40 protein-coding genes and 2 tRNA genes are annotated in these 48822 nt (G+C 64.8%); 17 read left to right on the top strand and 25 right to left on the bottom strand.

Annotation, left to right across the window (positions count from 1 at the left end; genetic code table 11):
• Window positions 1–186: 186 nt before the first annotated feature.
• The 12 genes from QZX93_RS05655 to QZX93_RS05600 all read right to left on the bottom strand — a co-directional run bounded on the left by QZX93_RS05655 (window position 187) and on the right by QZX93_RS05600 (window position 10223).
• A complete protein-coding gene (locus QZX93_RS05655; RefSeq protein ID WP_295391657.1) occupies window positions 187–606 on the bottom strand; it encodes a hypothetical protein in 420 nt (139 codons plus the stop codon).
• Window positions 607–836: 230 nt separating this feature from the next.
• Complete coding sequence (locus tag QZX93_RS05650) at window positions 837–1010, bottom strand: hypothetical protein (protein WP_295391656.1); 174 nt, start codon at window positions 1008–1010, stop codon at window positions 837–839.
• Window positions 1011–1012: 2 nt separating this feature from the next.
• Window positions 1013–1786 (bottom strand): type III pantothenate kinase, encoded by a 774-nt coding sequence (locus QZX93_RS05645; protein WP_295391654.1) that lies wholly within the window; start codon window positions 1784–1786, stop codon window positions 1013–1015.
• Window positions 1787–1788: 2 nt separating this feature from the next.
• Window positions 1789–2817 carry a bifunctional biotin--[acetyl-CoA-carboxylase] ligase/biotin operon repressor BirA gene (gene birA / locus QZX93_RS05640; RefSeq protein ID WP_295391652.1) on the bottom strand — a complete coding sequence of 343 codons (1029 nt, stop codon included), beginning with the start codon at window positions 2815–2817 and terminating at the stop codon, window positions 1789–1791.
• 4 nt (window positions 2818–2821) lie between these two features.
• A complete protein-coding gene (locus tag QZX93_RS05635) occupies window positions 2822–4669 on the bottom strand; it encodes a PDZ domain-containing protein (RefSeq protein ID WP_295391651.1) in 1848 nt (615 codons plus the stop codon).
• Window positions 4670–4921: 252 nt separating this feature from the next.
• Window positions 4922–5209 carry an RNA-binding protein gene (locus QZX93_RS05630; protein ID WP_295391650.1) on the bottom strand — a complete coding sequence of 96 codons (288 nt, stop codon included), beginning with the start codon at window positions 5207–5209 and terminating at the stop codon, window positions 4922–4924.
• Between the two features lie 429 nt (window positions 5210–5638).
• Window positions 5639–5911 (bottom strand): RNA-binding protein, encoded by a 273-nt coding sequence (locus QZX93_RS05625; RefSeq protein WP_295391648.1) that lies wholly within the window; start codon window positions 5909–5911, stop codon window positions 5639–5641.
• A 158-nt stretch (window positions 5912–6069) separates the two neighbouring features.
• On the bottom strand, window positions 6070–7365 hold the full coding sequence (locus tag QZX93_RS05620) for a DEAD/DEAH box helicase (RefSeq protein WP_295391646.1): 1296 nt from the start codon (window positions 7363–7365) through the stop codon (window positions 6070–6072).
• 450 nt (window positions 7366–7815) lie between these two features.
• Window positions 7816–8223: an H-NS histone family protein gene (locus QZX93_RS05615; protein ID WP_295391644.1), complete on the bottom strand. Its 408-nt coding sequence runs from the start codon at window positions 8221–8223 to the stop codon at window positions 7816–7818.
• 663 nt (window positions 8224–8886) lie between these two features.
• A tRNA-Leu gene (locus tag QZX93_RS05610) sits at window positions 8887–8971 on the bottom strand.
• Window positions 8972–9129: 158 nt separating this feature from the next.
• Window positions 9130–9203 (bottom strand) — tRNA-Cys (locus tag QZX93_RS05605).
• Window positions 9204–9269: 66 nt separating this feature from the next.
• Window positions 9270–10223, bottom strand: coding sequence for an acetyltransferase (locus QZX93_RS05600; protein WP_295391642.1), 954 nt, complete (start codon window positions 10221–10223; stop codon window positions 9270–9272).
• Window positions 10224–10489: 266 nt separating this feature from the next.
• Here QZX93_RS05600 and ndk point away from each other — a divergent pair, with 266 nt between their 5' ends.
• The 10 genes from ndk (at window position 10490) to QZX93_RS05550 (ending at window position 20532) form a co-directional block, all read left to right on the top strand.
• On the top strand, window positions 10490–10918 hold the full coding sequence (ndk, locus tag QZX93_RS05595; RefSeq protein ID WP_295391640.1) for a nucleoside-diphosphate kinase: 429 nt from the start codon (window positions 10490–10492) through the stop codon (window positions 10916–10918).
• A 65-nt stretch (window positions 10919–10983) separates the two neighbouring features.
• Window positions 10984–12096: a 23S rRNA (adenine(2503)-C(2))-methyltransferase RlmN gene (gene rlmN / locus QZX93_RS05590; RefSeq protein ID WP_295391639.1), complete on the top strand. Its 1113-nt coding sequence runs from the start codon at window positions 10984–10986 to the stop codon at window positions 12094–12096.
• Window positions 12093–12866: a type IV pilus biogenesis/stability protein PilW gene (pilW, locus tag QZX93_RS05585; protein ID WP_295391637.1), complete on the top strand. Its 774-nt coding sequence runs from the start codon at window positions 12093–12095 to the stop codon at window positions 12864–12866. Before rlmN ends, pilW begins: the two co-directional genes overlap by 4 nt.
• A gap of 10 nt (window positions 12867–12876) precedes the next feature.
• Entirely contained in the window at window positions 12877–13815 is a 939-nt protein-coding gene (locus QZX93_RS05580; RefSeq protein ID WP_295391635.1) for a RodZ domain-containing protein, read from the top strand.
• Window positions 13812–15125, top strand: a complete 1314-nt coding sequence (gene hisS / locus QZX93_RS05575) for a histidine--tRNA ligase (RefSeq protein WP_295391633.1) — start codon at window positions 13812–13814, stop codon at window positions 15123–15125. The genes QZX93_RS05580 and hisS overlap by 4 nt, the downstream gene beginning before the upstream one ends.
• 24 nt (window positions 15126–15149) lie before the next feature.
• The gene (locus QZX93_RS05570) at window positions 15150–15779 is read left to right on the top strand and encodes a tetratricopeptide repeat protein (protein WP_295391631.1); all 630 of its coding nucleotides are present in this window, start codon (window positions 15150–15152) and stop codon (window positions 15777–15779) included.
• Window positions 15780–15793: 14 nt separating this feature from the next.
• Window positions 15794–17179 carry an outer membrane protein assembly factor BamB gene (bamB, locus tag QZX93_RS05565; protein WP_295391629.1) on the top strand — a complete coding sequence of 462 codons (1386 nt, stop codon included), beginning with the start codon at window positions 15794–15796 and terminating at the stop codon, window positions 17177–17179.
• A gap of 25 nt (window positions 17180–17204) precedes the next feature.
• Window positions 17205–18623, top strand: a complete 1419-nt coding sequence (der, locus tag QZX93_RS05560; RefSeq protein ID WP_295391627.1) for a ribosome biogenesis GTPase Der — start codon at window positions 17205–17207, stop codon at window positions 18621–18623.
• Window positions 18624–18635: 12 nt separating this feature from the next.
• Complete coding sequence (locus QZX93_RS05555; RefSeq protein WP_295391626.1) at window positions 18636–19892, top strand: AAA family ATPase; 1257 nt, start codon at window positions 18636–18638, stop codon at window positions 19890–19892.
• A gap of 52 nt (window positions 19893–19944) precedes the next feature.
• Window positions 19945–20532, top strand: a complete 588-nt coding sequence (locus QZX93_RS05550) for a DUF4276 family protein (RefSeq protein WP_295391624.1) — start codon at window positions 19945–19947, stop codon at window positions 20530–20532.
• Window positions 20533–20619: 87 nt separating this feature from the next.
• Here QZX93_RS05550 and QZX93_RS05545 read toward each other — a convergent pair whose 3' ends face one another.
• Window positions 20620–21882 carry a glucose-1-phosphate adenylyltransferase gene (locus QZX93_RS05545; protein ID WP_295391622.1) on the bottom strand — a complete coding sequence of 421 codons (1263 nt, stop codon included), beginning with the start codon at window positions 21880–21882 and terminating at the stop codon, window positions 20620–20622.
• A gap of 451 nt (window positions 21883–22333) precedes the next feature.
• On the opposite strand from QZX93_RS05545, the gene gpmI reads away from it, so the two are divergent.
• The 3 genes from gpmI to QZX93_RS05530 all read left to right on the top strand — a co-directional run bounded on the left by gpmI (window position 22334) and on the right by QZX93_RS05530 (window position 25843).
• A complete protein-coding gene (gene gpmI, locus QZX93_RS05540) occupies window positions 22334–23881 on the top strand; it encodes a 2,3-bisphosphoglycerate-independent phosphoglycerate mutase (protein ID WP_295391620.1) in 1548 nt (515 codons plus the stop codon).
• A 126-nt stretch (window positions 23882–24007) separates the two neighbouring features.
• Complete coding sequence (locus QZX93_RS05535) at window positions 24008–24625, top strand: 3'-5' exonuclease (RefSeq protein ID WP_295391618.1); 618 nt, start codon at window positions 24008–24010, stop codon at window positions 24623–24625.
• Between the two features lie 150 nt (window positions 24626–24775).
• A complete protein-coding gene (locus tag QZX93_RS05530) occupies window positions 24776–25843 on the top strand; it encodes a 3-deoxy-7-phosphoheptulonate synthase (protein ID WP_295391616.1) in 1068 nt (355 codons plus the stop codon).
• Window positions 25844–25878: 35 nt separating this feature from the next.
• Here QZX93_RS05530 and QZX93_RS05525 read toward each other — a convergent pair whose 3' ends face one another.
• Window positions 25879–26379 (bottom strand): lasso peptide biosynthesis B2 protein, encoded by a 501-nt coding sequence (locus tag QZX93_RS05525; protein ID WP_295391614.1) that lies wholly within the window; start codon window positions 26377–26379, stop codon window positions 25879–25881.
• A gap of 278 nt (window positions 26380–26657) precedes the next feature.
• Here QZX93_RS05525 and queC point away from each other — a divergent pair, with 278 nt between their 5' ends.
• The 3 genes from queC to queE are packed head-to-tail and all read left to right on the top strand — an operon-like array spanning window position 26658 to window position 29087.
• A complete protein-coding gene (queC, locus tag QZX93_RS05520) occupies window positions 26658–27353 on the top strand; it encodes a 7-cyano-7-deazaguanine synthase QueC (protein WP_295391612.1) in 696 nt (231 codons plus the stop codon).
• A gap of 1 nt (window position 27354) precedes the next feature.
• Complete coding sequence (locus QZX93_RS05515; protein ID WP_295391610.1) at window positions 27355–28449, top strand: 6-carboxytetrahydropterin synthase; 1095 nt, start codon at window positions 27355–27357, stop codon at window positions 28447–28449.
• The gene (queE, locus tag QZX93_RS05510; protein ID WP_295391608.1) at window positions 28446–29087 is read left to right on the top strand and encodes a 7-carboxy-7-deazaguanine synthase; all 642 of its coding nucleotides are present in this window, start codon (window positions 28446–28448) and stop codon (window positions 29085–29087) included. The genes QZX93_RS05515 and queE overlap by 4 nt, the downstream gene beginning before the upstream one ends.
• A 32-nt stretch (window positions 29088–29119) precedes the next feature.
• Here the strand turns inward: queE and QZX93_RS05505 are convergent, their stop codons facing one another.
• The 11 genes from QZX93_RS05505 to QZX93_RS05455 all read right to left on the bottom strand — a co-directional run bounded on the left by QZX93_RS05505 (window position 29120) and on the right by QZX93_RS05455 (window position 47062).
• Entirely contained in the window at window positions 29120–29539 is a 420-nt protein-coding gene (locus QZX93_RS05505; RefSeq protein ID WP_295391606.1) for a septal ring lytic transglycosylase RlpA family protein, read from the bottom strand.
• Window positions 29540–30611: 1072 nt separating this feature from the next.
• Complete coding sequence (gene brxL / locus QZX93_RS05500) at window positions 30612–32657, bottom strand: protease Lon-related BREX system protein BrxL (protein WP_295391604.1); 2046 nt, start codon at window positions 32655–32657, stop codon at window positions 30612–30614.
• Between the two features lie 139 nt (window positions 32658–32796).
• Window positions 32797–35139, bottom strand: coding sequence for a BREX-1 system phosphatase PglZ type B (pglZ, locus tag QZX93_RS05495; RefSeq protein ID WP_295391602.1), 2343 nt, complete (start codon window positions 35137–35139; stop codon window positions 32797–32799).
• Entirely contained in the window at window positions 35136–35855 is a 720-nt protein-coding gene (locus QZX93_RS05490; protein ID WP_295391601.1) for a hypothetical protein, read from the bottom strand. Before QZX93_RS05490 ends, pglZ begins: the two co-directional genes overlap by 4 nt.
• On the bottom strand, window positions 35852–37108 hold the full coding sequence (locus QZX93_RS05485) for an AAA family ATPase (RefSeq protein ID WP_295391599.1): 1257 nt from the start codon (window positions 37106–37108) through the stop codon (window positions 35852–35854). Before QZX93_RS05485 ends, QZX93_RS05490 begins: the two co-directional genes overlap by 4 nt.
• Window positions 37105–41499, bottom strand: a complete 4395-nt coding sequence (locus tag QZX93_RS05480; RefSeq protein ID WP_295391597.1) for a DNA methyltransferase — start codon at window positions 41497–41499, stop codon at window positions 37105–37107. The genes QZX93_RS05485 and QZX93_RS05480 overlap by 4 nt, the downstream gene beginning before the upstream one ends.
• Window positions 41496–41903: a type II toxin-antitoxin system VapC family toxin gene (locus tag QZX93_RS05475; RefSeq protein WP_295391596.1), complete on the bottom strand. Its 408-nt coding sequence runs from the start codon at window positions 41901–41903 to the stop codon at window positions 41496–41498. Before QZX93_RS05475 ends, QZX93_RS05480 begins: the two co-directional genes overlap by 4 nt.
• An 8-nt stretch (window positions 41904–41911) precedes the next feature.
• On the bottom strand, window positions 41912–42178 hold the full coding sequence (gene vapB, locus QZX93_RS05470) for a type II toxin-antitoxin system VapB family antitoxin (protein WP_295391594.1): 267 nt from the start codon (window positions 42176–42178) through the stop codon (window positions 41912–41914).
• 51 nt (window positions 42179–42229) lie between these two features.
• Window positions 42230–45691 (bottom strand): BREX system P-loop protein BrxC, encoded by a 3462-nt coding sequence (gene brxC / locus QZX93_RS05465; RefSeq protein WP_295391592.1) that lies wholly within the window; start codon window positions 45689–45691, stop codon window positions 42230–42232.
• Window positions 45692–45726: 35 nt separating this feature from the next.
• Window positions 45727–46290, bottom strand: a complete 564-nt coding sequence (locus tag QZX93_RS05460; RefSeq protein ID WP_295391590.1) for a BREX protein BrxB domain-containing protein — start codon at window positions 46288–46290, stop codon at window positions 45727–45729.
• Entirely contained in the window at window positions 46280–47062 is a 783-nt protein-coding gene (locus tag QZX93_RS05455) for a hypothetical protein (protein ID WP_295391588.1), read from the bottom strand. The genes QZX93_RS05460 and QZX93_RS05455 overlap by 11 nt, the downstream gene beginning before the upstream one ends.
• A gap of 412 nt (window positions 47063–47474) precedes the next feature.
• On the opposite strand from QZX93_RS05455, the gene QZX93_RS05450 reads away from it, so the two are divergent.
• A complete protein-coding gene (locus tag QZX93_RS05450; RefSeq protein WP_295391587.1) occupies window positions 47475–48734 on the top strand; it encodes a DNA primase small subunit domain-containing protein in 1260 nt (419 codons plus the stop codon).
• Window positions 48735–48822: the final 88 nt, after the last annotated feature.

Here is a 48822-nt window from a genome sequence, read left to right as displayed (position 1 = left end):
GCGGCAGCAGCAAGTCAGTCTCGCGGTCCATCGGATGGAAGCGGCGCATCGGCAGTCGTACTCCGGACATCGGGGTTGATCCGGACAGTGTACAGGAACGTCACCCGCGACGGAGCCCCGAAGTCCGACAGGCTGCTAGGCAAGAATCGGTGCCGGGCCGCGGAGGCTCGCGACTGGGAGCGCCCCCTAATCGGCCAGCTCGATGCCCTCGCCCGCCGCCCAGTCGCGCAGGGCCGCCAGGGTCTTGCGGTGCTCATAGTCATACCAGGCATCCAGCCGATCGCGCGCGTCCAGCAGGTCCTTGAAACGGGGGTAGGCACCGCGGTGCCGAAAGAACTCCCTGACCTCATCCAGCGCGTCCGGTAACTGGTCCGCCACGAAGTCCAAGACCAGCGCCTCGCCGAGGTCCAGTTCGTGCTTGTTCGGTACCCGCAGATAGTCATCGGAGCCGGCCAAACCCTCGGCGGTGCCGTCCGGCTCATCGACCCCCTCACCGACATAGCGGAACTCACCGGTCGCGCGCTCCAGATAGACCGCCGAGTCGAGGTCGCTGCCGGCGCTGGCGAACATAAAGGCATCTTCCAACTCGTCGATACGGATTTTCATGGGGGCTCCTGTCAGCCGAGAGTCGGCAATTCGCTCGCAGCGGGGCAAATTCCTAGCCGTTCACCCCAGAAAGAGCTGTTGTCACGCCAAGGCGCCAAGCTCGCCAAGGCTTTTCAGTGCCTTATCGGCATTGCGCCAGTCACCCGGAGGGTGATCTGGATAGTGGATCGACCCGATTGTATTTCTTGGCGAACTTGGCGCCTTGGCGTGAGCAATTCCAGGGTTTAGGTTCACTGTGTCGCCTCGGTCGCCGGGCCCGGCTCATCCGGCTCCCCGAACAGGTGAATCTGACCGGGGGCCGTCGGCAGCGGCGGCAGGGGCGGTTCGCTGGGCTGGTCGCGGGACCAACCCCAGATGAAGACAGCGAGATTCGCCAGCAACAACAGTCCGATCATCCAGCGCATGGTCAGTCGCCCTCCGTCGTCGCTGGGGTCGTCGCCAATCGGGCCAGTCCGCGCAGGACCAGGTCCGGTACCAATTCCACTGGGCGACCGATACACGGAGCGAGCAGTGGCCCATCGCCCCCGGCGATCAACAGGGCCGGGGGCGGCAGCGGTGGCCCGCCGTTGGCATCGGTCAGGCGATCCCAGAGTCGCTGGTGCAGCCGCTCGGCCAGGGACGCCAGGGCGTGGAGACCGCCGGTTGCGACCGCGCCAGCGCTATCCGTCGCCCAGGGCTCAACGGTCGGCTCCGGCGCGCCCGGCGGGATCTGGGTGCCGGCCAGCAGGCTGTCACGCATCATGGTGAGCCCCGGCAGGATCAGGCCGCCCAGGTGGCAACCGGCGGGGGCCAGGACATCGAAGGTGACCGCGGTGCCGGCATCCACGATCAGTGCCGAGTCGCACCCCTGGGCGCCGAGCAGCGCCAGCCAGCGGTCCACGCCCAGTCGCGCGGGATCGGCATAGGCGACCCGCAGCCCCAGACAACCCTGGCGGGTGACTGCAAACTCGGGCTCGCGCCCCCAGTAGGCACGCACCACCCGGGCGACGGCCTCGCCCAAGGCGGCCCCGCCGACATTGCCGATCAGCACGCGCTGCGGCGGCGCCAGCACCTCCCAGGCGGCGAGCAGGTCGAGCGGGACGCCGCGGCCATGGCGTACCCCGTCCATGGGGCCGAGCCCATCGTCTGAGTACAAGGCCCAGTGCAGGTTGGTGTTGCCGATATCGATCAATAGGTTCATAGCTATTCGTCCGCAGACCGGGGGGCCTCGGGGGGCGGCGCCAGTCGCAGGCTGACCTCCCCCGAGTGGGCGCGCAGCAGACCATCGGCGGTGTTGAGCCGCAAGGCGCCGTCCGGGTCGATCCCGGCATAGTCGCCAACGATCAGCCGCTCGCCGAGTTGCAGTTGGACCTGCTGGTCGCGCAGCAGATCGAACCGCGTCCACTCATCGAGGAAGGGCGCGAGCCCCACCTGGCCAAAGCGCTCCAGCGTCTCCAGCAGGGCGTCGATGAGTGCGGCGGCCAGTCGATTGCGCCCCGGCGCCGCCTGGCCCAAGGCCTCGCGCAGGTCGACCCAGGGTTGGTCGATCCCCTGGGCCTGGTCGGGGTCCAGGCGCAGGTTGAGCCCCAGCCCCACCACCAGATGACTCGGCCCCTGGGTCTCGCCGGCCACCTCCAGCAGCAAGCCACCGAGCTTGCGGCGCCGCCAGAGCAGGTCATTGGGCCACTTGAGTGCAATGTCGGTGAGCCCCAAGCGCTGCAGCACGGTGGCCACCGCCACCCCCGCCGCCAGGCTGATCCCGCCCAGTCCGGCGGGTCCGACCGGATAGCGCCACAGGACCGAAAGATACAGGTTGGCGCCGAAGGGCGACACCCAGACCCGACCGCGCCGGCCGCGACCGGCGCTCTGGCGCTCGGCCAGACAGACGGTGCCGGCGGGCGCACGCGCGATCGCCGCGGCCATCAGCCGCTCGTTGGTCGAGTCGATGAGGTCATTGACCTGAAGCCGGGCGAGCCGCGACGCGCCGGCCGCGGATAGATAGCCCAAAATAAGCGCGGGGTCCAGCAGTTCCAACGGGGCGTTCAGCCGATAACCCTGGCCCGGGATGGACTCCAGCGCGAGGCCATAGTCTTCGACGGCCTTGTGCAGGGCCTTCCAGACGCCGGCGCGGGTCATCCGCAGACCCCGGGCGAGCGCGGCGCCGGAGTGACAGTCGCCGTCGGCGAGCAGTCTGATCAGTTGCAGGCCCGTAGGTTCGACGGGTTTCATCATGGGTTCAGGCCAGGCTCGCGAGCCACGCCGCGCGTCCCTGGGCCGCGTCCGGCGGGGCGGGGTCGAGCAGCATCAGCTCGCAGGTGTCGGCCGCGGCCGGGTGGGGGCTGGCCTCCAGTTCCAGGAGTTCGTCGCGGCGGAACAGGTGCAGGCGCACCGGCTCCCCGGCCGCGGCCACCAGCCGCTCCAGATTCTCGGCGGTGGCGCGCAACCCATCGACGGCCAGGACCTGATCGCCCGGGGCCAGTCCGGCGGACTCCCCGGCCCCGCCGCTGAGGACGGTCTGGATCACCGCGTCCGTAGTCCCGGCGCGCAGTCGAAGCGCCAGGGTCGGGCCAGCCGCAACCGGAGCAAAGCGCTCGACCGCCCCACCCAGGTCTTTCGGCCCGGTCGCCGGACGCAGGCGCATCTGGATGCCGACCGTGGCGAGCAGCGACGCCAGATCCAGGTCATCAGGCGAGTCCAGTGCCTGGGCAAAGAATGCATCCAGGTCGAGCCCGGAGGCCTGCGCGGCAATCGCCTCCACCCCGCGCTCCGGCACCCCGACCCCGGTGCGGCCGTGGCGCTCCCAAAGTGCGCGCATCACGTCATCCAGCGACACCCGGCCGGCCGTTGCCTGACGCAGCGTCAAATCGAGCGCGAGCGCGACCAAGGCCCCCTTGGCGTAATAGCTGACGACTGCATTGGGTCCGTTTTCGTCCTGTCGATAAAACTTGGTCCAGGCATCGAAGCTGGATTCGGCCAGGGTCTGGACCAGCCGGCCGGGGGTGCGCATGACCCGGGTGACGGTCTCGGCCAGGAGTTGCAGATAGGCGGGGGTGTCGATGCAGCCGGCGCGCACCAGGGCCAATTCATCATAATAGGAGGTGATGCCCTCGAAGGCCCACAGCAGGCGGGTGTGGACCTCCCGGCTCAGATCGCCCGCCATGAGGGCCTGGGGGCGAATGCGGGTGACGTGCCACAGGTGGAAATATTCGTGACTGCACAGACCGAGGAGGCGCCGATAGCCCGCGGTGGGTGCGGTCTCGGCCGCTACACCGGGGCGCGGGAGATCGTCCCGTGTACACACCAGACTGGACGAGAAACGGTGCTCCAGACCGCCATAGCCATCAGCCACCGCGGCGGTGAGAAAGAGATAGCGGTCGAGCGGCAACTCGCCGAAGAGTGCCGCGTGCTGCTCGCACAGACGCACCAGGTCCTGGCTCAGGCGCGCGTGATCGCACCGCGCCCGGCCGCTGATGGCAAACCGGTGGGGGACGCTGCGAACCGTGAATGACACCAGATCGAAGCGACCCATCTCCACCGGGTGGTCGATCAGATCGGCATAGTCGTCCGCCTGGTAGGCACCGAAGCCGAGCGGCTCGGCGGTCAGGGGCCGCAGGCTGGTCGCCACACGCCAGTCGCGATAGGTATCGCCCACGGGGGGGCGCAGTTCGATGCGACAGGGTCGGTCGGCGAGCCCAGTGACTGCCAGCAATAGGCTCGGGCCATTGAAATAGGCGTGGGTGCAGTCGAGATGGGCCGAGCGCACGGTGAAGTCCCAGGCGTAGACCTGGTAGCGGACGATCAGTGGGACGGTGGGTGTATCGCCGGTGGCGATCTCCCAGGTCTGTTTGTCCCGCTTGATGAGCGCAAGTGGCCGCCCCTGACCGTCTTCGGCAACCAGATGTAGCAGGTTGCGGGCGAAGTCCCGAATCATGTAGCTGCCCGGGCACCAGGCCGGCATGGTGAGTTGCAGCAGACCGGCCGACGGGTCATCGATCACCAACTCGACGGCGAACAGATGTCCCTGCGGGTGCTGCGGACAGACCCGGTAGGTGAGCGCGAATGCAGCGGTGGCGGGGCTCGACATGGGGCAGCGACTGGCAGATGGAAACCCGATAACGGCCATGGCGCCCGCGCCACCCCGCAAGATGAAAGTTGCGGTCGCCGGCCGTTCCCCCACCCCACCCTCCCCTAATAGGGGAGGGAGAACTGGAGCGCGTTCCCGGCGCGACTTTCACGGTAACGCGAAACGCCGACGTCACTCGAACCGTATCGAGCGCCGTCGGCGCATGCGCCTAGCCAAGTGGACCGGGGCGAGCGCCCCGGCCTTCGGCCTTACTTACCAGCGCGGGCCGCGGGAGCCGCCGCCGCCACCGCCGCCTTCACCGCGCGGCTTGGCCTGGTTGACCTTCAGGTTACGACCCTTGAGCGGAGTCTCGTTCAGGGCCTTGATGGCCGTGTCGGCCTCCGAGTTGTTCGACATCTCGACGAAGCCGAAGCCCTTGGAGTCGCCGGTGAACTTGTCGGTGATCAGATTGACGCTCGAGATTTCGCCATAGGCGGCGAAAGCGTCACGCAGATCGTCTTGAGTCACGGAATAAGCCAGGTTGCCAACGTAGATATTCATCTTTCAAATGTTCCGTCAAAGTGCATTAAAGAGAGTGAGAACGGTCGAACGATCAATGCACAACTGATTCGACAGCCTGTATCCCCAACCATTGGGGCGAAATTGTTCCGCGCCCGAGCAGCGCGCGGAAAATACGTTCATAAGGGCCGGCGCCAACACACTAGCGCGACGCGGCGTCCAGGCCCAGTCCGGCCACCCCACCGAGATCGGGTCGATACCTGGGCGGTTCAACGAGCCGTTACAAGTATCTGGGGAGAAAAAACTGGGCCGCGACAGAAAAAACCGCTCCTCGAACCGAAGAGGGAGGATAAGTCGCTTAAAAATAAAAAAATACGCCGCACACCGACATCTAAAATCGTCTGCACCGTCGCCGACGCTCAGGTCGCGGGCTAGAAAAGGCCGGGGCCAGCGCCCCGGCCTTCCTCGTTGCTACCAGCGCGGCCCGCGGGAGGGACGCTCACCGCGCGGCTTGGCCTGGTTGACCTTCAGGTTGCGGCCTTTCAAGGGGGTCTCGTTCAGGGCCTTGATCGCCGCATCGGCCTCCGCGTTGTTCGGCATCTCGACGAAGCCAAAACCCTTAGAGTCACCGGTGAACTTATCCGTGATCAGGTTGACGCTGGAGATCTCACCATAAGCGGCGAAGGCATCACGCAGGTCATCTTGAGTCACGGCATAGGCCAGGTTGCCAACGTAGATATTCATCGTGCAAGAGTTCCATCAAAGTGCATTGAAGCGAGAGTGAGAACGGTCGAACAATCAATGCACAACTGATTCGACAGTCTTTGTCCCCAACCGTTGGGGCGCAATTGTTCCGTGAACTGGTCCGCGTCTGGGCAGTTCACGGACAATCGATCCGGATCTCAACGACCGCGGGCGGGAGCGGCCCGGCGCCCACCCTGGCTACCCGGCCGCGCGGCTGGCCCCGCCCCCATCCGGTCGCCGCGCCCCCCGGAGCGCTGGCGTTGGGTGAAATCGGTACGCACCCGTGAGCGATCATCGTCATCGTGCTGATCCGACGGCGGGTTCGCGGACGGTTCGAAGCCGACCACCGGGGTCATTGGAATCTCACGGCGCAGCAGGCGCTCGATCCCTTTGAGCAACCCCCGCTCGTCATGACTCACCAAGGACAAGGCCGAACCGACGGCACCGGCACGCCCCGTGCGTCCGATGCGGTGGACATAGTCCTCCGCCACATTCGGCAATTCAAAATTGACCACTTGGGGAAGATTGGCGATATCCAAACCACGCGCGGCGATATCGGTCGCCACCAAGGCGCGGACCAGCCCACGCTTGAACTCATCCAGCGCCCGAGTGCGCGCCGACTGACTCTTGTTACCGTGGATGGCCGCCGCCGTGATCCCGTCACGCGTGAGTTTCTCGGCCAGCTTATTCGCCCCATGCTTGGTGCGCGTAAAGATCAGCACCTGCTCCCAACCCCCGCTATGGATCAGATGCGCCAAGAGGTCTGGCTTGCGGCCCCGGTCGACCGGGTGAGCGGATTGGGCAACCGCCGCGATTGGGGTATTGCGCCGCGCGACCTCAACGGTCTTGGGGTTCCTCAGCAGGCCGTCGGCCAGGCGGCGGATCTCGTCTGAATAGGTCGCTGAGAACAGCAGGTTTTGCCGCCGCTCAGGAATCAGACGCAGAATCCGCTTGATGTCGTGGATGAAGCCCATGTCGAGCATCCGATCCGCCTCATCCAGCACCAGGATTTCGATTCGGGACAGGTCCACTGAGCGCCTGGTCGCATGATCGAGCAAACGCCCCGGAGTGGCGATCAGGATATCGACGCCACGCTGGAGCTTGTCGACCTGCGGCTGCATGCCGACACCACCGAAGATGATCGCAGAGCGCAACGGCAGATGAATACCATAGGCATGGACGCGCTCCCCGACTTGGGCGGCGAGTTCACGCGTTGGCGTCAGGATCAAGGCACGGGGGTGGCGCTGCGGGTGCCCTTGTTCGGCCAAGAGATGCAGCACGGGGAGTACAAAGGCGGCGGTCTTGCCGGTACCGGTCTGGGCACCAGCCAACAGGTCATGACCGGCAAGTATCTCGGGGATGGCTTGCGCCTGGATCGGCGTCGGCCGACCGTAACGCTGCGTCGCAACAGCGCGCAGCAAGTCGGCCCTTAGGCCGAGCGAATCAAAGGACATTTAGGCTCCGCGCCTGTTAAACAGGCGGCCTACCCAGGGGTTCTGGGACCGATCTAGGCAAAGTAAAAAATAGAAAGTACGTTCGAGGATCATACCTGACATTCAAGGACTCAGCCGCGAGACGGGCGCATCGATCGGGTGATGCAAGATTCGGAGTGTAGACACATATAAAGCGAAAAGCCAGCGGATTTGTTGAAGTTGTGGATGCCACGGGGAAAACGCCTGAGCAACTGCTAGCCCCGACGCTCGTACAGATTTATTTTCAGTGACTTGAACGATCAAGGCGGACCCGAGGGCGCGCCGTCGGAGCGGACAAAAGGGACGAGAAACGCACTCCGGGAAGCCGGTGCGGCGTCGTGCGACGGCACTAACACCTGGCAGCGACCAGCCTCGCGACCAGTGCGCACCGGACCCGACACACGGGTCCGGCTTGCACATCAGGCGCTGGAACTAGGCAGCAAGGACCTGGAGATAATTGGCCTTGAATGCCTCACGATCCGCCTTCTTGGAGGCATCGTAACCCTGCTCCTGCATCTTCTGCTTCATCCACCCCGGCAGGACGCCGCGCACATAGATATTCTGCGCGTTTTCCGGATCGACATAACGGGTGTAGTCACGCCCGCTGGGGGTGGCACGGGGCGCGGCAGCAGGACCGCGACGACGCCGGGCCTGGATCAAGGGGACGATCTCGTCGACCTCATACCCGTTTTGGGTGATCAGATCTCTGATTTGCTGAACCACCCCCTGCTTGGCCTCCTGCCGACGGGTCGATAAGGCCCGCTGCAATTCGGACTTGTTCTGCTCGATTGTCTCGAGGTGCTGCCGGATCTCATCAAGGCTTAGGTTCGCGTACTCCACGTGGGTACCTCCGATCTGAAAATGGTTGGTTAGAAACTGTCTACGTATCACCGCGCGAATCCTGACGAGCGCGTGCTTACTAATGTATTCGTTTCGCAATGAAAGTCAAGTGAACAAGAGAAAAATAGTGACCGCTTGTCAAACGGCCGGGGGGCGCCGGGCGCCACGCACGCCCACTGGCGTCACCCGCCGACGCATCCGCCGCGCCAGCCGCGGCCATCGCGGCCAGTGCCGACCATTCAATCGCAGGCGGAGCGGGGGACGCGGTCATTCCGGCAGCGACCGGCGACCAGGATAAGGCGCACGCGAGCCATCGGGTCGCCGCAGTCGCAGCCCCGACACCCCAACCCATCGGATTCATCGCCCGTACCGGTCGCGACTGGAAACGGCAGGGGCCCGCCGACAGCAACGCCGACCGACCACCGACCAGCGACAGGACCATGCCACTTCTGGAGGTTCAATAGCGCCGGACAGCAGACCAGTCAGGACCGCCAACCAAGGACGGGGGAGACTAAGGGTGAGCGGGAACCGACCACGCGGCCAACCGCTCGATTGGAGGAGAGAGGCAGACAACCAATAGCGCTAAAGGTAGCCAGCCGCCGTGAAGCGCCAAAACGCCCGGCGGAACAAACAAGGCCACCGGCGGACGCCGGAACCGGCGATTGGTGCCCGGGGCGGGACTCGAACCCGCATGCCTCACGGCGAGGGATTTTAAGTCCCTTGCGTCTACCGATTTCGCCACCCGGGCGGGGATACTTTGCACGCCATCAGCGAAGCGCTTGGGGCGCTGCCAAAGGGCATTGTTTAGGCTTATTTCTGGGAAGGACTCCGGCGAGCAGACCAAGCCGAACGCGCGGTGCTAGACTCGCTAAGGGAAGCATGCGACCGATCACGGCGATGGGAGTTTGGAGGCTGAGCCCGGAATCGAACCGGGGTGCACGGCTTTGCAGGCCGCTGCATGACCACTCTGCCACTCAGCCGAAGCGCGGCATTATAGTAGGTACCCGCGGCTTTGTCACCATGCCGATGCAGCCGCGGGACGCCACTCAAAACGCGGCGAGGAACGCCGCCGCGAAGCGGTCATAGTCGGCGTCGGGCAGGTGATTGATTCCCGCCGCAGCCTTGCGTCCGCCCCCGTTCGCGAATTGGCGGCACAGGTGATCGGCCCCTTCAGGACGGTTCAGCGGCGCCCGCACGCTCACCACAAAGCCGCCGCCCGGAAGCTGCGTCAGCAGGGCATGGGCACACCCGGGCGCCTGCTGTGCCAACGCGTTGGCAAACACGCCGCCGACGCGCCGCGCCCAGGGCTCGGCGGGCAGGAGGTGCAGGCAGTGGCGTTCAGCGGCGAGCGCCGGCACGGTAGCCCGCGCCTGCGCCATGTCATGCGCGTAGCCGTCACTCAGGACCTGAAAGGTTGAGTCCTCGCGCATGAAGACCAGCGGGTCGGCGTAGGGCCGCAGGCGCCGATACAGCTCATCCGGGGCACAATGCAAATCGGCCACCGAGGCACCGTAGCCATTGTAATTGAGACAGATGCCCAGGTCCCGCAGGCGCTCCAACGCGGGGGCGGCAAGGCCGAGCACGACGGCGGCGCGCCGGGCGGCGGCGTCGAAATTATCGCCGAAGGTGCCGACCACCGCCCAAGCACGAAAGCGCCCGCCGACGAACTCATCGACCAGCAGGCTCGTACCCTTGTCCGGACTGGTTTCGATGTGACACGCAAATCTGGGGTGACTGGGGATCTCACCGGGGTAATGGTGGTCGAAATAGCGCACCTGGGCGCCCGCGGCCAACACCCGGACGAGGGCCGCGCGGTTCTTGTCCAGCGCGATATCGAGCACGCTGACCTGGTCCCCGGCACTGGCCGGGACCCGTTCCAACAGAGCGATGTCGCGCTTAACCCCGGTCACCAGGGTGCTGTCCAGGGGTTCGGCGAGCCGCAGTTGCTGCAACGCGCAGAGGCCATCCGCATCACCGTTGAAAACATCGAAGCAGGTCATGACATACCTTGTTTTTTAAGTTTTTCGTTGACCTGGCAGACTTAGACGCGCCCGCCGGGCACCCCACCACCAGGCAGCGCCGGCCTCCCAGCGCCAGCCAGAGACACCCGGCATTGCCGCTCACCCCACATAGCCGGTAGACTGGGGGCCTTGCCTGGTGCCGGTTCGCAACTCCACGCAGTGCCGGGCGACCGCCCGTCGCCCTGGACACACCCCATATATCCCAGCGGAAGCCCCGCGAACAACTTCTAATCTCTGGAGCCCTCATGCCCGTCGAACGTACCCTCTCCATTATCAAGCCGAATGCAGTCGCCAAGGACGCCATCGGCGCCATCCTGAGCCGTTTCGAGTCCGCTGGCCTGCGGATCGTCGCCGCCCGCATGCTGCATTTGAGCCATGCGCAGGCCAGCGCCTTCTATGGGGTACACCAAGGCAAACCGTTCTTCGATGAACTGGTGGGATTCATGACCTCCGGGCCAGTCATGGCCCTGGCCCTGGAAGGCGAGGATGCGGTCGCCAAGAACCGCGAGATCATGGGCGCCACCAACCCGGCCAATGCCGCCCCCGGCACGATCCGCGCAGACTTCGCCGACTCCTTTACAGAAAATGCAGTCCATGGCTCCGACGCCCCGGACACCGCGGCGCAAGAGATCGCATTCTTCTTCCCCGAGGGCGTCTGCGCGCGCACGCGCTGATCCCCACAACGCCGCCACCCGGGCCGCTAACCCATGATTGGATAAACCACTTGCTGAATGACCCCATGGCAACCCCGGCCCTCAAGCCGAACCTGCTGGACCTGGACCTCGCCGCGTGCGAGGCCCTGGTGACGGCGCTCGGCTTCAAGGCCTTCCACGGACGCAATCTGTTCAAGTGGATCCATAAACACGGTATCCTCGACTACGCGTGCATGACAGACTGCCCGAAGGGCCTGCGCACGGCCCTGCAAGAGACCGTGACCCTGCGTTTACCACGCATTATCCACACCCAGCCGTCCGCCGACGGCACCATCAAATGGGTGATGGAACTCGCGGACGGTCAACGGGTGGAGACGGTCTACATCCCTGAGGACGGACGCAGCACGTTGTGCGTCTCCTCCCAGGTGGGGTGTGCATTGAACTGCGCCTTCTGCGCCACGGCCCGCCAAGGCTTCAATCGCAACCTGCAAGTGGGCGAGATCATCGGCCAAGTCTGGCACGCCGCCCGGCAACGTGGGGCCGCGCCGAGCAACGTGGTCATGATGGGCATGGGTGAACCGCTCGCGAATTTCGAGGCGGTGGTCACGGCGATGGCCATCATGCAAGACGACCTGGCCTACAATCTGTCCAAATATCGGGTCACCCTGAGTACCTCCGGTATCGTGCCCAATATCTATCGGTTGCGTGAGGTCTGCGACGTCTCACTGGCGGTGTCGCTGCACGCGCCCAACAACCCGCTGCGCGACCAACTGGTGCCGATCAATCGCAAATATCCGCTGGAAGAACTGCTGCCCGCCTGTCGCGCCTACCTCGCCGCGGACCAGCGGCGCAAGATCACCTGGGAATATGTCATGCTGGACGGCATCAACGACAGTATCCAGCACGCCAAGCAATTGATCCGGTTGCTGGAGGGGACCCCATCCAAGCTCAACCTGATCCCTTTCAATTCCTTTCCCGGCAGCGGCTTTGCCACCACACCGCCGGAGCGCCTGGCGACCTTCCGTGAGCGTCTGATGCGCTCTGGCCTGCTGGTCTTCACCCGCAAGACCCGCGGCGACGAGATCGCCGCCGCCTGCGGGCAATTGGTTGGCCGGGTGGACGACCGCACCCAACGCGGTGTCGCCATCGCTGGCATCCGGCCCCCTGCGGGCCCCGCGACCCGGTGCCACGCGCCATGAATCGAACCTTCATATACAGCCGGGCCGCGGCCTGCGGCGCGGCCTGTCTAGCGCTGGCCGCCTGTAGCCATCCGGCCCCCCGCACGGAGGCGCAAAACTCGGTTGCCCTGGGCGAGCAGAGCAGTCCGGCAGATATCTATGCCGCCATGGCCGGGGAATATTACAAACTCGGGCAACTCGACGTCGCGCAGCAACAGGCCAACAAGGCCATCGCCACGGACAAACAAAACCCCCGTGGCTACTACATGCTTGCCCTCATTTACCAGCGTACCGGTCAACCAGTACTGGCCGAGGCAAACTTCAAACAAGCGCTGACACTCGCCCCCCAGAACCCCGATATATTGAATGCCTACGGCAATTTTTTCTGCTCCCAGCACCGCGCGACCGAGGCCCAGGCCCAGTTCGCCAAGGCGGTCGAGAACCCGCTCTATGCCACGCCTTGGTTCGCACTGACCAACGCCGGCATCTGCGCCGCGAATGCCGGTAATAGCAGTCAGGCGGAAGCCGACTACCGCCGCGCCCTGGCGGCCAATCCCCGCTTCGGACCGGCCCTCGTAGAGATGGCGAAGATCGAACTCGCGCGCGGCAACGCCAAGGCAGCCAAGAGCGCCCTGGATAGCTTTTTCCAGGTCAACGCAGCCGAGCCCCGGGCCCTGCTGCTGGCCGCCCGGACTGAGCGCAAGCTGGGCAACACCAAGGCCGCCGTGACCTATGAGCAGATCTTGCGCCAAAAATTTCCGGATGCACCCGAACTTCGGGACCTTAAATGAGCCCCTTGCAATGAATCCAACTCAAGCCATCAGCCCGGACGACCCCAAGGTCGTCGAGTTCTCCGAGAACCCCGGCCGCCGTCTACGGGTGCAACGCCAGTCCCGTGGCATTGAGGTCGAGCGCATCGCCGCCCAACTCCATCTGCGGGTATCGGCAGTAGAGGCGCTGGAGCAGGACCGCTATCAGGACCTGCCGGGGCCCGTATTCGTCGCGGGCTACCTGCGCAATTACGCGCGCCTGGTGGGCCTTGATCCCGAGCCGCTGATCGCCACCTATCGGGCCGCCCATCCGGCGGCGGAGCCAACCGGCCTACCTATCAGTGCGCTGCCCCGACAGGAAATCGGCAGCGGCCATTTCCTGGTGCGTTTGATCAGCATCGCGCTGTTGGTCGGGGTGGTCGCCATGCTCGTGCTGTGGTGGCAAAGCCGCAGCGACCTGCTGGTGTCAGCGCCCGCCGGCGAAGCGGCGGGCCTCGCGATGAGCACGCCGACCGGCCTCCCACCGCTGAACCGACCCACTGAACCGGCTTCCCAGGAGGCCGTTTCGGCCAGCCCCACGCTGGCATTGCCGACGCCAACCGGCGGCGATAACCCCGCGGGCCTCAGCCCGCCCCCGGCGCCCCTCGCCGAGGTGCTGCCAGCCCCCGCACCAGCCACCGGCGTCGCTGCGGACGCCACCCCTGCCGCGGCGGTCAACCCGACGGAAGTGGCCTTGACCTTCTCCGCCTCCACTTGGATCAACGTCCGTGACGCCGCGGGCACCGCCATCCTGAATGGCCAGATGAGCAAGGGCGATACCCGGGTGTTGAGTGGTAATCCGCCCTATTCGCTGATCGTCGGCAATCCCGGAGCGATCCAGGTCACTGTCGGCGGCCGCCCGACCAACCTCGGCAAGCACATCCCGGGAAACCGCAAGCGCTTTAAGTTCGACCCGAGCAGCCCCGAATGACCGTGCCCCCCTCCCCCGCCACCGCCACCGCCCCCGGCGGGGGCCGCAACCTCCAGGCGATTCGCGGGATGCATGACCTGCTGCCCGCGCAGGTCGGCACCTGGCAGCGTCTCGAGGACACCGCCCGGCAGGTGCTCGAGGGCTATGGCTATGCCGAGATCCGCACCCCGATCGTCGAGGTCACTGAGCTCTTCAAGCGCTCCATCGGCGAGGTCACGGACATCGTCGAGAAGGAGATGTATAGTTTCGCCGACCGCAATGGCGATTCATTGAGCCTCCGCCCCGAGGGCACCGCCAGTTGCGTGCGGGCCGTCATTGAAAATGGCCTGCTGAACCAGTCCCAGCGTCTGTGGTATCGCGGCCCCATGTTCCGCCACGAGCGCCCCCAGCGCGGACGCTACCGGCAGTTTCACCAGATCGGGGTCGAAGTCTTCGGCTTGGCCGGCCCGGACATCGACCTGGAGGTCATCCTGCTCACGGCCCGACTGTGGCGCGCCCTGGGGCTCACGGGCCTGCGCCTGGAGATCAACAGCCTGGGCGATGCCGCCGAGCGAGCGGCCTACCGTGAAGAACTGGTATGCTATCTGGATGGGTACCGGGACCGGTTGGATGCGGACAGCCAACGGCGGCTCGCCACCAACCCCTTGCGGGTACTCGACTCCAAAAGCCCGGAGACCCAGGCGATCGTCGCCGCGGCCCCGACCCTCATGGATCATCTGGGGGCGCAGACCCGGGAGCACTTCGCGGCCATCCGTGCCGGACTCGACGCCGCCGCCGTCCCCTATTGCGTCAACCCGCGCCTGGTGCGCGGGCTGGACTATTATAACCGCACCGTCTTTGAATGGATCACCGACGACCTAGGCGCCCAAGGCACCGTCTGTGCCGGCGGCCGTTATGACGGGCTGGTCGCCCAATTGGGCGGGTGCGACACGACGGCCGTCGGCTTCGCGTTAGGCATCGAGCGCTTGGTGGAGCTCATGGAACTCACCGGCGGGCGCGCGACCCCGCCGCTTGACGCCTATTTCGTCGCGGTGGGTGAGTGGGCCCAGCGCGAGGCGCCGCTGCTGGCCGAGCGTCTGCGCGATGCCGCCCCCGGCGTGCGGCTCATGACCCACTGCGGCGGCGGCAGCTTCAAGAGCCAGTTCAAGCGCGCCGACAAGAGCGGGGCACGCTATGCCCTCGTGATCGGCGACAGCGAACTGGAACGCGGCGTGATCGGGGTGAAGTCGCTACGTGAGGAGGCCGAGCAACGGGAACTGAGTCTCCCCGAAACCGCGGACTTACTGGCCGCAAGACAGGACGCTTCTTGAGAATAAATAGACAGGATTAACAGTGTGAGCGAATACGAAACCGACGACGAGAAGGTCGAGGCCATCAAGAAGTGGTGGAAGGAAAACGGCATGTCCGTGGTGGCCGGGGTGGCGCTCGGGCTGGGCGTCGTATTCGGCTGGCGCACCTGGACCGACTACCGCAACGGCGTCAGCGGCCAGGCCTCCGCCGCCTTTGAGCAACTGCTGGACAGTGCCACCGCCGACGCGGCGCAATCCACCGCCCAGCAGGCGCAGCTCTTGAGTCAGGGATACGCCAGCACCGCCTACCCGGCCTTGGGTGAATTGGTCGCCGCCAAGGTCCTCTACGAGACTGGCGATGCCGCCGCTGCCATCGCCGCCCTCCAGCAGGTCGTGGACAAGGCCCCGGACCCGGCCCTGCAGCGCTTGGCGGCCCTGCGGCTCGCGCGCATCCAACTCGCCGAGGGACAACTGGACGCCGCCGCGGCCACCCTGGCGGCCTATGATAAGAGTTCGGCCTTCGCTGGCGACTTCGCCGCCGTGCGCGGCGATCTGGCCGCCGCCCGCGGGGACACGGCGGCCGCCCGCGCCGCCTATGAGAAGGCCATCGCCGCCGGGACCGGGCTACCCCAATTGATCCGACTCAAGCTCGATAATTTGCCCGCCGCCGGTTGAGGCCGACCCACACCATGTTCACTCGGCACCTTCCTCACAAGCCCCGGCCGGGCCGCCGCCCCGCGCAAGCCGCAGCGGCGATCCTGCTCGCCGCCAACCTGGCCGGGTGCAGCTATATCCCCTGGTTCGGTGGAGAAAAAGACCCGACCCCCCCGACCGCGCTGGCGAACATCGTCCCCGAGGTGACCGCCACCACCCTCTGGTCGACCACCCTCACCAAGGGCAGCGAAGACCGGCGCCTCGCCTTGGTCCCGGCCATTGGCGGCGGTCGTGTCTATGTCGCCGACGCTCGCGGCAAGGTGGTCGCCGCGAATGCGAACACCGGGCGCGTCCTGTGGGAACAGAACACCAAGCTGCCGCTCAGCGCCGGCCCGGAGTTGACCGGCGATCACCTGATCCTGGCGACCAACAACGGCCTGGTGATCGCCTTATCCACCGCCGACGGCAAGGAACAGTGGCGCGCCCAGGTCAGCGGAGAAGTCCTCGCGGTACCGCGGAGCACCGGCGACGGGAAGGTCATCGTCCATACCCTGGATGACACCATCTTCGGGCTCGACGAGGCCAAGGGCACGGAACTGTGGCGGGCCACTTACCCGGCACCGATCCTGACGCTGCGCGGCAGCAGCACCCCGGTGATCGTCCCCAATGGGGTCATTGTGGGGCTCGCCGGCGGCAAGCTGGTCAAGCTCGACACCACCGACGGCGCACCGCTCTGGGAGGTCATTATCACGGCCCCCAGCGGGCGCTCTGAATTGGCCCGGATCGCCGACATCGACGCCGACCCGGTCGTGGTCGGCCGGGTGGTCCTGGTCGGCACCTACAACGGCGATCTGGCGGCGGTCGACCTGGAGGGCGGCACCGTTCAATGGCGCCGGAAGCTGTCGTCACACGCCGGGCTCGCCGCCACCGAAACCAGCCTCTTTATCACCGATTCGCAAGACCTGGTGTGGGGGGCGGACCCGGTCAGCGGTGCCGCACGCTGGAAGCAAGAGCGGCTGCGCTACCGTCAACTCACCGCCCCAACCCTCACCGGCAACCTCATCGCGGTCGGCGACCTGGAGGGCTGGCTACACCTGATCGCCCAGACTGACGGGCGCCTGGTCGGCCGCACCCGGATCGCCAAGCACGCCATCACCACGCGCCCAATCCTGGCTGGCGGCCGGCTCTATGTCTACGCGACCGACGGTACCCTGGCCGCGTTGACCACCGGTACGGCGCCGGGCGGGGCCGCCCGGGGCGGCAGCGCGCAAGCCGCGGCGGCCGGGAACCTGGACCTGGTCGACCAACCGCTGCCAACCCCCAGGGCCGCACCAACCGTCCCGGTGACGACCCCTCAGACGGCGACCCCGGACAGCCCTACGGCAACGCCGCCGGCGACGCCCACCCAACCCCGCCCGTAACACACTTTAGAGAGGCACCTCCGACATGCTGCCCGTCATCACCCTGGTGGGCCGTCCGAATGTCGGCAAATCCACCCTGTTCAACCGTCTCACACAGACGCGGGACGCCCTGGTTGCCAACTTCCCCGGACTCACTCGCGACCGCCAATACGGCGTAGGCCGTGTCGGCCCCCGCCCCTATGTCGTGGTGGACACCGGCGGCATCAGCTTCGACGTAGACGGGGTCGCGGCCCTGATGCAGCGTCAGGTCCAAGCCGCCATTGCAGAGGCCGACCAGATCATCTTCCTGGTCGATGCCAAGGACGGACTCACCGCCGGCGACCATGAGATCGCTGAACGCCTGCGCCGGCTCGGCAAACCGTTGAGTCTGGTCGTCAACAAGGCCGACCACGCGGAGCGCGAACTGGTCGCCGCCGAGTTCCATGCGCTCGGACTCGGCGATCCAATCCCCATCTCCGCCAGTCAGGGGCGCGGGGTGAAGACCCTCATGGAAGCGCTGCTGGATGAATTGGAATTCCGCGCCGCGCAGATCGCGCCAGACCCCGATGCCGTCGTGGAGCCCACCGGCGCCGACGAGGGCATCAAGGTCGCCGTGGTCGGCCGACCCAACGCCGGCAAGTCCACCCTGATCAACCGACTCTTGGGCGAGGAACGCCTGGTGACCTGCGACCTGCCCGGCACCACCCGCGACAGTATCTTCATCCCGGTCGAATACCACGGACGCCGCTATACGCTGATCGATACCGCCGGGGTACGGCGCCGTGGCAAGGTGACTGAGGTGATCGAGAAGTTCAGCATCATCAAGACGCTCCAGGCCATCGAGGCGTGCAACGTCATCATTATGGTGCTGGATGCCCATGAGGGTGTCGGCGAACAGGATGCCAACCTGGCCGGCCACATCGTCGACAGCGGGCGCGCCCTGGTGGTCGCCATCAACAAATGGGACGGTCTGGACACCGAAGCCCGCACCCAGGTACACACACAGATTGAGCGCAAGCTGGGCTTTCTGGACTTCGCCGCCCAGCATCGCATCTCCGCCCTGCACGGCAGCGGCGTGGGGCTGCTGTTGGACGAGGTCGACAAGGCCTACGCCAACGCCATGCGCGACATCTCCACCCCCGAGATGACGCGCCTGCTGGAGTCCGCGGTACAGGAGCACCAGCCGCCCCTGGTCCACGGCCGGCGCATCAAGCTGCGCTATGCCCACCAGGGCGGGCGCAACCCGCCGCTCATCATCATCCACGGCAACCAGACCGAGAACGTGCCCGACACCTACCGGCGCTATCTCATCAACCGCTTCCGCAAGGAACTGGCCCTGTTCGGCACGCCGCTGCGCATCGAGTTCAAGAGCGGCACCAACCCCTACAAGGGCCTGAAAAACAACCTGACCGAGCGCCAGATCAAGCACCGCGCGCGGCTCAAGGCGTATGTCAGGCGCAAATAGCGGGGGCCGGATATGCCATCGCCCGTCTTCCTCACGCGGGTCGTGCTGCGCAATTACAAGAGCATCGCGGCCTGCGACGTGCGACTCGGTCCATTGACCTATCTGCTCGGGCCGAACGGGTCCGGCAAGAGCAATTTTCTCGATGCGCTGCATCTGGTCGCCGACGCCTTGAACGGCTCGCTGGATCATGCACTGAATCAACGGGGCGGGCTCAGTGAGGTGCGGCGCAGATCGAGCGGGCGTCCGACCAATTTCGGAATTCGGCTGGGATTCCGACTACCGGACGAGCGCCCGGGCTTCTATGCCTTTATGGTCGGCGCACTCAAAGGCGGCGGTTATGAGGTCCAAGACGAGCAGTGCGCGATCGGCTGGGAGGGCAGAGGCCTCGGGTTCAAGCTTCAGCGCGGCAAGCTGGTGGCAACTAGCGAGGAGTCCTTTCCCGCGGTCACATCGGATCGGCTCGGTCTCGTCGCCGCGTCCGGGCTCCCCGCCTTCCGGCCCGTCTTTGATGCACTGACGGCCATGGGTTTCTACAACCTTGACCCGAAGCTCATGCGGGAGTTGCAGAAGCCGCAGGAAGGCCGGCTGCTCAAGCCCTCCGGGGAGAATATCGCCAGCGTGGTCCGACACCTTGCACGCGCGGCCCCGGAGGCACTCTCACTGGTCAGCGAATATCTGCACGCGGTGGCTCCCATGGTGCAAGGCGTAGAGCACAAGTCGCTCGGTCCGATGGAGACGCTGGAGTTTCGCCAGGACGTAGCGGGCGCGGAATATCCCTGGCGCTTTCCGGCCCAGGGTATGTCGGACGGTACCCTGCGGGTCTTGGGTACACTCGTTGCCATGTTTCAGGGCGTCAGTGATAGCTCAGTCAGGCTAGTTGGGATCGAGGAGCCCGAAACCGCTCTCCACCCGGCCGCTTTTGCTGCCTTGCGGGAGGCACTGCAACAGGCCTCCGAGCAGACGCAGGTGCTGGTCACCAGCCATAGCCCGGACCTACTCGACGACTCAGCGCTAATGCCCGCCGCGCTGCTCGCGGTCGTGTCTGAAGGCGGCGAATCCCGGATTGCCCGGGTCGACGCAGCGTCACGGCAGATGCTCGAAGAACACCTGTTCACCGCGGGCGAACTCCTGCGGCTCAATCAGCTTGGCCCCGAGCGGGTGGCGGCCCCAGGCCAACCGCTCCGCTCCGCCGAATTATTTGAGGCACTCTCGCCTTTGGACCAACCCCCACCGGACTTGGACTTCGGCATGTCGGACCTTTACCTTTGATGCTGGTCGATGTCGAACCGTTTTCAACAACGCACCGGGTAGCACCGCCGTCATGCAGACCGTGGCATCCATTGTCGAAGGCGACGGAGAGGTCCGCGCACTCCCGGAACTCTTGCGACGGCTTGGCCCGTGGCTGACACCGGATTTCTATACGGAGATCGCCACCCCGATTCGCGTTCGACGGGATCAATTCTTGAATAAGGCGCCCGAATTCTCGCGGCATCTGAAACTGGCTGCCGCCAAGTGCGGAGAGGCCGGCTGGGTCCTGATCCTGTTGGACGCAGACGACGACTGCCCGGCGACCCGCGGCCCGGAGATCCTGGCGCGCGCCCGGCAGGTATTGCCCCACAGGTCGGTCTCAGTGGTGCTGGCGAACCGCGAATACGAAGCCTGGTTTCGGGCCGCTGCGCAATCCTTGCATGGGCAGCGCGGATTCCGCTTCGATCCTGCCGACGTGGTCGACCCTGACGCCAACCGCGGCGCTAAGGAATGGATGGGCACCCGAATGACGAGCGAAACCTATCGGCCGGTCACTCATCAACCGGCCTTCTCAGCAATGATGAGCCTCGAACAGGCCAGGGAACGCAGCCGGTCCTTCCGCAAGCTGTGCAGCGAGTGGTCCCGACAGGTCGGACCGTAAGCGGACAGGTTTGATTAACAATCGGGACCCCGGCCCTTGTGGCAACCCGTCCGGGCCGGGGGGCCGCTCCTACGACCCCCAGCGCGCTTACTCCCCGTACCCACCGCGCCGCGAGTCCTGCACGTCCCGCGCAAAATAGCTTACAGGACCGGCTTTGATCACAGTGACACCGCCGGGGGTGACGGTGAAGCGCTGGGCGTCTTTCTCCGCGTCGTAGCCGATCGCATCTCCCGGCTCGATATAATTGTGCCGGTCCACGATCACATTGCGCAGACGCGCCCCGCGACAGACCCGCACATAGTCCATAACGATGCAGTTCTCCAGGACCACATCCTCTTCAATCACCGTCTCGCGGCGAATGATCGAGTTGGAGATGCGCGCCCCGTCATGGACCACGGTGGCCGCCCCCAGCAGGCTGTTCCTGACCTCCCCACCCTGGATGCGCGCCACCGGACCCTGATAGTTGCTGGAATAGATCGGCCACTCGGGGTTGAACATATCGAAGGCCGGCTCCAGGCCGAGCACGTCCTTATGGGCCGCGAAGTAGGCATCGATGGTCCCCAGGTCCCGCCAATAAACCTGATCCTCATAGGGCTGGATGCGCGGTATCTCGTTGGTGGCGAAGTCATAGGCGAACAGTCGATGCGTGCGCAGCAGGCGCGGCAGCAGATGGTGGCCGAAATCGCTCTCGCCGGCCTCCTTGGTTTCGCGCAGGGCCTTGAGCAACACATCGGTGTTAAAGACATAGTTGCCCATAGAGGCAAAGGCTTGGGTGGGGTCAGCGACCATGGCGGTGGGATTGGGCGACTTCTCCTCGAAGGCGTGGATGCGCCCGTCCTCCTCGGCGACGATCACCCCGAAGTCCTGCGCCTCTTTCAATGGCACCGGCAGGGCGGCGATGCTGACATCCGCGTTGCGCTCCCGGTGAAAGTCGACCATCTGGCGGATGTCCATACGGTAGATATGGTCGGCGCCGAAGACCACCACCAGGTCCGGGCGATGCTCCTCGATCAGGTTGATATTCTGGTGGATCGCATCCGCGGTGCCCTCAAACCAGTGCTCGCCGGTACGCATCTGCGGCGGCACCACGGTGACATATTGATTCTGCAGCAACGGTGAGATGGTCCAGGCCTTACGCACGTGTTCGATCAGGGACTGGGACTTGTATTGAACCAGCAGATAGATGGTCTGGATCTGCGAATTGACCAGGTTACTGAGCACGAAATCAACGATGCGGTAGCGGGAACCGAAGGGCACCGAGGGTTTGGAACGTGCCGCCGTTAGTGGTTGCAGCCGCGACCCTTGGCCGCCGGCCATGACAAAGGCGATGATGCGATCAGTCTTCTTCATGTCTATCCTCCAATACCCGTGATACGAACGCGCGCGGCGCTGCCGCCCGCTGCTCGGTCGATATCGCCCCGGACCGGACGTGCCCAGGGCCGCAACCGTAGACCACCGCCCCCCGTAAGAAGGCGGCCGATGATTGATTGAGCGCCGATTGAATCGGCGTCGTCTGCTGTGCGCCCGACTCACCGGCGCTCCCAGTCCTCGCGGCGTCGCCCTCCCCCGCCTCAGCTCCAGCCAGCGCTCGCCATGGTACGGCAGAAGCGCCCAAGTTTCCCGCGCTCCCGCTCAACCAGGTGCCAAATGGCGGCGCGTCGGCCGGGGGCGGGAGAAACTTTGCGGCACGCGGCCACCTTCAGCCACTAAACTAGCGCCCTTGCCCACGCAGCGCGCCGCCCTGCCCCAGACACCCGCGGCTGCCGACACCACGGGCGCCACCCTTAAGAAGAGCTAGATCATGAGCACAACCCACACCCAGGCCCCGCGCCGCCCCGTCATCCTGATCATCCTGGACGGCTTCGGGCTCAATCCGAGCAAGGCCAACAACGCCATTGCCATCGCCGACACCCCCCGGCTCGACCACTATTTTGCGCACTTTCCGCACTGTGCGCTCCAGGCCTCGGGCCTGGCGGTGGGCTTGCCGGATGGGCAGATGGGCAACTCGGAGGTGGGACACATGAGCCTGGGCTCAGGCGGCGTGGTCAAGCAGGACCTGGTCCTGATCGACGCGGCCATCGCCGACGGCAGCTTCTTCGAGAACCCGGCCCTCACCGCCGCCGCCCGCGCCGCGGCGGCCGCCGGTCGGCCGATCCACCTGATGGGCCTGGTCTCGGACGGGGGCGTCCACAGCCATGTACACCAGCTCGTGGCGCTGATCGAGCTGTGCCGACGCGAGGGCGCACGCCCCATGGTCCATGTGTTCACCGACGGGCGCGACACCCCGCCGCGCTCCGCCAAGGGTTTCCTGCCCCCGGTGGAGGCTGCCCTGGCGGCAGCCAATGGGCGCATCGCCACCGTCACCGGGCGCTACTACGCCATGGACCGCGACCAGCGCTGGGAGCGCACCGAGATCGCCTGGCGCGGCCTGGTGGACGGCGAGGGTCGGCACGCCCCCGACGCCCGCACCGCCATCGATGCCGCCTACGCCGCCGGCGAGGACGACGAATTCATCCGCCCCACCATCATTGAGGGCGCCGAACTGATCCAGGACTGCGACCAGGTCATCCATTTCAACTTCCGCAAGGACCGCCCGCGCCAGATGGTGGAGGCCTTCTTCCAGCCCGACTTCAAGCCGTTCCGTCGCCACGGCATCACCGGGGTAAATGTTACCTGCATCATGGAATACGACGACACCTACGGCCTGCCCTTCGCCTTCGACCACGACATCCCGCGCATCACCCTCGGCCAGGTCCTGGACGCCGCCGGCATCCCCCAGTTCCACTGTGCCGAGACCGAAAAGTTCGCCCATGTCACCTTCTTCTTCAACGGCGGGCGCGGCGAACCCTTCCCATTGGAGCAGCGCGCACTGATCCCCTCGCCCAAGGTCGCCACCTATGACCTGCAGCCGCAGATGAGCGCCCAAGGCGTAGCCGACGCCACCATCGCCGCCATTGCGGGCGGCGCCTTCCCCTTCATCGTAGTCAACTTCGCCAATGGCGACATGGTCGGACACACCGCCATACGCGAGGCCGTGATCGAGGCCGTGCGCACCCTCGACCGTGAGGCCGGGCGGGTGATGGACGCGGCGCGCGAGAACGGTTATTCCATCATCCTCACCGCCGACCACGGCAACTGCGACGAGATGATCGACCCGGCGAGCGGCGAGCCCCACACCCAGCACACCGTCTACCCGGTCCCCTGCCTGGTCGCGGACGAGACCGCGTGGCGACTCTCCACCGGTGGCGGATTGGATGCCATCGCGCCCACGGTGCTGGAACTGATGGGCCTACCCATTCCGAAACAGATGACCGGGCATTCACTGCTGCTGGGGCCGGCGACAGTTTAGCGCCGTTTAGCCACTGGCAACCCGTAGGGTCCGCTGCGCGGACCAACGCCCTCTCCGCAAGCGGGATGGGTCGGCCCAGGATCAAGGTCAACCGCGGCCCGTTCGCGACAATCCGAGAGGAATTCATTGGAAACCATCGCAGTCATCGATTTCGAAACCACCGGCCTGTCGCCGGATTGCGGCGATCGCGCCACCGAGATCGCCGCCGTCCTCGTACGCGACGGGCAGATCGTCGGTCAGTATCAGAGTCTCATGAATGCGGGGATATCCATCCCCGCATTCATTACCGGCTTCACGGGCATCACCAACGCCATGATCCGCAAGGCGCCACCGGCCGGACAGGTCATGGCCGAGGTCGCGGACTTTGTCGGCGACTATCCACTGGTGGCGCATAACGCCTCGTTCGACAGCAAGTTTTGGGACGCGGAGCTCGCGCGCGTCGGGCGCACCCGCCAGCAAGGCTTTATCTGCTCGATGCTGGTGGCCCGGCGCGTCCTGCCGCAGGCACCCAACCACAAGCTCGGCACCCTGGTGGAGTTTGCCAAGCTGCCCGTCACCGGCAAATATCACCGCGCCCAGGCCGACGCCGAGATGACCGCCCATCTGGCACTGCATCTGGAGCAGGAACTGATGCGGCGATTTGGGCTCGCTGCGGTGTCCTGCCAATTGCTCGCGAAGATACAGAGGACGCCAGCGAGCCGGCTGGAGCAATGCGTCGCGCGCTTCGCAGCCAAATGCGCCTGAGTCCGCTGGGAGCGCCGCACCCCAGTGCGGCGCGATCTCGCAATCGCCCACGGCGTCGCGTTTTGCTGATAGGCCGGTCCGCACTGGGGTGCGGCGCTCCCAGTGCGGACCAAACGGCTCGCCACATTCCTATTCTCTAGGTAACACCTCTTGCAACGCACCGAAAATCTCAACATCGCCGGCTTCGACCCGATGCCCTCGCCGCGCGAGGTCCATCGCGCCGTCCCACTCTCCGAACGGGCGGCAGCGACCGTGTTGTCCGGCCGCACCAGTCTGGAGGCGATCCTGGATCGGCGCGACCCCCGCCGCTTTGTCATCGTCGGCCCCTGCTCGATCCATGACCCGGCGGCCGGTCTCGACTACGCACACCGGCTCAAGGGGCTGGCCGACACGGTCGCCGACCGCCTGCTGCTGGTGATGCGGGTCTATTTCGAAAAGCCCCGCACCACCACCGGGTGGAAGGGCTATATCAACGACCCCTATCTGAACGACACCTTTTGCATCGCCGAAGGGATGGAGCGGGCGCGACAGTTCCTCTTGGACGTGACCGAGTTGGGGCTCCCCACCGCGACCGAGGCGCTCGACCCGATCGCCCCCCAATACCTGGGAGACCTCATCGCCTGGACGGCGATCGGTGCGCGCACCGCCGAATCCCAGACCCACCGGGAGATGTCCTCCGGACTCTCCACCCCGGTGGGGTTCAAGAACGGCACCGACGGTTCGGTCGATGCGGCAATCAACGCCATCCTCTCGGCCGCCCAGCCGCACAGCTTTCTGGGCATCAACGCACTGGGCAAGTCGAGCGTCGTGCGGACCCGCGGCAATCGTTACGGCCACCTGGTGCTGCGCGGCGGCGACCGCCCCAACTACGACACCGTGAGCGTGGCCATGGCCGAGGAGTCACTGACCAAGGCCGGGTTGCCGGCCAATCTCGTCATCGACTGTTCACACGCCAACAGCTTCAAACGGCCGGAACTCCAACCGCTGGTGATGCTCGACTGTGTCAACCAGATCCGGGTCGGCAATCGCTCAATCGTCGGCATGATGGTGGAGAGCTTCATCGAGCCCGGCAAGCAAGCGATCCCGGCCGATCACGCGCAACTGCGTTACGGCTGTTCCATCACCGATGGCTGCATCGACTGGCCGACCACCGAGCGGATGATCCGCGAGGCCCATGCCGCCTTACAGGCCCCCTCGGCAGACCGGCGCCTGGTCTGACGTGCGGCAATTGCCCCAGCAGCCGCGCAGCGGTTTCAAGAGCGCAGTACCCCGGCCAGGGGTGGGGCGACGAAGCAACCGACCACGGTGAAGTGGCCGAAGCTGCTGCCGCCGGTGACGGGCACCCGCCCGGCCACGACCCAGGCATGGGCCTTGATGTCGGCCGGCTCAAGGGGGTTGCGCCTCATGCCGAAGTACAGGACATAGGGCAGGCCGTAGAGCCCCAGCAGGACACGGGCGGCGATGGCCTGGGGGAAGCAGTTGGAGTCCCAGGGAGTGTACTTGGCCGTCAGGCGCACCACGCAACCGATGAGTCGGGCACGGCCCTCCTGGGCGGGAGTGAGCAGCGGCACCCAGGGCGCGATCGCCGACCGGCGCCCCAAATGCGGGGCCAAACGGCGGAAAGAAACTATGAATATTAACGTCTTGCCGATGGCAAGGAGGAGCCACACCGGCAGCACCCAAGCCCGGATAAACACGGGTTGGTGCCGAAAGGTGCTTGCCTTATGGCGCAGGCGTGCGAACAGATAGGTCATAGAAGATGAAGCTGGCGACATCGGATGCTGTGGTAGCCTGCGCGGGATAGAACGCCGATGCCAAGCGCAAAACCGCGTGACTCCTGCCGGGTCTTGCGCAGTGTACTACCGATATCGCATTGACAGACTCAACATTGACGGCGAGTCGCTCACGCCGCCCAGACTCAAGCCTTGGGCCCCAGCACAACATGCACCCCGGCAGCTTGTAGGCCAGTCCCGCCGGGTTCTGACCATCGCCGCCAATTCCCCGACCCGACCTCATTCCCTGACATCAACCCATGAAAAACGCAGTCATCCTACTGAGTGGCGGCCTGGACTCCACCACCGTGCTGGCCATCGCCAAGGCCGAGGGCTTCACGCCCTACGCCCTGTCCTTCCGCTACGGCCAGCGCCATCTGGTGGAGCTTGAGTCCGCCCAGCGGGTCGCGCAGGCGCTCGGCGTGGCCGAGCACGTCATCGCCGACATCGATCTGCGCCGCTTCGGCGGCTCGGCGCTCACCGCGGACATCGCCGTGCCCAAGGGGCGCGACCCGGCGGCCATGGGCGCGGGCATCCCCATCACCTATGTCCCGGCGCGCAACACGGTGTTCCTTTCCCTCGCGCTCGCCTGGGCGGAGGTCCTGGGGTCCAGCGACCTCTTCATCGGGGTCAACGCGCTCGACTATTCCGGCTACCCCGACTGCCGGCCCGAGTACATCGCCGCCTACGAGCAGATGGCCAACCTGGCGACCGCCGCCGGGGTCGCGGGCCGCCAGCGCCTCAAGATTCACACGCCGCTGATTGCACTCACCAAGGCGCAGATCATCCAACGGGGCCTCGCGCTCGGCGTGGACTATGGGCTCACCAGCAGTTGTTATGACCCGGGGCCGGACGGCCGCCCCTGCGGCCAGTGCGATTCCTGCCAATTGCGGGCCAAGGGCTTCGCCGAGGCCGGCGTCGCGGACCCCCTGTCGGCCCGCTTTGGGAACGCCTGAAATGAATACACAGCTCATCCACGTCGCCGCCTCGCCCTTCGAGGCCGCCCGCCGGGTCGCCATCCTCCCCGCCGGACACCGTGCCCGACGCCTGCATGGGCACAGCTTCCTCGCCCGGGTACGGGCCGCGCTGCCGGCGGATTGGGCGCCCTTCCCGGGCGGGGAGACCGGCACACTCACCGCGGCACTCAGCACCTGTGTCGACGCACTCGACTACCGGGACCTCAACGAGCAACTGCCGGTCCCGACCGACGAGAATCTCGCCCGCTGGGTCCGCGCACACCTCAACGTGCCCGGGATCGCGACCGTGGGTGTCCAGAGCACCCGCGACCAGGGCGCAGACCTGGACGGCGCGGACCACTGCCACCTGTGGCGGCGCTTCCGCTTCGAGGCCGCCCACCAACTGCCGCACGTCCCCGCCGGCCACCAGTGCGGGCGCATGCACGGCCATGGGTTCGAGGTGATCCTACACGCCAATCAGGACCTGGCGGGCCTGGACATGGGCCTGGACTTTGACGACCTGGGTGCCGTCTGGGCACCGCTCCAGGCGCAGCTGCACTACAGTTGCTTAAACGACATCGCGGAGCTCGACAATCCCACCAGCGAACGGCTGGCACGCTGGATCTGGCAGCGACTCAAGCCCACCCTGCCGGCACTCTCCTGGGTCAGTGTCTACGAGACCGCGACCGCGGGCTGTCATTATGACGGCGCCCATTACCGCATCTGGAAGGAGCAGCGCTTCGAGGGCGCCCTGCGCCTCACCGCGGCCCCGGCGGGCGACCCGCGGCGGCGCCTGCACGGACACAGCTATCTGCTGCGCCTGCACCTCACCGCCCCGCTCGATGAGGTGCTCGGGTGGACCCTGGACTACGGCGACGTAAAGGCCCTGTTCAAGCCCGTCTACGACCGGCTCGACCATCATCGGCTCGACGACCTGCCGGGCCTGCGCGACGCCGATCCCGGGAGTCTGACCCACTGGATGCGCGAGACGATCGGCACTGCGCTGCCCGCACTCGATCGCATCGACCTGCACGAGACCCCCGGCTGCGGGGCGAGCCTGTGCTGGGGCGAGCTGGGACCGGCCCTGCCCGCATGAGCTACAGCGTCAAAGAGGTCTTCTACACCCTGCAGGGCGAGGGCGCGCGCACCGGACGCGCCGCCGTGTTCTGTCGGTTTGCGGGCTGCAACCTGTGGTCTGGCCGGCAGCAGGACCGGGCAGCGGCGGTCTGCACCTTCTGCGATACCGACTTCCGCGGGACCGACGGCCCCGGGGGCGGGCACTTCCCGGACGCCGTCGCACTCGCCGAGCGCATCCAGGCCGCCTGGCCGGCGGATGCCGCACCCGGCGGCACGCCCTATGTGGTTTGCACCGGCGGTGAGCCCCTGCTGCAATTGGACCCACCGCTCATCGCGGCACTACACGCGCGCGGCTTCGAGATCGCGGTTGAGACCAACGGCACCCAGCCGGCCCCGCCCGGCATCGACTGGGTCTGCGTCAGCCCGAAGGCGGCGGCACCCTTGCGGCGCCTGGCCGGCGATGAGCTCAAGCTGGTCTATCCGCAATCGGAGGCACCGCCGGAGCGTTTCACTGGGCTGGCCTTCCGGCACTTTTTTCTCCAGCCGATGGACGGCCCGCAGCTGGCGGCCAACACCGCGCTGGCCATCGCCTACTGCCAGGCGCATCCACGCTGGCGGCTGGGACTGCAAACGCACAAGCTGCTGGGCATTGCGTGACCGCCGCCGGGCCGCCTTACCCCGTCAAGTCGTCAAAACAGGTCCGCCAGGGTAAGGGACCGGGACGTGTTCAGGACCTCCAGCCGGACCTCGGCCACGCCCTTGCGGGTGAGTCCGATCTCGCAGGCCGCGGCGCGCGACAGGTCGATGACGCGCCCCCGGACGAAGGGACCGCGGTCGTTGATCTTCACCACCACACTGTCGCCGGAGCCCACATCGGTGACCCGCACCTGGGTGCCGAGGGGCAGTGTGCGATGGGCCGCGCTGAGGACGTTACGGTCATAGCGGGCACCGCTGGCGGTGCGCCGCCCGTTGAAACTATCGGCGTAGTAGGATGCCTTCCCGGCCTGGGAGGCGGCTGACTGTTCCTGAAAGAAACTTGCGTGTGCCTCGACTCCAGCGCCGAGGATGGATGCCGCCAGAGCGGACATGATCAGGGTTTTTTTCAACATTGCCAACCGTTTATCTGGACCGCCCTACCCCCTCCTGCCCGGGTAACGGGGGTGGGAAGTCGGCTAGTCGTTTGCGGATGGGCGGATACTAAGGGAAATCCCTAGTGATGAAAACCCCTAATGTGCGGAAAACCGCGCCGTCGACATGGACAGCGGACGCTATGACTCGTTTTGCACAACCGCTCATCGACGGGGCTGACGGCTCGCCGGGTGCGTAGTCAGGCCATCTTGGCCTGACACCGTCAGGGCTGGAAGCCCTGACTACGCACGCCGCTGGCCAGAATTATGATCGACGCCGCTGTGGGCGTTGAGCCACCAGTATCCCTTGGTCCTTCTAATACGACCTGGAGCGTTTTCAGCGGTCTTTGTGCGCGGTGAATGCCGGAAAAACCTTTCCGCTAGATTGACAACGCTGTGTTCGTGGCCTAATCTTTCTGATGCTGCACACGAAAAGCAGCTCAGGTAACCGATCGTGTGAGAATGGAAGCCAGCCCTTACTATTTAAGCACTTGGCAGATTCTGTCTAGAGCCCGCAACACGGACATCTGTTTTAAGAACAGATTCAGCGAGCTTAGACAGACCTCTTCCTAAACCACTTTATGCACGTAGATCTCTACATCAAGCAATATGATTGATAATCCTAAGCAAGTGACAACGTTAATGCAGAAATTGAAAGCGCATTTGCCCATTCCCGTAATGGCGACGGACGTGCTTATACGTACCCTGCGCACCAGTTCGATAAACATTTCACCCCATACTGGTATAGAAATTACCGACGTGATGTATATGGGTGATGAGGGTGGTATTTGTTGCACTCTAAAGATAATGGATCAAGCAAAAGTCGCTGTTGTGGTTTCACTAACCCATCTCCGCCTTCCAAACACTAACCCGCTCTCACCAGACGTTCGAGCTTACCAAATCTCACGAACAAAGAAATTGGCCAGAAATCGTTGAGAATCAATTTTTCTGAAAACATTTGATAACGAACTAACTGCATAGCGGCAGCAATGGCCCAAGGCTATTACCTAACGCCATTGCAACGGACAGTTCCCTCTTCGCAACCAACTGGCCTTCAGTCCACCAACGCCTTGAGCAGCGCGTCCCGCCCGTCCTGATAAAACTCGATGTCGAGCTTCGTGGCCATCTCGTCCGACAGGTCGAACAGCTGCCGGCGGCACGCGACCGGCAGGAGCAGCGACTTGGCGCCTTTCTCGACCGCCAACTCGGCCAGCGTCACCGCATTGTCAATCGGCTCGATGGAGCCGCCGAGCGTCACCTCGCCGACGACCACCAGTCCGCCGCGGACCGACTTCTTCAGCAGTGCGCTCGACAGCGCGATCAAGGCCGCCACGGCGGTCTTGGCGCCGGTCTTCGCGGCGTCGAAGCCACGCAGTTGCACCGAGAACTCATGGGCGCGCGGGTCCCGGTCGCCGACCAGCTGTTGCGAGCGGGCGTAAAGGTTCTGCTCGGCACACCGGATCGACTCCTTGAACGCCGGCGGCACCGGGTTGTTCAACACCCGCACCCCGCTGCCCGGCCCTTCGGTCACCTCCAGCCGGAAGATGCCCGGATGCTCGTCCTGCCCGCCGGGGCTCAGGGTCCAGATCTGACCGCACTCCAGGGGCTCATCGCCGATCCCACCCGGGCTTTGCAGCTCCGGCGTCGACACGAACTTCTCGACACCCTCGGCGCCCATCGTGTAGCTGAAGTGTGTGTTGCGGAACTCGGCGGCGCCAATGCGCTTCTGCTGTTCTTTGACGCGGCGGCGCACCTCCAGGGCGAGGCGCACCGCCCACTCCAGGTCCTCATCGCTGACCGGCGTGCCGGCATCCGGTTGCAGCAACTTGAGCAGGCCGCTGACCGTCTTGTTGACGCCATTGATGTCGCGGCCGGACAGGGCACCGCCCCAGAACACGCGCCCCTGCAGCACCGACACGCGACTGCGGTTGCGCAGTTGGGTGAAACACTCCGACAGGAAATCGCTCACCAGACCGAAGTGCTCGGTAAAGAGGCCCGGGTTCAGCTTGGGCAGGTCCCAGCCCGGCAAGAAACAGTGGATGCGGTCCATGAAGGCGGTGTCGTTGCGCATCTCGGGCGGCAGCGGACCGAACAGGTGGCCGATGCGTTGCTGGTGCTCCACGTCCACCTCGAAGTTACCCACCATGACCACCGAACCGTCAGCGCGGATGCTCTCCTTGCCGCGCGAGAACTCGCCACTCTCCATGTAGCCCTTCATGATGTTGACCCCGTCCTTCTGGTCGAAGGAGACGCCCGACACCTCGTCGAAGCAGACCACGTCGTACTGACACACCAGGCCGCGTTGGCCGGTGGAGTTGTTGACGAACATGCGGGCCACTGTCGCCTTGCCGCCCGAAATCAGGTGGGCATAGGGTGATACCTGCTGGAACAGGTGCGACTTGCCGGTGCCGCGCGGGCCGAGCTCGACCATGTTGTAGTTGCGCTCCACGAACGGCACCATGCGCAGCAGCAGGGCATCTTTGGCCCGCTCGGACAGGGTGCCCGGCTCGAAACCGACGCTGCGCAGTAACAGGTCGCGCCATTCTGATGTGGAAAAGCCCTGTCGTCCCTTAGCCAGCAGGTCCAAAACCTCGCGCTTGGACAACTGGATGGCGCGAAGAGCGTCGACGCCAAAGGGCCGCCCGCCCTTTTCCTGCGCGATCGAGGCGTCATAACTTAGCGTAATCTCGGCGTAGAAGCCGCCCGTCAGCATCCGTTCGTTGTCCGTGACCATTTCCGGCGTCAGCCGGACATCCGTCAGCCGCAGGCTGGGCAAGGTCGCGACATAGGAGTCGGTCTTCGCGTCCAGACGTGCCGTGACGATGTCGATGATTTTGACCGACCCCGACTCGCGTGCACGCGCCTTGAACAGTTCTTCCTCCCCCGCCTTCACCGTGCGGGAGCCGAGTTGCCGCTGGACGATGTCCAACCCCTCTTGAATCTCCGCCTCGTCGATGGTCGCGCAATAGCGACCGAGCAGGAACTCCACGACATAGGTAGGGACCGGGAACTGCCGGCTGAAGGTGCGGACCAGGTCTTTGCGCACGACATAGCCCTCGAAGGCGGTCGCCGCTTTCCTGTCCAGGTCGTCGAGTTGCATTGCGGATGTCCCCTTCTCGTTCGTCGTTGCGGCCAGCCGAGCTCACCGCGCGCGTAGTCAGGCCATCTTGGCCTGACATCCTCAGGGCTGGAAGCCCTGACTACGCAAGCTGGCCGGGATGACGATCGAGGCGCCGCGTCTACGACCCGCCGACCGTGGTCGCCACCTTCTGCACGACCTCACCACCAGGGCTCAGCACGACCACCACGGCCGCCGAGCCCTCCTGATCGTCGTCGGCAACCGCCAGATTGGCCTTGCCACCGTCCAAGCCTTTCCGGCTAGCCACCAGCGACGTGGATGCCAGCGCCGCCTTGGTTCGGATGTCAACCGTGAGCCCTTCGGCCATGGTCTCCACCTCTACCAGACAGCGCAGTCCCTTCCAGGTCACGGCGCGAATGTCGACTTTCACATCAGCCGCCGCGGCACGCTCGACCTCCAGCGACAGCACGGGCACCAGGCACTCCTGAAGGCTCAAGCCCCCATGGGCATAGTCGATCCCAGCGATGAAACAGGATACGCCAGGCGCGTACGCCACCTGCACCGCGTCGCACCAGCTCCAGCCAAAGGTGAGCGGCGTGCCGTGTGCGTTGTCCTTGAGGACGGCGCAGCGCCCCCATTTCGTCTCGGTCTCGTGCGTGGCCAGCTCGGACTTGGGCAGACCGCCAGGCATCAGGAGCCAGCCGTGATCGGTCACGATGCGCAGGTGCTTCCACCCCGCCTGCTGGAGCTCGCAGATGCGCTCCAGCACCTGGGCCAGTTGGGCGTCGAGGTCGCGGGCAAGCCGCACCCCATGGGCATGGCCATAGTGATCGAGATCGCCGGCCTCGGTCCAGGCCCGGCCCGACGGGTCGCCGGTCTCGTGCGTGTCCAGGGGTTGGATGCCGCTGTCGGCCAGCAGCTTGCGGAAGTGGTGTCCGGAGAGTGGCTTGCCGTCGGCGGCGACCCGCGGCTCGAACCCCTGGTCGGTCGGGTCCCCGGACACCAGGTGCGCAACCGGAGAGCACCAGGCCTTACCGGACGCCGTCACCGACGGCAGGCTGGTCCAGCACGCCGCCAACTCCACCTTGCCGGTGACGGCCAGGCGCTCCTTGAGCGCGACCGCCACGTCGTAACGCAGACCGTCCACAAAGACCGTGCAGACCCCAGCCGCCGGGACGTTCGTACAGTCCGGCGCCTTGCCGGCAGCGCTGAGCCCGCCGGACGCCATCAGGGCAGTCTGCAGCCGCCTGGCAGACTCCTCGATCCAGGGCAGATAGACGGCGCGCAGTGCCGCAGAGACCGCATCGAGATCCGTCTTGGTCTGGACGGCCCCCAGCACCCGGAGCGCCGCGGCATCCACCTGCCACCCGCTGTCCTGGTAGCTCTGGGCCAACTGATCGGGCACCGAACCGGCCGGCAGTTGCGCGCTGCGCGACGCCACCTCGGCCAGGTGCCCCAGGGCCACCCCGAGCGGCGACAGGCCCATGCGCGTCCACAACCAGTCGCGGCGCAGCCCGTGGCCCTGCTCGGCCGCCAGAATGGCCGCGCGCGCCTGGTCAGCGGTCATGGCACCGCAGGCCGCCAGCGCGTAGCGCAGGGCCTCCTCCTTCTGCTCGTTCACCTGGGGATAGCCTGCCAGCTTTGATGCGGCGTCGAACAAATCCTGCTGCGGCGGCGGCGCAACCTTCAGAAGTAGCGCGTAGACCTTGGAGAAGCTCGCGAACGAATCGCGGTAGAGCTCCGCGACGGCCGACCACTTGCCGTCCCCCCGGGCCAGCCGCTCGGCGGCTGCCAAAGGGCCGTCGCTCACCGGATGGAAGCCGAAGTCCGCCTTGCACCGCTTGAGGAACACGTCCCAGCGGGTGCTTCCCCACAGCGCCTGTGCCGCATCGGGATCGTCCATCCATACCAGGAGATCCCGCGTGGGATTCGGTGCCAGCAGGCTGTGCAACCACTCGGCGTTGATCTGGCGCCCCTTCAGCTCTTGCACCGACCGGTCCAACAGGACGCCAGCGGCCAGGGCCTGGCCGAGCGCCTCCTGCGTGGCCTTGTCCTGCGCCACGTCCAGACCCAGGCCGCCGTTCCTGGAGGTCAGGAAGGCATTGATCGTCCAGTCCTTACCATTGAGCTGACTCCAGAACACACCGCGATACTGCAATTCTGCCAGCGGCTGGAGGTCGCGCGGGCAGCTTTCGATGGCGCGCAGGTCCGCACGGCTGATTCCCGGCAGATAGATGACGCAAAGGTGGCCATCGGGCACCAGCTCCGGCAGTTGCCCACCAACCGCGCACTTGAGCCAGATGGCCGGCCCCTGTGCCTGCTCAGGGTTGAACGTGCCCAGTTGCAGCAGACCGGGCAGGTCCTGGCGCAGCGCCGGGAACACCGGCCGCCAAACCGACTCCGCATCTGTCCAAAGAATCGCGGCCGGCCTGGCCAGAACGGAACTGTTGACCTTGGCGCTGGCTGCGAGGCTGTGCAGCAGCGCTTGCTTGAGCGTGCTCATGGTGCCCCCTTGCCCTTGAGCCGCGCGGCCCTGCGCTCAGCCCGTTCGGCGTGCGCCATCGCTGCCGCGGCCACCGCCGCGCAGTAGGCGGGCAAGTAGCCATGCGCATCCGGGCTGGTGACTGCCTGTGCGATTCGGCGAGCCATTGCAGCGGAAACAGGCTTGCCCTGCTTGGGGTACAGCCAACCGCGTATCGTTGCCCGGCGGTCATCGACCAGTATCTTGTGATTCAGGTTCAACACCTTGACCGTTGCCTCCCCTGCCGAAGAAGTAGCAACGACTGCTCCGTCATCGAATGTGAAATGCTGCTCGGCGTTGGGGCGTAGCGGCGAGACGAAGGGCTGGTTTGCGGGGTCATAGTTCTTCTTCGCATGCGCCCCGTATTCGCAAGCCGCCTTGGACTGACTGGGTGGAAAGCACGCCAGCATGTTCTGGTAGTCGATGCTTTCAGCTGCAATGCCGCGCGCCTGCGGCAACAGATGCTCGACATGGCACGACGCCGCGGTGTCTGCGCCCGTTGCCGTACATTCGGCTGCCGTGCGCAGTCGCCTCATCGTGTAGGCGCACAGGTGGAACTGCTCGGCAAGCAGCGCCTGGCGCACCGCTTCGCGCGGAAAGCCCCCACCCTCATAATTGAGGTTCTGTGGCGTTGCCGCGTTATCGGCCTTCCACTGGATAAGCGCTCCCGGCACTGGACCCTTGGCGATCGACCTCATGCCTCATTGCCCTCTGCCAACTCCAGGCTCTGAATGGCACTCTGGGCCTCCAGCACCTCCGGGATATCACCGACCTGGGACCTCAGTCGCTCCAGTTTTACGTGGGCCTCGTCAAGGCGGTCCTCGTCGATGAGGCCTCGCAGATCGTCGAGTGCGGTTTCAACGGACGCGTTGCGGGCGCGCCCCTCCATCAGTTCCTCCAGTACTTCGCCACTGCTCAAACCCAAGGCCCGCTCGGCATGACCCAACAAAGCGCCGTCCTTCAGCAGCATGACCGAAGTGGCCTTGAGTTCGCCCACGACCTGCGGGGAATGCGTGGAGATGATGAATTGGCAGTGCGGGAACGTACGCTCCAGCTTTCCGACTACCTCGCGTTGCCAGCGTGGGTGCAAGTGCAGATCGATTTCGTCAATGAGCACCACGCCCCCGCCCTTATTAGGATTCGCCAGACTCGGGTTGAGTACGCTCAGGCGCCGGGCCAAGTCACCCACCAGCGCCAGCATGTTGCGCTCACCATCCGAGAGTTGCAGCACGTTGAACTCGTCGCCTCCCTTGGTGACGGTCATGCGCAAAAGCGGTTTTCGGCGAACTCGCAGGTTTTCAAACCCGGTGAATGCAGTAATTGCAGTGCGGGCTGCCTGTAGTCCGGGCTCACGATGCTCGGGGTCTTCCGTACGCCGTTCGTTTTCAGCGTCCTCGAAATTCCGGAACCAGATGAAGAATCGCTTGAAGTCTGCACCACCGTGATCCAATGCATCCTGGTAGACTTCATAGGGGTTAATCCGTAGCTGTTCCCTGACGCGCATAGGGATTTCAAGCACGGTACGGTTCACGTCGTAATACACCGCCAGCGGTAGGTTGTCGGATTCGACATGATCCCAAAGGTCCACCACTTTTCTTGCTGCCTCATTCAAGGCATCCAGATCACTCTTGCGAAGCGGATCGGCATATTGCCCCCCCTTGCGATTCTTCGCGATCGCCCACTGCACCTCTCCCCCAGGCAAATGAACCGTCATCGAGATCCGCGCGAAATCGGCGCCGTGCCGAATATCGTCCAGGGCGATCTGCCGCGCCTTTTGAGGACTGCCATTGATCCGCCAGATGAGTTGGGACAAGGCGATGGCCAAGGCGTCCAGTACGGCGGACTTGCCCACCCCATTGATGCCCACGAAGGCGGTGGTTTGCTCAGTGAAGTCGACCCTGAGCTCCGCGATACCACGGAAATTGATCAGGTGCAGGGACAGGACTTTCATGATGATGCTCCGCGGGTGGCGGCTTTCTCGGCCAGCGTCAGATGATGGTCATTGATGCGCTCGCCCTTGAATACTGCGTACCAGGGGGCGCTCGCGACATCCTTGCCGCGGTCCTTGTCCCAACCGATATTGAGTTTGGGCTTCTTGTTGTGGCGCAGGACCCCGGCGGTCATGAAGGGGCGGATGTTCATGCGCACACCGTCGTTGAGATCCGGGTTCCAGCCGCTGGGCTGCTCACTGAGCGGCTTCCAGCGCACGAAGATGTCGTAGCCAACCTTGCCATCAAACTCGCCTTCCAGGATGAGTTCGAGGCGGCGCTTCAGGTCTTGGGCAGCGGCCAGGCGGGTTTGGGCACCGTCCACGGCGTCGCGCACGCCGGCCTCCTGCTGGCGAATCCAGTCGCCCAGGTAGGTGTGGATAAGGCGCTCCAGGTTCCGGGCATTGAGACGGTGGTAGTTCACCAGGGCGCCGAAGCCGTCCTTGAGTCCGTCCCAGACATGCCAAATGAAGGGACGGTGCTGGAAGCGCCTGGCGTGTTGCGCGAAGAACTTGTCGCGCAGCCAGACCTCCAGGTCCTTGCCGGCGCAATCGCTGTCCGCCAGCAGCTTGGCCAGGATGCTGGGCCTCCAACTGCCGGGCTCGACGGTCTCCCAGGCGGCGATGAGCAGGGCCAGCAGGCGGTCGTGGGCGGGCGGCTCACCGCGCACGCAGGACAGGCAGACGATGCCGTCGTCATCCACATGACCGGCCAGGGCTTCGCAGCGGGTGATCCAGGCGCGGGCCTCGTCGGAGAGTTCCATTTCGGCGTCGGTCTCGGCCGGCCAGCGGTAGCCCAGAAGGCGGGCGGCGGCGACTTGCAGCGGGTCGGTGGCGGGCTGGGGGTGGCCGTGGAAGAGCCACTGGGTGGGGTCGTCGGAATAGGGTTTGGGTAGGCCGTGGGGATATATCTTCTGCGCGGCAGACTTCCAGCGGTCAAGGTCAAAGGGGACCTTTATGAGTGTCTTATTCGTAACCTTGACTGCGGCATCAATCGCTTTTACTGCCACCCGATACTCAGGGCTGCTCAGAAACGTGAAGATGGCGGCAATGTTCTCTGGAGAGTCCGGAACGATCGCAGCTCCGTTCTCGTCAAAGTGCTGGCCTTCATACAAGGTTGCAGCAAGACTACGCATCTGAGACAGAAAGACTCCCTTTCGACCCCAAGCCCTGCCACCCTTCACATAGCACGATGGTTGCTGCACCATGTCTCCGGTGCCACCTTCCCAGCGCAAGATTTGCGAGCGCCCCCCGTGGAGGCAGGATTCTTCTGGCGTTCCTTGGAAGTTCACCCAATCGGCATCCTTACCAGGGACCTCCCAGAATTCATGAATAAATCTATTCAGGTCCCCGGTAGACATTCCTTTGAAGGAGTCGGCGTGTTTGCTGAGCAGTTCCGCCGTAATCTCTACGAATGCGATGCGGCTATCTGGATTGGCGCGCAGACCAGCTTGAAGTAAGCGCTGGGGTGGACCTTGGCTTCTGAGCAATTCGGCCTTTTCTTCAATTGACTTTCTTAGCAGGGTATCAATTCCTGATGCCATTTGCGCGGAAGATGGCTTACGCTTTGAAATCAATGTCAGTGTGGCAAGCGGCCCCCTATCCCCGAAGTGCTGCCAAGCTTCTTCGCCGAGCGCCACAAGCAACTCAATGCTCACCAGTTCTAACAAAGTTACTCTGAATTTTTGGTAGCCGCCGAGGAACCACCAGTTTTGGGGACTGACAACTGCTAGGCTTCCATTGGCAACACATAGCTCAATGCCACGCTCCAGGAACACAGTGGCCAAGTCTGTCTTGGACTCTGGGTAGTGGGTATCGCAGTAGGCCTTCAGTGCTTCGTGCTGCTTGCCCCGTGCCAGGTAAGGCACGTTGGTAATGACCAAGTGATACCGCGCATCCAGCAGCCGAGCCGCATCCAGCAGACCGCGCGCAGTCAAAGCCAAGTCCCAGGCGTCGTCGTTCAACTCCTGCCCCGTCCCCCACCGCGTGGTCGGCGTCTCGGCCGCCAAGGCAAGCTCCAGCAGGCCCTTCAGATCGTCGAAACTGGACTTGAACAGGTCGTCCTTCAGGCTGCGAGCCGGGTCCAGCAGGCTACCCAGCAGCGGAGCCTGCGCAAAGCCGGCGTGCAGCAGGCGCAGCTCCTGGCGCAGCAGTGCGGCGTTGGGTTGCGAATCGGGGACCAGCGCCTCCCAGTCCTTGGCGCTGGCCGCCACCTTCAGTCCGCAGCAGGCGATGTTGGGCGCCGGCATGTCGGCCCGCACGCCCAGCGGGTCGCCGTGCTCGTCCGGGAAGCGCCAGGCCGCCAACGCCAAGGCAAAGACCGCGATCTCGACACAGCGGGCGTCGAGTTCCAGGCCGTGCAGGTTGTCGGCCAGCACCGCGTCCACCGCGTCGCGCGCGTTCAAGCCCTCGGCCGCCATGCGCATGGGCACCAGCAGCAGGAAGGCGGCGACCAGGAAATGACCCGAGCCGCAGCAGGGGTCCAACAGCTTGAATGCCTTCAGGGTGTCGGGCCAGCCTTCGAAGGCGCCGGCGGCGGGGGTCCAGCACCGGGGCTGCTGCGTAGTCAGGCCATCCTGGCCTGACGATTCGGTTCCCGCTGCTTGCGGATTGTCAGGGCTGGAAGCCCTGACTACGCCGGCGTAGGCGCAGGCGCTCGCGGTGTTCTGCGTCGTCAGGCCATCCTGGCCTGACAATTCCGTTCTCGCCGCTTGGGGGTCGTCAGGGCTGGAAGCCCTGACTACATAGGCGCAGGCGCCCTGCGTAGTCAGGCCATCCTGGCCTGACGATTGGGTTCCCGCTGCTGGGGGATCGTCAGGGCTGGAAGCCCTGACTACGCAATCGGCGGTCCAGCGCCATGGCCAGTTGGGGATATTGGCCTTGTCCGGATTGTGCCAGACGTAGCGAACCTGGTATTCGTATTCCTTATGCGTGCGGATGATGTGGTTGTAGGCATCGGCCTGCCAGAGGGCACCGCTGAGCCCGAGGCGGCGGTTGATCGCATTCGCGGTAAAAGACTTCCAACTGTGGATGATCTTCGACAGGGGGTTGTCGCCCAAGGGTTCGACTATAACGTGGACGTGGTTTGGCATGACGCACCAGGCGTGCAGCCGATAGCGGTCGCCATCGAAATACTTAAGCGCGTTGGCGACGATCTCGGCGATTGCGGGTTGGCGCAGATGGGAGGCGCCGTAGCCGGAATCGAGCCAGGTGTCGATCTCTTTGAACCTGCGGTAACGGGCTTCTTGCTGAGCCTGGTCGGTCTGCTGGCCGGGTTCTTCGCGGGACAGGGGCGCGGCCCACTGGTCAAGCTTGGATTGGGGAATAGCGTCGGCGAGGCGGCAGACGATATGGTAGACGGCGCCGTTGCAGGTCCAGTGGGGCAGGTGCTCGCCGTGGCCGATGGCGAGGGTCTGTTCGTCCATCCTTATCGTAGTCAGGCCATCCTGGCCTGACGAGTCGGTTCCCGCCGCGTGGGAATCGTCAGGGCTGGAAGCCCTGACTACGTAATCGCAATCGCAAGCGGGGGCGCGGACGAAGCGGAGGTATTCCAGGGGTACGCCGGGGATCGCTACCTTGCGGCGCAACGCGTCCTCGGTCTCGGCGTCGCACAGGTCATCCGGGCTCAGGCGACGGGCAGCCCACCAGGCCCCCAGCGAGTTGTGGAGCAGGAAGTCCACCATGTAGGACTCAGTGAAGAGCTGGGTGACGGCGGGCAACTCGTCCGCGCCGATCTTCACCTCGGAGGCGTTGACTTCGTCTTTGCGCTTGGCCTGCCAGAACTGATAGACCCAGCCCAGGCTGTCGCTGGCCTGGAAGACCTCAGCAGTCAGGTCGGCCAGCAGCCGCTCCAACGCGCGCTGATGCTCCGGCGCGAAGGTCAACTCGAACGCCGGGCTGTGCGGCTTGAACACCTGGGGCAACATGCGCGCGGCGAGCCGGCCGGCCAGTTCCCATTGGCTTTTGGCACCCAGGGCCAGCTCGGGGTGGTGGTCCACCATGTCCCGGCAGTCGTCCAGCGACACCGGTGCGCCGGGCTCCCAGAGCAGCAGGCCGTTCTCGGCGAGGAAGCGGGCGAACAACATCCGGTGCCAGTGCTCGTAGGCCGCCTCCCAGACCAGGCGCCGGACCTCCTGGGTGTCGTCCTGCTGCTTGACGTCGCCGAGCGCGCGGCCATGGGCACGCAGGCGGCGGCGCAGCGCCTTGAGGTCGGCGGTCAGGTAGTCGGGCGCCTTGGCCTCGCCGACGGCGAGCTGCGCCAAGGCGGCGCGGGCGGCCTGTTCGGCCAGGTCGCGGGCGGACTTGACGGTGCTTTCCAGTTGGGTGCGCAGTGGTTTGGGGAGGGGACTGCTCATGGCTCGCTCACCCAATTTTCCACGGTCAGGCCCGGATAGCCGACGAAATCCGCTTCATTGTTGGTAACCAGTGTCAGGCCGAGGCTGAGGGCATGGGCGGCAATCAGACGGTCCATCACATCACGCCGACGATCCTTGACGGCGGCAGCCAATACACCGTAGTGCTCTGCCGCCAAGGCGGGGTAATCGAGAACAGGGACACGCGCAACCAGCCGCCTCAAGGCGCGGGCAGCGCTGTCCCGATCCTCGTCGGCATAGCGCTCGACGCCATGCCAAAGCTCGGCATAGCTGATGACCGACATCACAGCATCACCCAGAGGCAAGGGCGACAGGCGCGCCAGGACCTGCGGCGGATGCCGATCAATCAGGTGGATGCAGATGTTGGTGTCAAGCAGGTAGCGCATGTGTGGGTCTACTCGGCGTCGGGCTGCTTGCCGGAAAAGGCCGACCAGTCACGCTCCTTCTGCTCATGGAATTCGCGGCCCTCGGCCATGAAGTCCCGCGGAAACGCCGCCAGAATTGCCGTAAGATCGCCGATCGTTTCCTGCACGACAGGCCGCACCACCAAGGTGTTGCCAATGCGTTCGATCTCGACCTCCTGCACGGACTCGGCAAAGGCCAGCTCTTTGGGAATGCGTACGGCAAGCGAGTTGCCGCTCTTGAAGATCCGGGTCACCATGAAAGTCTCCGAACGAACCGACGAAGTATATACAGGATATACCAGGAAGGATTACAAAGCCACGGGGCCAGTTTTGAGCTTCTCGCTCAGCAAGGCTTCCACCTCTGCCAGCCAGTCCTGCAACTCGGCCTCGTCGTTCAAGGTGCGCCGCGGGATGGTCACATGCACCACGTTCGGCTTGAGCAACTGCACCGCTGCATGGCGGACGGCATCGAAGCGGCTCGGCAAGGCCTGGGTCTTGGCGACCCAGTGGTCGAGATCGCAGTCGTCCAGCGCGTCCTGAAGCTGCTCCGGCGTGCCCAGCGCGACCGCGGCCAGCGGTGTGAGGTGATGCTTGGTGATCAGGTCGGAGCGCTGCGCGTCGCTGAACCGGTTCCAGTCGGCATCCGCGGCCAGTTGTGCCTGGAGTTCCTGGAAGGCTGACCGGTAGGCGTCCAGCTTGGCATTGAGTGCCTGGCGCAGCAGGTCGACCACCCGGTCGAGCAACGGACGCACCGGGTCTGGCTCAGCCAGCAGACTGCGCTGCGCCTCGATGGCGTCGGCCTCGGCCTTTAGCCCGGCGTAAGGCCCCAGCGTCTTGGCGTGGCGCAGCAGGTCACCCAGCTTGTGCCAGGTCGGCAGGCGCTTGGCGATGTCGTCGGCGGTCTTAACCCACTGCTTCGACAGACCTGCGAACTCGTCGCAGCGGTTGTAAAGCTCCAGCAGCAGGGCGTTACCGGACTGCCCCTCCACGGCCTCGACGGTGTCGAGTTTGGGCGTCCCCGGCGCTGGCGCCACTCCCCCGGACTTGCCGGCCTGCTCGCGCAGTCTGACCAGCAGCACGGGCACCTTGGCTTGCTCCTCCTTGGGCTGGCAGGGTACGCCGACGGCGCTGAACAACTGCCGAATCTTGATCAACTGTGGCGGCGAGATGTTGATCGACTCGCGCTGGAAGCTGGCCTGGGTGAGTTTGGCGCGATCCAGCCCCTTGGCGTCGGCCGGCTTGCCGGTCGCGTCTGTGGCCTTGAGGTGGCCGGCGGCCAGCAGCGCATACAGGGCACCGTCAATGGCGTCGCGCGGCCACCCGTAGGGCGCGCCATCGAAGTGGTCGCGGACCTCGGCGCCTTTCTTACCGGGGCCAATATAGGCGAGCAACCGCTGGCAGACGGGGTGCTTGTCGGCCTCCTGGGTATGGCTCACGGCCTTGAGCGCTTCGCGGTTGCCCTTGCGGGCCTCATCGAGCACCTTACTCCACTGGTCGTGGTCCGCCGCATCGAACTGGCCGAACAGCCGAATGGCGGAGGCCTTCCCCGCACGGCTAATGCGCTCCGCCAGGTCGTTTCCGTCCGTGGCCTCCTGGCCGCCCGCCTGGAACACGCGCACATCGGTAAAGAGTCTGTCCAGCAGGTCGACCAGGTCCTTCTCGGCCGTGCGGCTGCGGCTCTCCATCGAGCGCCGCGCATCCTCACCCTCTCCGGTGGTGGGGGTGCCCTTCTTCTGCAAGGTGGTCCGCGCCGCCTCCAACGCGACGATGGCGTTGGCGAGCTCCGTCTTGTTCTGTGCCGGCAGGAAGACAAACAGCGTCGGGTTGTCGGTGCTCTTGGACTTCGCCTCGGCGATGACTGATTTCTCGTCGGACTGCCAGCCATCCTGAATCCACAGGTACAGGGCACGGTCGTTGTCCTTGGGCAGGGTCTCGTCGTAGGTCGGGTGCAGCCTGCGCTCGACGTTGTCCTTACCCTGGACGACCCGGACCTTCTTCAGCACCTCGCCGAAGCGCCCTTTCAGCAGGTCAGAACGCTTCTGCTCCACGCGCTGCGGAGCGGCCTTGAGTTCGGCCTCCTGGGCACGGAATTCGTCATACCAGGCGCTGGACTCGCGGGTCTGCAGGCGGTACTCGGTGCCACTACCGCCAGCCAAGGCCATGATCAGGCGGTCCTTGTTCTGCAACTCGTTGAGCAGCGAGGGCAGTTGCTTGCGCAGCTCGTTGGAGCCGGCGGTGAGATCCGTCACCAGCAGGTCGGCCAGAACCTCTTCGGTGGCCTTGAGGCCGATGTCCACGGCGGCATCGGCGGGCAGCTTATTGATCAGGTACACAAGCTTGAGCAGTCTTGCTTTCAGCGACGCATCGGCATCGCCCGCGGCAAAGCGCTGGACGTTGTCGAACACCTCTTTCGGCAACTGGGCGGTCGAGACCAGGTTGGCGGCGATCTGGTCGTACAGGAAGTCGCCCGCGACGACGTGACCCAGCGGGGCGTCGGCGGTGGCCAGTACGGCCTCATGCACCACGCGCAGCTGGCTGCGCAGTTGCGACACCGTGCCGGTGGTGTCGATGGTGCGCAACACGCGCTCCCAGAAGCGCCGACGCACCGGCAGCAGCGGGTAGTCACAGGTCATCCAATTTTCGTCCGCCGTGACGTGCTCAAGCTTGGTGCCGTGCAGATGGCGGGAGATCTCGCCCAGGTTGGCGCGCCAGACCTGTTCGATCTGCGGCTGCGCGGTCGGCTTCTTGGCGAGGATGATCTGGCGCGTGACGTTCTCCACATCCCAGTCACCGAGCATGATCGGTACCGGGAAGCGCCCCATCAGCCGCTGTAGGTTGGGCATGCCCGACAGGGCGGATTGCCCCGTGCCGACAAACAACAGCTTGCCCTTGAAGTGCTTGCACAGGGTTTCGGTCAGCTCCTGCACCTGGAAGGCACGCTCGGCATCGGAGCCGATGTATTGCTGCACCTCATCGAGCACGACCAGGGTGAGCGGGAACTTGCCGTCACTCGCCAGTGCCGACTCGATCGCGGTGACCATCTGCTCGCTGCTGATGTCGGTGACCTGCGGGAACTGCGCCTTCACCAGACTGCGAGCCTCCTGCTCGGTGTGGGCCAGATCAGGACGGGCCTTGAGCAGCGCCTTGGCCAGGTCGCCCGACACGTACATGTCCATCAGTTCCTGACCGAGCGTGCATCCTACCTGTTTGAGCTCGGCCTCGACCGCCTCCAGCAGTCCTTCGCGCTTGAGCCACAGCACGAGCTGGGCCTGGTTGTATTGCTCCGGCAACCCCTTGGACTTAAAAACGATTCCGAGCAACGCCAGACGCACCCGGTCGCCGGCGCCCGCCCCCAGCTTGCCGGCCGCCGCGTGCAGACCGCCATGGCGCCGGCCTTGCGTCGAGACCTCTTTGAGGTGCTCGAACACCCCAGTCGGGAGCTTGGCGATGCTGCGCGCCGCCGCGCCGTCGGCGAAGCTGTAGTCCGTCCAAAGGGTACGCAGCATCTTCGCCAGGTGAGACTTGCCACTGCCATAGAAACCGCTGATCCAGACACCGGGCTGCTCGGTCTTCGAGTCCAGGTTGAGCAGGAACTTGTCGAGGATGGTCTCCAGACCTTTCTCGTACTGCCCGTCGCAGACAAAGGTTTCGAGCTCGTAACGCAGGACGGCGGCAGCAGCCTCGGAGTAGTCCTCCGATACCTCTGCCACACCGTTATTGGCTAGACGATTTTCCTTTGGTGGCGTGCTGTAGATGTCGCGATTTAGCATGTACGTCCCGGTTTCTCGTGGTATGTGACGTCCGATCAGTCCTTGGCGAACAATGGCACGGCGAGGTAGTTCCAGCCGTCCCGCGCGTCGAGCAGGCGGTAGCTGTGGTGTTCAGGGTGGTGTTCACCCGGGAAGAAGACCAACAGCCGCCCGGTGACCGACTCCTTGATGCCCTCGACGACGCTCGAAACACGCGCGAGACCGAACAGTGTGCCGACACCTAGCAGTGCGACCACGGTGTCGGGGCCGCTCTGTGCCTCGATTCTGGTCTTGAGCCTGGCGACAAGGTCGGCAACGAATCCGGTCAGCTCGCCGCTCGGATACCCGGCCAAGTCCTCTGGGCTCTCGAAATAGGCATCGCGGTATTTCTGCCCCATCATCCATTCGGGAAAGGCGTTCGTCAGGTCGATGAGGAGCCACTGTTTGCCGGCTTGCTGCGTGGCAAGCGCAAACTCATCCACGTTGGCCCGCAGGCGCAGCTCGTCGGTCTTGTCGTAGACCGCGAAGACGACGCGCTGGATCGCGGCCAGCCCCATCTGCCATGGCACAGTGAGGTGCGCGCGGTAGGCTGCGGTGAGTTTCTGAACCCTAGACGACATGCGCGGCCTCCTGTCTGATGTGTTCTTCCTCGGGGGTCAGATAGTCGGGGAACCTGACTTCCTGGACTCCCCCGGCGTTCATGAATACAAGCAGCCCGCGGTGTGCTGCTGCGTTGGTCAGCGCTGCCAGCTCAGCGGGTGTGCCACCGAGCAATGCCATCCATTGCGAGGAGAACAGCCGCTGACCTGAGCGGCCCTCCAGATGACCAAGGAAAAGACTCAGTGTGACCACCTCAGGGCGCACGTCGGGTAGCGACCTGGTCTTGCGCCGGTGTCCATTCAGGAAGCCCGCGGCAGTCCATGTGCCTGCCAAGTTGCGGGAAAATGACTTCAACGAGGCGCTGCTGAAGCGGTCGGGGAAGGCTTCGGCCACGAATGTTTCCACGTCCTGCGGGGACACCAATGATCCGACGGGTCTGGACAGAACGAAACCCTCGGAAGTCCGCAGTAGCGGGTCTCGGGCCAGGGCGACCGTCAAGGCAAGCAGAGGCTGGGCCGCTGCATCCAAAGGCCAAAGACGCCGAAGCGCCCGAAACAGGGGGTTGGCAGCGTCGAGGCCGTAGAGTGTGGTGAGATGCCTCAGGGACAACTCGCGCGCCTTCCTCGTGGATTTGCCCAGAAGATTGTCGGTGACGATCGCGCAGCCATAGTCCTGCCGCGACGACGACGCTGGTGTGCGCGCCAGTAGATGGCGCAGGTCGTCCAACATCATCGTGCGTGCGGCATGCGGTCCGTTGATGCCGAAACGAAAGCCGAGTCGCGTCAGGAGCACTTGTCGTCGGTCTGTCACAGCGGCTTCATGCTTTCAAGCTTGTGGTCCTAAAAATCTTTCACCACCTTGAGTTAGAGAGGTCGAGGACTACGTCGCGCCGCGCAGTGTCGCAGACGCTATCGCGGGTCTTGGATGCCCGGGCGAGTGATTTCATGGGCTCGGTTGTTGTGGTTACGATGGTCGGGGCCCGTTGTAGCACACGGGGAAACAGTAGGGCTACAACTGAATCAGCCACTCCGCTGCTCCCTGTCACGGATGGGTGCAGTCTAGGCACCGAGGGCTGGCCGCTCAACACCTTCGGAAACCGCCTGTACCAGGGATTTTGAACTAAAATCTGACCCAACACCTCGCCCGAAAACCGTGTTTGCCTCGAACGGTACCCGTGCCCGGGGCCTGAAGAAAGGATTCGCGATTGAGGTCGACGATCGCGAACGGTTCTGCAGCCTTCAGATATCGACCGGTTTTTCCATCGCTGCGCTATGGCTTCGAGTCGATCCCGGTGGTCCAGCGTCCTGCTCAATCGACCGGAGCCGACAGCGACGTGTCTACCGCTATCGTCGATTCCATGCTCTGGCAAACAGTGACCATCACCGTGATCCATTTTATCAAAAATCGCTCGCGCATGATCACCGAACGTGGCAACGCACTGACCCGGGAGGACGAGTGGCGCACGCCTTCGAGATTCAGCGCCGACGACAAAATAGCGCTCTTTCGACGCCTGTTCCGGGGGCGCACCGATGTCTATCCAGTCCGCTGGGAAAGCCCGTCAACCGGAAAGGCCGGTTACGTCCCCGCCTGTGCGAATGAGTGGCGCGCCGGCATCTGCGACAAACGACGCATCAAGTGCTCCGATTGCGGCAACCGTCTACTGATTCCGCTGTCCGACGCCGTCATCTACGACCATCTGGCAGGCAAGTACACGGTGGGCGTCTATCCGCTGCTGACCAATGGCACCTGTCATTTCCTCGCCGTCGATTTCGATGAGGCCGAATGGCGACAAGATGCTCTATTCTTTGTCCAGTCTGGTCACGAATTGGGTGTGCCGGTCGCGCTGGAAATCTCACGCTCCGGCAAGGATGCACACGCATGGGTGTTCTTTGCCGGTACCGTCTCCGCCCGGGATGCACCGCGACTGGGCACCGCCATCATCAGTCACACCTGCGCCCGTACCCGGCAACTCACGCTGACCTCTGACGACCGATTGTTCCCCAACCAGGACACGATGCCCAAGGGTGGCTTAGGCAACCTGATCGCGTTGCCCCTGCAGAAACAACCGCGAGAGAACGGCTGGAGTGTGTTCGTCGATGAAGATTTCCGCCCCCATCCTGACCAGTGGGCGTTTCTGGACTTTGAAAAAACGCAGCTGCCGCAACCGCTGGCCAACCGATTGATTCGTCTTGCTGCCTTTCAGAATCCCGAGCTTTACAAAGCGCAGGCGATGCGCTTCGCCGTGTGGGATAAGCCGCGCGTGATTGGTTGCGCTGAGAGCTATCCGAACCACATCGCACTGCCACGCGGTTGTCTGGACGCCGCGCAAGCCCTGCTACAGGATAACAATATACATTGCGATCTACACGATGAGCGATTCGGGGGTGAGGCAATTGACGTGGCGTTCGCTGGGGAACGGTTCACTAAGAAGTTACTCATGTTAGCTCCGGCGATCTATGTATAGCGGCGGCCACTCAGTTGAAAAACCGAGGTCTTCCTGCGATCATGGGCGTCGGATCTTTGGACACCGGTCGCTACCATGAACGAGTTTG

The sequence above is a fragment of the uncultured Thiodictyon sp. genome, assembly GCF_903946935.1.
In the GTDB taxonomy this organism is placed as follows: domain Bacteria; phylum Pseudomonadota; class Gammaproteobacteria; order Chromatiales; family Chromatiaceae; genus Thiodictyon.
This window is presented reverse-complemented; position numbering and strand designations above follow the sequence as displayed.

Excerpts from the sequence above, each read along its gene's own strand:
- brxC (WP_295391592.1), bottom strand. The coding sequence starts at position 45,691 with ATGCTAAATCGCGACATCTACAGCACGCCACCAAAGGAAAATCGTCTA.
- QZX93_RS05515 (WP_295391610.1), top strand. The coding sequence starts at position 27,355 with ATGAATACACAGCTCATCCACGTCGCCGCCTCGCCCTTCGAGGCCGCC.
- QZX93_RS05645 (WP_295391654.1), bottom strand. The coding sequence starts at position 1,786 with ATGAACCTATTGATCGATATCGGCAACACCAACCTGCACTGGGCCTTG.
- pglZ (WP_295391602.1), bottom strand. The coding sequence starts at position 35,139 with ATGAGCACGCTCAAGCAAGCGCTGCTGCACAGCCTCGCAGCCAGCGCC.
- QZX93_RS05630 (WP_295391650.1), bottom strand. The coding sequence starts at position 5,209 with ATGAATATCTACGTTGGCAACCTGGCTTATTCCGTGACTCAAGACGAT.
- ndk (WP_295391640.1), top strand. The coding sequence starts at position 10,490 with ATGCCCGTCGAACGTACCCTCTCCATTATCAAGCCGAATGCAGTCGCC.
- QZX93_RS05475 (WP_295391596.1), bottom strand. The coding sequence starts at position 41,903 with ATGCGCTACCTGCTTGACACCAACATCTGCATCCACCTGATTGATCGG.
- QZX93_RS05525 (WP_295391614.1), bottom strand. The coding sequence starts at position 26,379 with ATGACCTATCTGTTCGCACGCCTGCGCCATAAGGCAAGCACCTTTCGG.
- QZX93_RS05625 (WP_295391648.1), bottom strand. The coding sequence starts at position 5,911 with ATGAATATCTACGTTGGCAACCTGGCCTATGCCGTGACTCAAGATGAC.
- QZX93_RS05505 (WP_295391606.1), bottom strand. The coding sequence starts at position 29,539 with ATGTTGAAAAAAACCCTGATCATGTCCGCTCTGGCGGCATCCATCCTC.
- birA (WP_295391652.1), bottom strand. The coding sequence starts at position 2,817 with ATGATGAAACCCGTCGAACCTACGGGCCTGCAACTGATCAGACTGCTC.
- pilW (WP_295391637.1), top strand. The coding sequence starts at position 12,093 with ATGAATCGAACCTTCATATACAGCCGGGCCGCGGCCTGCGGCGCGGCC.
- QZX93_RS05580 (WP_295391635.1), top strand. The coding sequence starts at position 12,877 with ATGAATCCAACTCAAGCCATCAGCCCGGACGACCCCAAGGTCGTCGAG.
- QZX93_RS05655 (WP_295391657.1), bottom strand. The coding sequence starts at position 606 with ATGAAAATCCGTATCGACGAGTTGGAAGATGCCTTTATGTTCGCCAGC.
- vapB (WP_295391594.1), bottom strand. The coding sequence starts at position 42,178 with ATGGTGACCCGGATCTTCAAGAGCGGCAACTCGCTTGCCGTACGCATT.
- QZX93_RS05545 (WP_295391622.1), bottom strand. The coding sequence starts at position 21,882 with ATGAAGAAGACTGATCGCATCATCGCCTTTGTCATGGCCGGCGGCCAA.
- QZX93_RS05485 (WP_295391599.1), bottom strand. The coding sequence starts at position 37,108 with ATGAAAGTCCTGTCCCTGCACCTGATCAATTTCCGTGGTATCGCGGAG.
- brxL (WP_295391604.1), bottom strand. The coding sequence starts at position 32,657 with ATGCAACTCGACGACCTGGACAGGAAAGCGGCGACCGCCTTCGAGGGC.
- QZX93_RS05635 (WP_295391651.1), bottom strand. The coding sequence starts at position 4,669 with ATGTCGAGCCCCGCCACCGCTGCATTCGCGCTCACCTACCGGGTCTGT.
- hisS (WP_295391633.1), top strand. The coding sequence starts at position 13,812 with ATGACCGTGCCCCCCTCCCCCGCCACCGCCACCGCCCCCGGCGGGGGC.
- gpmI (WP_295391620.1), top strand. The coding sequence starts at position 22,334 with ATGAGCACAACCCACACCCAGGCCCCGCGCCGCCCCGTCATCCTGATC.
- QZX93_RS05600 (WP_295391642.1), bottom strand. The coding sequence starts at position 10,223 with ATGACCTGCTTCGATGTTTTCAACGGTGATGCGGATGGCCTCTGCGCG.
- QZX93_RS05555 (WP_295391626.1), top strand. The coding sequence starts at position 18,636 with ATGCCATCGCCCGTCTTCCTCACGCGGGTCGTGCTGCGCAATTACAAG.
- QZX93_RS05460 (WP_295391590.1), bottom strand. The coding sequence starts at position 46,290 with ATGTCGTCTAGGGTTCAGAAACTCACCGCAGCCTACCGCGCGCACCTC.
- queE (WP_295391608.1), top strand. The coding sequence starts at position 28,446 with ATGAGCTACAGCGTCAAAGAGGTCTTCTACACCCTGCAGGGCGAGGGC.
- bamB (WP_295391629.1), top strand. The coding sequence starts at position 15,794 with ATGTTCACTCGGCACCTTCCTCACAAGCCCCGGCCGGGCCGCCGCCCC.
- QZX93_RS05550 (WP_295391624.1), top strand. The coding sequence starts at position 19,945 with ATGCAGACCGTGGCATCCATTGTCGAAGGCGACGGAGAGGTCCGCGCA.
- QZX93_RS05620 (WP_295391646.1), bottom strand. The coding sequence starts at position 7,365 with ATGTCCTTTGATTCGCTCGGCCTAAGGGCCGACTTGCTGCGCGCTGTT.
- rlmN (WP_295391639.1), top strand. The coding sequence starts at position 10,984 with ATGGCAACCCCGGCCCTCAAGCCGAACCTGCTGGACCTGGACCTCGCC.
- QZX93_RS05480 (WP_295391597.1), bottom strand. The coding sequence starts at position 41,499 with ATGAGCAGTCCCCTCCCCAAACCACTGCGCACCCAACTGGAAAGCACC.
- der (WP_295391627.1), top strand. The coding sequence starts at position 17,205 with ATGCTGCCCGTCATCACCCTGGTGGGCCGTCCGAATGTCGGCAAATCC.
- QZX93_RS05650 (WP_295391656.1), bottom strand. The coding sequence starts at position 1,010 with ATGCGCTGGATGATCGGACTGTTGTTGCTGGCGAATCTCGCTGTCTTC.
- QZX93_RS05490 (WP_295391601.1), bottom strand. The coding sequence starts at position 35,855 with ATGAGGTCGATCGCCAAGGGTCCAGTGCCGGGAGCGCTTATCCAGTGG.
- queC (WP_295391612.1), top strand. The coding sequence starts at position 26,658 with ATGAAAAACGCAGTCATCCTACTGAGTGGCGGCCTGGACTCCACCACC.